General features: G+C 65.9%; 45 protein-coding genes, 1 tRNA gene and 7 pseudogenes (2 of these 53 cut by a window edge). 25 read left to right on the top strand and 28 right to left on the bottom strand.

Annotated features, from left to right (window positions below; all coding sequences use genetic code 11):
• Positions 1–85 carry the 3' end of an NUDIX hydrolase gene (locus ACETMP_RS07150; protein ID WP_375160412.1) on the top strand. It extends 308 nt beyond the left edge of the window, so the window shows 85 of its 393 coding nt (coding positions 309–393); its start codon lies beyond the left edge, outside the window; the stop codon is at positions 83–85.
• Position 86: 1 nt separating this feature from the next.
• Here the strand turns inward: ACETMP_RS07150 and ACETMP_RS07145 are convergent, their stop codons facing one another.
• Complete coding sequence (locus ACETMP_RS07145) at positions 87–332, bottom strand: hypothetical protein (protein WP_375160411.1); 246 nt, start codon at positions 330–332, stop codon at positions 87–89.
• A 1,037-nt stretch (positions 333–1,369) separates the two neighbouring features.
• Complete coding sequence (locus ACETMP_RS07140; protein WP_375162069.1) at positions 1,370–1,633, bottom strand: hypothetical protein; 264 nt, start codon at positions 1,631–1,633, stop codon at positions 1,370–1,372.
• Between ACETMP_RS07140 and ACETMP_RS07135 the strand changes: the two are divergent.
• Positions 1,530–4,635, top strand: a pseudogene (locus ACETMP_RS07135) (DEAD/DEAH box helicase). The gene ACETMP_RS07140 and the pseudogene ACETMP_RS07135 overlap by 104 nt on opposite strands.
• Positions 4,636–4,929: 294 nt before the next feature.
• On the top strand, positions 4,930–5,610 hold the full coding sequence (locus ACETMP_RS07130; protein WP_375160410.1) for a hypothetical protein: 681 nt from the start codon (positions 4,930–4,932) through the stop codon (positions 5,608–5,610).
• 64 nt (positions 5,611–5,674) lie between these two features.
• On the opposite strand, the gene ACETMP_RS07125 is transcribed toward ACETMP_RS07130, so the two are convergent.
• From ACETMP_RS07125 to ACETMP_RS07105, 5 genes are all read right to left on the bottom strand, one after another.
• Positions 5,675–5,917 (bottom strand): hypothetical protein, encoded by a 243-nt coding sequence (locus tag ACETMP_RS07125; protein WP_028136306.1) that lies wholly within the window; start codon positions 5,915–5,917, stop codon positions 5,675–5,677.
• 224 nt (positions 5,918–6,141) lie between these two features.
• Positions 6,142–6,312, bottom strand: coding sequence for a hypothetical protein (locus ACETMP_RS07120; protein WP_194408051.1), 171 nt, complete (start codon positions 6,310–6,312; stop codon positions 6,142–6,144).
• A gap of 157 nt (positions 6,313–6,469) precedes the next feature.
• Positions 6,470–6,832: a hypothetical protein gene (locus ACETMP_RS07115; RefSeq protein ID WP_375160409.1), complete on the bottom strand. Its 363-nt coding sequence runs from the start codon at positions 6,830–6,832 to the stop codon at positions 6,470–6,472.
• A 55-nt stretch (positions 6,833–6,887) separates the two neighbouring features.
• Positions 6,888–7,265 (bottom strand): response regulator, encoded by a 378-nt coding sequence (locus ACETMP_RS07110; protein ID WP_196236022.1) that lies wholly within the window; start codon positions 7,263–7,265, stop codon positions 6,888–6,890.
• A gap of 554 nt (positions 7,266–7,819) precedes the next feature.
• Positions 7,820–8,050, bottom strand: a complete 231-nt coding sequence (locus ACETMP_RS07105) for a type II toxin-antitoxin system HicB family antitoxin (RefSeq protein WP_028136309.1) — start codon at positions 8,048–8,050, stop codon at positions 7,820–7,822.
• 679 nt (positions 8,051–8,729) lie between these two features.
• Between ACETMP_RS07105 and ACETMP_RS07100 the strand changes: the two are divergent.
• Positions 8,730–8,921: pseudogene (locus ACETMP_RS07100) on the top strand (DUF4268 domain-containing protein); the annotation flags it as partial.
• A gap of 24 nt (positions 8,922–8,945) precedes the next feature.
• Here ACETMP_RS07100 and ACETMP_RS07095 read toward each other — a convergent pair.
• The 3 genes from ACETMP_RS07095 to ACETMP_RS07085 form a co-directional block, all read right to left on the bottom strand.
• Positions 8,946–9,021 (bottom strand) — tRNA-Lys (locus ACETMP_RS07095).
• Between the two features lie 434 nt (positions 9,022–9,455).
• A complete protein-coding gene (locus tag ACETMP_RS07090; RefSeq protein ID WP_375160408.1) occupies positions 9,456–12,116 on the bottom strand; it encodes a glycosyltransferase in 2,661 nt (886 codons plus the stop codon).
• 250 nt (positions 12,117–12,366) lie between these two features.
• Positions 12,367–12,954 carry a beta-1-3, beta-1-6-glucan biosynthesis protein gene (locus ACETMP_RS07085; protein ID WP_375160407.1) on the bottom strand — a complete coding sequence of 196 codons (588 nt, stop codon included), beginning with the start codon at positions 12,952–12,954 and terminating at the stop codon, positions 12,367–12,369.
• Between the two features lie 339 nt (positions 12,955–13,293).
• Between ACETMP_RS07085 and ACETMP_RS07080 the strand changes: the two genes are divergently transcribed.
• The gene (locus ACETMP_RS07080) at positions 13,294–14,853 is read left to right on the top strand and encodes a beta-(1-6) glucans synthase (protein ID WP_375160406.1); all 1,560 of its coding nucleotides are present in this window, start codon (positions 13,294–13,296) and stop codon (positions 14,851–14,853) included.
• On the opposite strand, the gene ACETMP_RS07075 is transcribed toward ACETMP_RS07080, so the two are convergent.
• On the bottom strand, positions 14,813–15,193 hold the full coding sequence (locus tag ACETMP_RS07075; RefSeq protein ID WP_375160405.1) for a hypothetical protein: 381 nt from the start codon (positions 15,191–15,193) through the stop codon (positions 14,813–14,815). The two genes, ACETMP_RS07080 and ACETMP_RS07075, sit on opposite strands and share 41 nt — an antisense overlap.
• A gap of 146 nt (positions 15,194–15,339) precedes the next feature.
• On the opposite strand from ACETMP_RS07075, the gene ACETMP_RS07070 reads away from it, so the two are divergent.
• Positions 15,340–15,486, top strand: coding sequence for a hypothetical protein (locus ACETMP_RS07070; protein ID WP_164934922.1), 147 nt, complete (start codon positions 15,340–15,342; stop codon positions 15,484–15,486).
• Between the two features lie 22 nt (positions 15,487–15,508).
• Here the strand turns inward: ACETMP_RS07070 and ACETMP_RS07065 are convergent, their stop codons facing one another.
• The 3 genes from ACETMP_RS07065 to ACETMP_RS07055 form a co-directional block, all read right to left on the bottom strand.
• Positions 15,509–15,664, bottom strand: coding sequence for a hypothetical protein (locus tag ACETMP_RS07065; RefSeq protein WP_375160404.1), 156 nt, complete (start codon positions 15,662–15,664; stop codon positions 15,509–15,511).
• An 89-nt stretch (positions 15,665–15,753) separates the two neighbouring features.
• Positions 15,754–16,194 (bottom strand): MgtC/SapB family protein, encoded by a 441-nt coding sequence (locus ACETMP_RS07060; protein WP_375160403.1) that lies wholly within the window; start codon positions 16,192–16,194, stop codon positions 15,754–15,756.
• Between the two features lie 137 nt (positions 16,195–16,331).
• Positions 16,332–17,738, bottom strand: coding sequence for a hypothetical protein (locus ACETMP_RS07055; RefSeq protein WP_375160402.1), 1,407 nt, complete (start codon positions 17,736–17,738; stop codon positions 16,332–16,334).
• Between the two features lie 168 nt (positions 17,739–17,906).
• Between ACETMP_RS07055 and glmU the strand changes: the two genes are divergently transcribed.
• A complete protein-coding gene (gene glmU / locus ACETMP_RS07050) occupies positions 17,907–19,262 on the top strand; it encodes a bifunctional UDP-N-acetylglucosamine diphosphorylase/glucosamine-1-phosphate N-acetyltransferase GlmU (protein ID WP_375160401.1) in 1,356 nt (451 codons plus the stop codon).
• 22 nt (positions 19,263–19,284) lie between these two features.
• On the opposite strand, the gene ACETMP_RS07045 is transcribed toward glmU, so the two are convergent.
• Positions 19,285–19,503 carry a hypothetical protein gene (locus ACETMP_RS07045; protein WP_375160400.1) on the bottom strand — a complete coding sequence of 73 codons (219 nt, stop codon included), beginning with the start codon at positions 19,501–19,503 and terminating at the stop codon, positions 19,285–19,287.
• Positions 19,504–19,725: 222 nt separating this feature from the next.
• On the opposite strand from ACETMP_RS07045, the gene glmS reads away from it, so the two are divergent.
• The 4 genes from glmS (at position 19,726) to panE (ending at position 24,536) form a co-directional block, all read left to right on the top strand.
• Positions 19,726–21,552: a glutamine--fructose-6-phosphate transaminase (isomerizing) gene (gene glmS / locus ACETMP_RS07040; protein ID WP_375160399.1), complete on the top strand. Its 1,827-nt coding sequence runs from the start codon at positions 19,726–19,728 to the stop codon at positions 21,550–21,552.
• A gap of 84 nt (positions 21,553–21,636) precedes the next feature.
• A complete protein-coding gene (locus tag ACETMP_RS07035) occupies positions 21,637–22,407 on the top strand; it encodes a DUF502 domain-containing protein (protein WP_028136336.1) in 771 nt (256 codons plus the stop codon).
• Positions 22,408–22,512: 105 nt separating this feature from the next.
• Entirely contained in the window at positions 22,513–23,370 is an 858-nt protein-coding gene (locus tag ACETMP_RS07030) for a DUF1932 domain-containing protein (protein ID WP_375160398.1), read from the top strand.
• Positions 23,371–23,606: 236 nt separating this feature from the next.
• Positions 23,607–24,536: a 2-dehydropantoate 2-reductase gene (panE, locus tag ACETMP_RS07025; RefSeq protein WP_375160397.1), complete on the top strand. Its 930-nt coding sequence runs from the start codon at positions 23,607–23,609 to the stop codon at positions 24,534–24,536.
• Here the strand turns inward: panE and recG are convergent.
• Positions 24,533–26,641, bottom strand: coding sequence for an ATP-dependent DNA helicase RecG (recG, locus tag ACETMP_RS07020; protein WP_375160396.1), 2,109 nt, complete (start codon positions 26,639–26,641; stop codon positions 24,533–24,535). The two genes, panE and recG, sit on opposite strands and share 4 nt — an antisense overlap.
• A gap of 184 nt (positions 26,642–26,825) precedes the next feature.
• Here recG and ACETMP_RS07015 point away from each other — a divergent pair, with 184 nt between their 5' ends.
• Positions 26,826–27,116 (top strand): succinate dehydrogenase assembly factor 2, encoded by a 291-nt coding sequence (locus ACETMP_RS07015; RefSeq protein WP_375160395.1) that lies wholly within the window; start codon positions 26,826–26,828, stop codon positions 27,114–27,116.
• A pseudogene (gene mfd, locus ACETMP_RS07010) lies at positions 27,113–30,632 on the top strand (transcription-repair coupling factor). The gene ACETMP_RS07015 and the pseudogene mfd overlap by 4 nt, the downstream one beginning before the upstream one ends.
• Positions 30,633–30,767: 135 nt before the next feature.
• Here the strand turns inward: mfd and ACETMP_RS07005 are convergent.
• From ACETMP_RS07005 to ACETMP_RS06995, 3 genes are all read right to left on the bottom strand, one after another.
• Positions 30,768–31,991, bottom strand: a complete 1,224-nt coding sequence (locus tag ACETMP_RS07005; RefSeq protein WP_375160394.1) for a GGDEF domain-containing protein — start codon at positions 31,989–31,991, stop codon at positions 30,768–30,770.
• An 86-nt stretch (positions 31,992–32,077) separates the two neighbouring features.
• Positions 32,078–33,580 (bottom strand): class I adenylate-forming enzyme family protein, encoded by a 1,503-nt coding sequence (locus ACETMP_RS07000; protein ID WP_028136343.1) that lies wholly within the window; start codon positions 33,578–33,580, stop codon positions 32,078–32,080.
• Between the two features lie 4 nt (positions 33,581–33,584).
• The gene (locus tag ACETMP_RS06995) at positions 33,585–35,447 is read right to left on the bottom strand and encodes an extracellular solute-binding protein (protein WP_375160393.1); all 1,863 of its coding nucleotides are present in this window, start codon (positions 35,445–35,447) and stop codon (positions 33,585–33,587) included.
• Between the two features lie 260 nt (positions 35,448–35,707).
• Here ACETMP_RS06995 and ACETMP_RS06990 point away from each other — a divergent pair, with 260 nt between their 5' ends.
• A complete protein-coding gene (locus tag ACETMP_RS06990) occupies positions 35,708–36,514 on the top strand; it encodes an invasion associated locus B family protein (protein WP_028136345.1) in 807 nt (268 codons plus the stop codon).
• Positions 36,515–36,596: 82 nt separating this feature from the next.
• On the opposite strand, the gene hspQ is transcribed toward ACETMP_RS06990, so the two are convergent.
• On the bottom strand, positions 36,597–36,929 hold the full coding sequence (hspQ, locus tag ACETMP_RS06985) for a heat shock protein HspQ (RefSeq protein WP_028136346.1): 333 nt from the start codon (positions 36,927–36,929) through the stop codon (positions 36,597–36,599).
• Positions 36,930–37,035: 106 nt separating this feature from the next.
• Here hspQ and ACETMP_RS06980 point away from each other — a divergent pair, with 106 nt between their 5' ends.
• Complete coding sequence (locus ACETMP_RS06980) at positions 37,036–37,989, top strand: AEC family transporter (protein ID WP_375160392.1); 954 nt, start codon at positions 37,036–37,038, stop codon at positions 37,987–37,989.
• A 94-nt stretch (positions 37,990–38,083) separates the two neighbouring features.
• Here ACETMP_RS06980 and ACETMP_RS06975 read toward each other — a convergent pair whose 3' ends face one another.
• Positions 38,084–39,268, bottom strand: coding sequence for a UbiH/UbiF family hydroxylase (locus ACETMP_RS06975; protein WP_375160391.1), 1,185 nt, complete (start codon positions 39,266–39,268; stop codon positions 38,084–38,086).
• Between the two features lie 249 nt (positions 39,269–39,517).
• Between ACETMP_RS06975 and pcsA the strand changes: the two genes are divergently transcribed.
• The 3 genes and pseudogenes from pcsA to ACETMP_RS06960 all read left to right on the top strand — a co-directional run bounded on the left by pcsA (position 39,518) and on the right by ACETMP_RS06960 (position 42,066).
• Positions 39,518–40,285, top strand: coding sequence for a phosphatidylcholine synthase (gene pcsA / locus ACETMP_RS06970; RefSeq protein ID WP_375160390.1), 768 nt, complete (start codon positions 39,518–39,520; stop codon positions 40,283–40,285).
• Positions 40,282–41,014 (top strand): annotated as a pseudogene (locus ACETMP_RS06965) (TerC family protein). Before pcsA ends, ACETMP_RS06965 begins: the two are co-directional and overlap by 4 nt.
• 77 nt (positions 41,015–41,091) lie before the next feature.
• A complete protein-coding gene (locus ACETMP_RS06960; protein ID WP_375160389.1) occupies positions 41,092–42,066 on the top strand; it encodes a quinone oxidoreductase in 975 nt (324 codons plus the stop codon).
• A 64-nt stretch (positions 42,067–42,130) separates the two neighbouring features.
• Here ACETMP_RS06960 and ACETMP_RS06955 read toward each other — a convergent pair.
• Both ACETMP_RS06955 and ACETMP_RS06950 read right to left on the bottom strand, forming a co-directional pair.
• Positions 42,131–43,322: pseudogene (locus ACETMP_RS06955) on the bottom strand (acetylornithine transaminase).
• A gap of 266 nt (positions 43,323–43,588) precedes the next feature.
• Positions 43,589–44,227 carry a hypothetical protein gene (locus tag ACETMP_RS06950; protein ID WP_375160388.1) on the bottom strand — a complete coding sequence of 213 codons (639 nt, stop codon included), beginning with the start codon at positions 44,225–44,227 and terminating at the stop codon, positions 43,589–43,591.
• Between the two features lie 321 nt (positions 44,228–44,548).
• Between ACETMP_RS06950 and ACETMP_RS06945 the strand changes: the two genes are divergently transcribed.
• Positions 44,549–45,490: a hypothetical protein gene (locus tag ACETMP_RS06945; protein WP_375160387.1), complete on the top strand. Its 942-nt coding sequence runs from the start codon at positions 44,549–44,551 to the stop codon at positions 45,488–45,490.
• 12 nt (positions 45,491–45,502) lie between these two features.
• Here ACETMP_RS06945 and ACETMP_RS06940 read toward each other — a convergent pair whose 3' ends face one another.
• Both ACETMP_RS06940 and rimO read right to left on the bottom strand, forming a co-directional pair.
• Positions 45,503–45,703: a hypothetical protein gene (locus tag ACETMP_RS06940; protein WP_375160386.1), complete on the bottom strand. Its 201-nt coding sequence runs from the start codon at positions 45,701–45,703 to the stop codon at positions 45,503–45,505.
• Positions 45,704–45,778: 75 nt separating this feature from the next.
• A complete protein-coding gene (gene rimO, locus ACETMP_RS06935) occupies positions 45,779–47,104 on the bottom strand; it encodes a 30S ribosomal protein S12 methylthiotransferase RimO (RefSeq protein ID WP_375160385.1) in 1,326 nt (441 codons plus the stop codon).
• A 111-nt stretch (positions 47,105–47,215) separates the two neighbouring features.
• On the opposite strand from rimO, the pseudogene ACETMP_RS06930 reads away from it, so the two are divergent.
• The 5 genes and pseudogenes from ACETMP_RS06930 (at position 47,216) to ACETMP_RS06910 (ending at position 53,049) form a co-directional block, all read left to right on the top strand.
• Positions 47,216–47,807: pseudogene (locus tag ACETMP_RS06930) on the top strand (ANTAR domain-containing response regulator).
• Positions 47,804–48,967, top strand: coding sequence for a CmpA/NrtA family ABC transporter substrate-binding protein (locus ACETMP_RS06925; protein WP_375160384.1), 1,164 nt, complete (start codon positions 47,804–47,806; stop codon positions 48,965–48,967). The pseudogene ACETMP_RS06930 and the gene ACETMP_RS06925 overlap by 4 nt, the downstream one beginning before the upstream one ends.
• Before the next feature lie 335 nt (positions 48,968–49,302).
• On the top strand, positions 49,303–51,087 hold the full coding sequence (locus tag ACETMP_RS06920; protein WP_375160383.1) for a NirA family protein: 1,785 nt from the start codon (positions 49,303–49,305) through the stop codon (positions 51,085–51,087).
• Positions 51,084–52,694, top strand: coding sequence for a sulfite reductase subunit alpha (locus ACETMP_RS06915; protein WP_375160382.1), 1,611 nt, complete (start codon positions 51,084–51,086; stop codon positions 52,692–52,694). The genes ACETMP_RS06920 and ACETMP_RS06915 overlap by 4 nt, the downstream gene beginning before the upstream one ends.
• Before the next feature lie 202 nt (positions 52,695–52,896).
• Positions 52,897–53,049: a hypothetical protein gene (locus tag ACETMP_RS06910; protein ID WP_375160381.1), complete on the top strand. Its 153-nt coding sequence runs from the start codon at positions 52,897–52,899 to the stop codon at positions 53,047–53,049.
• A gap of 86 nt (positions 53,050–53,135) precedes the next feature.
• Here the strand turns inward: ACETMP_RS06910 and ACETMP_RS06905 are convergent, their stop codons facing one another.
• The 3 genes and pseudogenes from ACETMP_RS06905 to pxpB all read right to left on the bottom strand — a co-directional run bounded on the left by ACETMP_RS06905 (position 53,136) and on the right by pxpB (position 55,706).
• Positions 53,136–53,906 (bottom strand): LamB/YcsF family protein, encoded by a 771-nt coding sequence (locus tag ACETMP_RS06905; protein ID WP_375160380.1) that lies wholly within the window; start codon positions 53,904–53,906, stop codon positions 53,136–53,138.
• Between the two features lie 33 nt (positions 53,907–53,939).
• Complete coding sequence (locus tag ACETMP_RS06900; RefSeq protein WP_375160379.1) at positions 53,940–54,977, bottom strand: biotin-dependent carboxyltransferase family protein; 1,038 nt, start codon at positions 54,975–54,977, stop codon at positions 53,940–53,942.
• Positions 54,974–55,706: pseudogene (gene pxpB, locus ACETMP_RS06895) on the bottom strand (5-oxoprolinase subunit PxpB). Before pxpB ends, ACETMP_RS06900 begins: the two are co-directional and overlap by 4 nt.
• 257 nt (positions 55,707–55,963) lie before the next feature.
• On the opposite strand from pxpB, the gene ACETMP_RS06890 reads away from it, so the two are divergent.
• On the top strand, positions 55,964–56,328 hold the 5' portion of the coding sequence (locus tag ACETMP_RS06890; RefSeq protein ID WP_375160378.1) for a ribonuclease activity regulator RraA. It continues 334 nt past the right edge of the window; 365 of the gene's 699 nt are visible here — the first part of the coding sequence; it begins with the start codon at positions 55,964–55,966; its stop codon lies off the right edge, out of view.

Genomic DNA, 56,328 nt, shown 5'->3' with positions numbered 1-56,328 from the left:
GCAGAAGCCGCGCGGCATCCGTCTGACAGCGACCTCGCGCTACATCCGCGACCGCCTGTTTCCGCGGAAGCAGAAGCGGAGGTGAGCTAGTCCTCGCGTTCGGCCGATCGCGTCCGTCCGGCAAATCTCCTCGATTGCTCCGCGCGCGGTTCGGGTGCGGCAAGCCTCAAGGCCTCTGCCTCCCTGATGTCCTTGCGGACCTTGCGCGCATCGCGCATCGCACGCTTGATGAAGGGATGCTGGGAATCCTCGGCGAAGAACAGCACCACTTCGCAACTCGGGCACTGCCTGGAGTAGCCGTCCTGCAACCGCCCGGCGCGATCGCGAAACACGCTCTTGCACCGCGTGCATTGAACCTGGACCGAGCTCATGCGCCGACAACAATGACTTTGAAAAATGGATCTTGAGCTGATCCCAAATGTCTGAAGAAAGCCTGAAGGGTATTGCGGCTGGATGTCGGAGAGCGCGCGGGCTTCGGCCGGCCGCTATTGGCCGGCTGCCATCGTCTCCAGGCAATGGGTGAGGAAAGCGGTGCGATCCCTGGGCAGCACCTTCTCGAGGATCCGCCTTCAGCGCGCATTCGCGCTGGCGCAGCTGCTCGGCCCGGCGCTTCTCGGTTGCCTCGCGATATTCGGGAGCGACCTTGCTCGGATCGACCAGCGTCTGCGCGTGGGCGGGGGCCGACGCAAGCAGCGCGACGGCGGCGATGAAAAGCAATGGTTTCAAATGAGCCTCCATAAAAAGCGGCATCCTAGCGCGCGGCGCGTGCGTGCTCAAACGGCAATGCGGTATCCCGCTGCGGCGCGATTGAACGGATCGAACGTTCAGGCCGCCGCGGCGAAGCTTTCCGCCGGCGGTGATGGAACGACTTGGCGTGGCAGGCGTCAGAATCCTGGCTTGCGGCCCAGCCCCAGCCCCCAAAAAGCCCGGGCCGCGAGAAAACCTTCTTCACAAAGGTTGGCGACCTCAGAGCCTCGCGCTGAGGTCGTTTGTTTTGCCGCAGGATATGTGAACCAGTTCACAAGCGCGTGCTGAAATCGCTGCTATGAAGCGGTCATTGCTTGACCAATTCATTTGAACGAAACGCCCCAGCGTGGCTCCAAGCGCTGGGGTTTTTCGTTTCTCTCCGTGCGCGGAAAGGTTACAATCGCGCCCGGCGTCGCATCGCCAGATGCAGATGCCGCGCCGCGCCAGTTCCGCTCCACCGGTCGACCAGCCAGCCCTTGTGTCGGGATCGTTGCGGCGTACCGAACGTTGCCACCAGGCGTGCGTTCGCGGGGCAAATCTCATATGCATGGCGCGAAGTCGCCGAATCGCAAATGAGGGCGGCTGGCGTTCAGTTGACGACGGTTTACGACCAGAAACGGATTCAAGTGAGGCTTACCAAGAAGGCGCGGGTGGCCAAGAGGTCGCCGAAGAAGACGTTGCCGAGCAGGACGTCGACAAGCAAGGCGTTGCCGAACAGGACGTCGCCAAGGGCGAGCAAGGCGGTGCAGCGCGCCACGATCTCGTCGGCGTCGCCGCTCGGGGTGCTGGCTCTCCACCTGCTTGCCCAATGGAAGCAGTCCGGGCCCGGCGGCATCGTTTTTCTCGCCGAGAACGAGAACAGGGCGGAGCGGCTGGGCAGCGTCATTCACGCGCTCGACCCGGCTTGCGAGGTCCTGGTGTTTCCGCGCTTGAACACCTTGCCGTTCGATCAGCTCGAGCCGTCGCACGAGCTCGCGGGGCGCAGGGCCTCCGTGCTGAGGCGCCTTGCGAAATCCAAGAACCCGCTCTTTCTCGTCTCGACGGCGGAAGCGGTGATGGAGCGCCTGCCGCCGCCGGCGAGCCTGGCGCGCCTCAGCCTGAGCTTGAAGGTGGGCGGCCCGTTCTCCGAGCGAGAGCCTCGAGACGCGTCTCGAAGCTCTCGGATACGATCTCGACGACGAGCCGGATTATCCGGGCGGGGCGCTGTTCCACGGCCAGACCTTCGAGATCTTTCCCGCCGGCGCGCTGGGCCCGTTCCGGATCGAGCATTCGGATCGGGCGATCAAGCGGATCGTGGCGTTCGATCCGAACGAGCACAGGATCATCTTCGAGACCAGGGAGCTGCTCGTCGATCCCATGTCGGAGCGGCTTGGCCTTGCCGGCAAAGGAAGCAAGCGCGCGAGCCTGTTCGATTATTGCGGGCGCGCCAAATGGATCGCCGACGCAGGCGTCCCGGCGCACGCCGACGGCTGGTTCGATACGATCGAGGAGGCCGCGCCGCGCGCCGAGCGCGAGCGCGAATATCTCGGACGGCGCGACTGGAAGCAGCTCTCCAGGGGCATGAAGGTTCTGCCGCGCGCGGCGTCCTTCCAGACCATCCCGGAGTTTTCGAAGCTGACATCCGCCAGGAAGGCGCTGCGTGCTTTCGTCGAGGAGACGCGGCGGGCGGGCTCACGCCTGATCCTCGCCGCGGCGCAGGAGGACGACCTGCGCGTGATGGAGCGCATGAGCGGCCTCAAGGCGTCGCGCTGCGAGGATTGGGACGAGGCGGCGAGCGCGCGGAGCGGCGAGGCGGCGCTGCTGGCCGATCTCGATGCGGGCTTTGTGGTGCCGGGCCGGAAGCCTCTCGTCGTCGTGACGGCCTCCGACGTGCTCGGCAGCCGGGCGCATCATCCGCAGCCGATGGCGCGGGCCTGGAGCACGGCCTTCGACCATGCCGATGTGCCCGAGCAGGGCACGGTGGTGATCCATCTCCAGCGCGGCCTCGGCGTGCTCGACGGCCTGCAGACCGTCAACACCGGCGGCGGCGGCTTGCGGGAGATGATCCGCCTGAAGTTCGCCGGCGACAATGCGGTGCTGGTGCCGCCGTCCGATCTCGCCTTGATGTGGCCCTACGCGGCCGAGCTCGGCAAGCTCTCGCTCGACAAGGCGGACGGCAGCACATGGTGGGCGCGGCGCACCGAAGCGGAGCGCGAGATCCAGGCGGCCGGCAGGGCGCTCGCCAAGCACATCAGCCAGCGCCGCCGGCGGCGCGGCGAGAAGCTGGTGCCGCCGGGATCGGCCTACGAGAAGTTCGTCGCGCGTTTCCCCTACTTCACGACGATCGACCAGGCCAAGGCGATCCACGACGTGCTGGATGATCTCGCCTCCGGTCATCCCATGGACCGGGTGGTCTGCGGCGACGTCGGCTTCGGCAAGACCGAGGTGGCGCTGCGGGCGGCGGCGGCCGTGGTGCTCTCGGGCAAGCAGGTGGCGGTCGCGGTGCCGACGACGGTGCTGGCGCGCCAGCACGTCGCGACCTTCCAGAAGCGTTTTGCCCCGTTCGGCATCGAGGTCGGCAACCTGTCGCGGGCGACCTCCGGCGCCGAGCTGCGCGAGACCAGGGAGGGCCTGCGCAGCGGCCGGATCAAGGTCGTGATCGGCACGCAGGCGCTCACCGGCAAGGACGTCAGGTTCGACGATCTCGGCCTCGTCATCATCGACGAGGAGCAGCATTTCGGCGCGGCCGAGAAGGCCAAGCTCGCCGGCCTCGCCAAGAACGTCCATGTGCTGATGATGAGCGCGACGCCGATCCCGCGCACGCTCGCCGCCGGCCTTGCCGGCTTCCGCGACCTCAGCGTGATCGCCTCGCCCCCGGTGCACCGGCTGCCGGTCGCGACCCGGATCGCGCCGCTGTCGGATGCCGCGATCGCCTCGGCGCTCTTGCGCGAGCAGCGCCGCCACGGCCAGAGTTTTCTGATCTGCCCGCGCATCCAGGATCTCGATCCGATGCTGGCGCGGGTGCAAGCCGTGGCGCCGGACCTGCGCATCGTCTGTCTGCACGGCCGATTGGCGGCGGACGAGATCGACGACCGCATGATGAGCTTCGTCGAGGGCAGGGCCGACGTGCTGCTCGCGACCAACATCGTCGAAAGCGGGCTCGACATCCCCCGCGCCAACACCATCGTGGTCTGCTGGCCGGAGAAGTTCGGCCTCGCCCAGCTGCATCAGCTGCGCGGACGCGTCGGCCGCAGCGGCATCCGCGCCTTCGCCCATCTGTTGACCGAGACGCAATCCGGACAATCCGAGAAGCGCCTGGCCGTGCTTGAGGAGTTCAGCCGGCCCGGCGCTGGCTTTGCCATCAGCGAGCGCGACCTCGATCTGCGAGGCGCGGGCGATCTGTTCTCCGAGCAGCAATCCGGCCACGTCAAGGTGTTCGGGCCGGTGCTCTACAGTCATCTCCTCAAGATGGCTTCGGAGAAGCTCGACGAGGGGCAGGCGGTGTGGGTGCCGGACCTGAACCTGCCGCTCGGCGAAATGCTGCCCGAGAGCTATGTGCAGTCCGAGCCGGTGCGGCTCGAGCTCTATGCGCGCGCCGCGCGTTGCACGGATGAGGACGATCTCGAGGACCTCGAGGAGGAGACCGCCCGCCGCTTTGGTCCGTTGCCGGAGGTCGCGCGCGACTTCTTCGCCGCGGCGAGGCTCAGGATCGAATGCAAGCGCAGAGGCATCATCCGCCTCGACGTCGGCCCGGAAGCTGCGGCCGCGACGTTCCTGCCGGGGCGCCTGCGGAAGTCGCGGGGCAAGTCGCTGCAGCGCGACGGCGACCGCGTGGTCTATCACGCCAAGATGCAGGGCGCGCCGTTCGAGCGGGTGGAGGAGCTGCTCGAGCTGCTGGACGAGGGCTGAGGCGGCCTGCAAAAAATGCGAAAACAACCCCATGCACAGTAGCTAAGTGCTGCTGGCGCAAGGCATTTTGAATCCGGCGGAAAGGGTGCGTTTGCCGCGTCGGGCAAAACAGGGATGTTCGCCGGTCACCGTACTTGAACGGAGACGTTGGGCCCTTCAGCCGCCTCGCCGCTAACGTGGAATTAATCCGAAATGCTCACAATTTTAGGCAGTTGTGTAAGGGTGCTGCGTAACAAGGACGCGTCGTGAGGGCGTTTCCAGGGGCGGCTTCCTGTTGCTCGCTCATTGGGGTCCATGCACGTGACCACGACATTCGAAACGGCAGGCTTCGCCGAAGAGCTCGACGCCGTCGCCCTGGCCGACGCCGCGTCAGCGCATGAACCCGAAACGCCCGTAGCTTCGGAACCGGTCAAGCGGTCGAGCCGCAAATCGATCCTGGCCTTTTCGCTATGCGCGCTGGCCATCAACGGCGCGGCGGCCATCTACACGGCGCCGGCTGATTTCTCGTCGCTGAACCTCGGCAGCCTGGCTGAGCTGCTGCCGCGCCAGGACGCGTCCGCGCCAAAGCCGGATCCGGTCGTCGCTGCGCTGAAGGAGATTCAGGCAGCCCAGCAGCAACACACCGCGTTGCTGCAGCAGAACAACCAGGCAGCGGATCAGAACTCGGTTCTGCTGCAGCAGGATTCGATGCTGCTGCTGTCGCTGCGGCAGAGCATCACCGACGAGCGGGTCGACGTGAAGAAGATCTCGTCGCAGCTGTCGACGCTGATTGCGAAGATCGACTCGCTGCAGAGCACGGCGATGTCGGACGTCACCTCGTCCGTCCGAAGAGCGCATGCGCGCTATGGATTGTCGGCCGCGATGCGCAAGCGGACGGTTCGGGAGCCCAAGCCTGTAGTGCCGCTGGGACCCGTGGGGCCGGTGTCGGTTGGCGGCGCGCCGCTGAGCGTGCCGGCTGCAACCCCGGAAAGCTGAAGCCGCGTCGAGCCGATCGGCGACAACGACGTTCGCGCTGGTCCGGCGCGGCGGATCGGCGCCGTCACTTCAAGGCGTGATCGATCTTGTGCGCCAAATGACCGGTGTCGTGGTCGCGGCGCAGCTGGCTCAGCGACGTCTCGTTCAGCTGCGCCAGGACCTCGCTGAGCTGCGTCGCATCGGGATACCCGGCCGCAAAGCTCTTGCCGTAGATCTTGCGCAACGTGCCGACCAGCGTGTTGCCGTGCTTCTTGCTGATCCCGCCATCCTTGTCGCGATGGCGGCCGTCCAGGCCCGGTTCCTTCATGGCTCGCTCCCTGTGCGGCGTCTTGAGCGCCTGGCGAGAAGCCTGCGCCCAAACCGGTGGACTGGCAATGGCGGCACGTTCAGCGACGGTCGGACCGTCCCATGGGAAGAGCGCGCGCTTAGCTTGGCCGCTAAACCGTTAAGCCGCGAAGCAACCCAGCGTTGGCTGCACGATGCCGCGTCGAACGTCGGCCGAGGCGGATAGCGGCGGGAGATCGCTTGGGATCAGGCGGCCTGCTCTTCGAACGAGGTGTAGACCCGGCCGGCGGGATCGACGACCTGAACGTCCCAGCAGCCATCCTCGACCAGCTCCCGGGCCTTCTTGAGGGCGGCGGCGAGTGAAGGCCGCTTGAGGCTGACGATACCCGCCGTGTCGAAACCGTTGATTTCAAACATGCCGCTCCTCCGGTTTGGAGCGAATCCTACACGTTTCGGGCGGGTTGTCAGCGGGTTTTTGGGGTGGGTGGCGACCACCCCAGCTTAGAACCGTGCCGGCGAGATATTCGGCATTCCTGCAAGGGTTTGCGGAAGGCTCTTCGTTCGGGGGATCAGGTCAGGCGGCCCCGCGCAGAGGCAGTGCCAGCTGAAGACCGAACGGACGTGACGAATTGGCGCGGACGAAAGCCTCGAGTGCTGGCGACAAGTCGATCCGGTCGCGGGCCGCGCGGTCAGCCAGGGCGTCGGCGATGTCTTCGGTGGCGTCGCGCGACCAGCCGTCGATGGCGTTGAAGGTGACGATCCTGAGCGGGTAGGCGTATTGGCCGGAGAGCAGGTCCCGCAGCACCGTCTCGCGGTCGGTATCCTGCTCGTCCGTCTCTCGCCAGGCGCAGCCGGCACGCGCGCCGAAGTCCTCAAGGACGAGGTAGATCTCGCGGTCCAGGCGATCCAGCGGGACGATCGAGGGTGATTGACGCATACGCAACTCCTACTCCGAGGAAGGAAATTGCTGCGACAGATTATCGTTCCGCGGGTTACTTGCCCGCGAGCGAGGTCATCGCCTCCAAAAGACGTTCAAGCCTGAAGGGCTTCTGCAGCATGATGCTGCCTGACACCGGTCTTGGAGCGTCGTGCGTGTAGCCGGTGGCGTAGATGACCGGCATGCGCGGATTGGATTGTCTGCACTGGATGGCAACGTCCCAGCCCGTCAGCGAACCTGCCAGCTTGATGTCCGTGAATAAAAGATCGGGCGCGGCTTCGGCACAGAGCTGGAGCGCACGTTCGCCGCTATCAGCTTCCATGACCTCGTGCCCTTGCGTCTCCAGGATGTCGACCACCACATCCCGGATCAGGTCTTCGTCTTCGGCTACAAGAACCCGCAAAATCATCCTCCAGTCGCGCTCTTCGTCCACGACGTGAGGACCCATGCGCAGAAAACGCGGCCTCGGCGAGTGGGGCCGCCTCCGCCAGCTCGGCCGACGAGCCAGCGAGATTATCAAGCTGGAGCAGGGGCCTTTGTTCCTGCCCACCTGCTGCGCCGTCCGGCCTTGGTGCTGGTTTCCGAAGGCGGCGCCAGCGGCCCGGCGGCAGGCCCATGATCGCCTACGCCAGCGGAATGCTGTCGACGCGCAGACAGGGGCGGCACTGGAAAGCGTGAATCGCGGGCAGATGGAGGATGGCGGGAAGCGTGGCCAGAAACGTCATCGGCCGTCTGCACTTGGAGCAGATCAGAATAGGCGGGCTGTCCTTCGCTGCGCAAACCATCGCCAAAGTGCCTGGAGGAGTAGGGCACGATAGGCGGATGCTGCGGGGAGTTCATCTCGGGACGACTACTGGGGTCTATCGGAATCTGGCGAACTCTCTTGCGAGGTAGGAGCGGCTGAGGAATGCACTGACGATCAACTGCGGATCACAATGGTGCCGGTCGCAAGCAATGATGGGTTTCGAAGCTCGACGATCGTGCGTGCTAGCTGGCCGCCGCGCGGCGGAGGTGCGAGGGAATGGGGACGGGACGATGGTCCTCCTCGGCAGCCTCGATCCAGCAGGCAATCGCATCCTGCACATTCTGCACGGCTTCGAATTCGGTCGCACCATCGGACATGCAGCCGGGAAGGTCGGGCACGGTCGCAACGAAGCCGCCGCCGTCTTCTTCCGACAGCGGCTCGATGATGATCTTGTAATGCGGACGCTCGCCCATAACGATCTCAATCTCGCAGGAAGGCTACCAGCTTCTTGATATATATTGGCTTAATCGGCCGTTTGAAAGGCACTGTCAGGATTTCGATCTTTCCGGGTCTGGAAATCTTGTAGTGGGAGCCTCCACCGCGCGGTGGGACGCACTTGGCACCGTGAAGACCGCAAATGGTCTCAACATCCTGGATGCGCCATCCAGATGGATTGCGCTCCATGTCCTCCAAGGTCGTACGGCTCATCACGGCACACCTCAAATCCCGAAAGAAGCGAGGCGGGCGTGGTTGCCCCTCCACGGATGCGGATCATTGCCGATGCCTGCAGGGATGACAAGGGCGAGGCGTTGGGGGCGAAAGGGGCGGGATCGAGCGCACTGTCACACCGTAGTCACTGACGTGCGGATGCTCGGCCATGTGGTCAAGTCTCGCAGGAACGCTCGTAGCGCGAGCGAAGAGGGTTCTTCTCAAAGGCTCCGCCCATCCTACATGCTGACGCTATTGCGGCCGTTTGCACAAGTGCGTAGGACGTTCGGAGCCAATTCTCGGAGCAGTGAGGTGCGCGAGGGACATGATGGAGCCATCACTAGGGCGGCTTGAACGTGTTGAGCTTCGGGAGATTTGGGTCAGCGAAGCCACAAACTTTACGCCTTGGCTTGCCCGACCTGAAAACCTGTCGCCCTCGACTGGGAGGAACTCCCCTCCCGCCGCGATTGCAGGATCGCGTCTTACCTTAACGATGTGGACCCCGAGGATCGTGCCGACTGGTCAAGACAGTTTGAATGGTTGGCAAAGCGGCTGAATGACATGCATCGAGTGTTTGCACCACGCGTTGCCGCGCTCGATGTGCCGCCGTCTTCTGACGCCTCTGTGGCTGGTTAGATTGGGCGAAGGCGTTCGAATTTTTGGTGAGCGCGCTGGGGCTCGAACCCAGGACCCCGTGATTAAAAGTCACGTGCTCTACCGGCTGAGCTACGCGCTCCCATGGCCGCTGATGGCTTTGACGTGGTCGCCATCGTGTTCGGACATTCGAGAAGCATGTCTTGCCGCTACGCGCGATTTGCGTCGCGGGGAAAAACCGGCTGTTTCCGGATCATGCTTTCGGCCCGCGCTGTGTAGGGGGAGTGGCTGCGCAGGTCAATAGTGCGGGTGGTTGCCGGAGAACGCGGCAGGGGCGGGGATTCGTCCGCTGATTCCGCTGCTTAGGCCCGGAATCTCAACCTGTTTGGCGGATCATCGTCCACCGAACTGCGGGAGTTCGCGGGATGAGCGCGGGCCTTCCATGGTTCGAGACGCCCGCTTGGGCGGGCTCCTCACTATGAGGGTCTGATATTTCGCTCCGAGACGCGATCTCACTAGAGGGCCCGCCAGAGGCGGGTGTCTCGAAGGATGCGCCGCGGGCGAGCTCTCCGCCCGTCAGTTCGTCTCGCGCCGCACCTCGGTCGGCACGGCCTGCGGCGCGCCCACCGGCGGCAGCGCGACCGGGCGCAGCCCGATCAGCTCGGCGGTGCGGATCGCGCTGTCGCGCCAGAACTGGAACGAGTTGATGCGGCTGAGCTCGAGGATGGCGATAGCCACCGCCGCCAGGAACGGCAGGCTCTGCAACACCAGGACGCCGGCAAAGATGTAGATCTCGGTGATCTGGCGGAAGCTGTTGCTGGCGACCAGCACGCCGGCGCCGATCAGCAGCAGGGCGCCGATCACGGCTTCCCAGAACGCCTGGAACTCGATCGACATGCGGCTGAGACCGCCCTTGGAGGTGCGGGCGAAGGCGATGTGCTCGGTGATCAGGCCCTGCGCCACCGCGCGCGACACCGTCCATTGCACGCTCATCGCCGCGATCATGGCACCCAGCATCTGGCCGGGCTTGATGGCGACGCGGGCGCGGTACATCGACAGGAAGTGCACCAGCGAGACGATGAAGGCGCCGATGATCGGCAGCGTCAGGATCTTGTCGGGGATGGCGATGTCGGCGAAGGCGACGATCGGCACCCAGACGAGGTTGAGCAGCGCCACCACGACGCCGAGGCTTTCGGCGCCCAGCCAGTTCAGCCAGCCGAGGCCGTATTCGCGCTTCTGGTCCGCGGTCAGCCGGCTCGCGCCGGGCAGGAAGCGGCGCCAGTGCTTCTTGACGATCTGCAGGCCGCCATAGGCCCAGCGGTGCCGCTGCTTCTTGAAGGCCTCGTAGGTGTCCGGCAGGAGGCCCGCGCCATAGCGGGTGTTGGTGTAGTGCGTGGTCCAGCCGAGCTCCTGGATCGCAAGGCCGAGATCGCTATCCTCGCAGATCGTGTCGCTCGACCAGCCGCCGGCCATGTCCATCGCGGCGCGGCGGATCAGGCACATCGTGCCGTGCACGATGATGGCGTTGAACTCGTTGCGCTGGACCATGCCGATGTCGAAGAAGCCGGCATATTCGCCGTTCATGATGTAGTGCATGATCGACAGATCGCCGTCGCGGTGCTCCTGCGGCGCCTGCACCAGGCCGACGCGCGGATCGGCGAAGGCGGGCACGAGGTCCTTCAGCCAATCGGGCTCGACGACATAGTCGGCATCGAGGATGCCGATGATCTCGGCATCCGCCGCGGTGCGATCCATCGCGATGCGCAGCGCGCCGGCCTTGAAGCCCTGCACCTTCTCGGCGTTGATGAACTTGAAGCGTTCACCGAGCGCGCGGCAATGGTCCTGGATCGGCTGCCAGAACGCAGGGTCCGGCGTGTTGTTGATGATGACCACGCATTCGTAGTTCGGATAGTTCAGCCGCGACAGCGCATCCAGCGTCTGCTTGAGCATGTCGACCGGCTCGAAATAAGCGGGGATGTGGATCGAGACCTTCGGGCAATAACCTTCGGGCACGTTCTCGATCGGCTTGTCCTTGGCGATCAGCCGCTGCGGCGGCCGGCCGAAGGCGACCGCGGCGATCTCGTCGATACGCGCCATGGCAATGAGGACGAGAGGAACCAGCAGGATCATGCCGAGCGTCAGCGCGAAGGCCGAGCCGAACAGGAAGTAGTGGCCGTTCCAGTAGGCGAACACGGTCGCGGCCCAGGCGCCGACGCCGTTGGCGGTCGCCGACAGCAGGAAGGCCTGCCTGGCGGTCGCCTTTTCGATCCGCAGAATCGGCAGCGACAGCAGCACGCCGACCAAGAGCGCGATGCCCATCAGCTTCCAGTAGTCGGGGTTCTCGACCGGGCCGGTCCAGGCGAATTTCGGCTCGCCGCTGGCGTTGAGGACGCCCCAATACGGACCGACGCCGCCTTCGAAGAATTTCCAGGGCCGATCGATGGCTTCGACGATGTTGTAGTCCATGCCGAGCGCTTCGGCGCGGGTGACGAAGTTGCGCAAGGTCAGCGCCTGCTGGAACGGACCTGGGTCTGCGTTGCGCAAATTGTAGCCTGCGCTCGGCCAGCCGAACTCGGCGATCACGATGCGCTTGCCCGGGAACTGATTGCGCAGGAGGTTGTAGCGGTCCACGGCCTGGTCGACGGCCTGATCCGAACGGAAGTTTTCCCAATAGGGCAGCACGTGCGCGGCGATGAAGTCGACGCTGGAGGCGAGGTCCGGAAAATCGCGCCAGATGTTCCAGATCTCGCCCGTCGTCACGGGAACGCGGACCGCGCTCTTGACCTTCTTGATCTTGCTGATGAGGTCCTCGACCTTCATCTCGCCGCGGTAGATCACCTCGTTGCCGACCACGACGCCGATCACGTTGCTGTTCTTGCGGGCGAGCTCGATGGCGGCCTTGATCTCCCGCTCGTTGCGATCCTCGTCCTTGTCGATCCACGCGCCGACCGTGACCTTGAGGCCGAACTCGGCCGCGATCGGCGGCACCAGCTCGCTGCCTTCCGTCGCGGTGTAGGACCGGATCGCTCGCGTGAGGGTCGAGAGCTTCTTCAAGTCCGCGCGAACCTTGTCGGGGTCGACATTGAGGTCGACGACATGGCCCGGCTCGAACGGCGTATAGGACAGGCTCGGCACCAGGCCTTTGAAATCCGGTGCAGGTTCCCTGTCGCGCAGGACTCCCCATAGCCCAGCGTGGAGCGCGGACACGAGCAACAGAACGGCGGCGACAACGCGCATCGCGGCTAAACCAAAAGGGGCTGAGGTGGCAGGGAAGCGGATCCGACCCCGAGATCCGACCAAGTCCGCGGCAAAGGAAACATATCTCCGCCGCGCAATTTCACAACTGTCATGGCCTCATGTCCTTATGAGGGCATGGCCTTTTCGAACGACGCGCGGCAGTGCCAACCGCGTCTATGGCCGATCGTTCCTGAACGCCAGCTGAAACGACCAAGGCGATTTGAGGTTGAGGTCTTGTTGAGGTCTTGGGCTATTTCTGGGGCGCCGGCGTCGGGCTTGCCGCTGGCGAAGGACTGGCGGCCGGCTGCGCCGCCGGCGAACTGGCCGAGGCCGGTGCGGCCGGCTGCGACGCTGCGGCCTGCTGCGGCTGGGCGGCCGGGTTGATCCAGCAGGCGTGCACACGGCTGTCCAGCGTCTCGGCAACCTTGGGGTCGATCTGGCCGCCGAACCGGGTCAGGCAGCGGAACGCGGCCTGGATGTGGCCGCCGGGGCAGCCGAAACGATCGTAGAGGTCGAGGTGGCGGAAGGCGGTATCGAGGTCGTCCCGCCACATCAGCCGCACCACGCGCCGGCCGAGCCAGACGCATTCGGGATTGCCGGCCGGGCCGTTGATGACCTGGGCGGCTTCGGCGAACTCGTCGGTGCGGCGCTGGTTCTGGGCGGCATCCTTGGCGGCGTCGGCAGGCTGGGCGGCGGCCTTGCCTTGATCCGGGGTCGGCGTGCCGCTCTGAGCGGAGGCGCCAGCGAGGCCGGCGAGAGCGAGAAGGCAGGAGACGGCCAAGGTGGCGGCGAACTGCCGCAGGACCGCATTTCGTGACTCGAACACCCGTTGCCGCATGAATTCCCCAATATATCCGCTGGCCGTCCGCGTCAGGATCCCGCGGACGCGTCGGTGATGGCGTCCAAATGGGTCTCCATTGCGGCGGAAAAGTCTTTCGAGTCCATGACCTGTATTTGAAATTTTGTCCAGCAAAGTCACGATGCTAGGGCCCGGTCGAACGGCCACAGCCCAATTCCACGGGGCAGGAGCCGATCCGCCGCACGTTCGGCACCCAGGCACCCCCTTGGCAGACGGCGTGCAAGCAGGTAATCGACGGACCCTTCGCGGAGGACGGAACCGATTTCTCTTCGTACGCCACTGGCGCTTCTGCTCGTTTCACTGGGTGCGATTGCTGCCGTGTGGTGGTGGTTGGCGACGCCGATCACACTCGCGCGCGCCCCGATCGATCCGGCCGACAAGGTCCAATGCGTCTCCTATGCGCCGTTCCGCGGCGAGCAGACGCCGCTGGAGCAATGGACCCATATCGAGGCCGAGCAGATCGAGCAGGATCTGCGCCAACTCAAAGAGATCACCGACTGCGTCCGCACCTATTCGATGGAGAACGGGCTCGACCAGGTGCCGGCGATCGCCGCCAGGGTCGGCGGGCTGAAAGTTCTGCAGGGCATCTGGCTCTCCAGCAACCGCACCAAGAACTACGAGCAGGCCGGGCTCGCCATCCGCCTCGCCAAGCAATTCCCCGACATCATCACCACGCTCATCGTCGGCAACGAGGTGCTGCTGCGCGGCGAGATGACGACGGCGGATCTGGTCTCCATCATCCGCCTGGTGAAGACGCAGGTCAGCGTGCCCGTCACCTACGCCGACGTCTGGGAGTACTGGCTGAAGAACCGCGAGGTCGCCGACGCCGTCGACTTCGTCACGATCCACATCCTGCCCTATTGGGAGGATTTTCCGGTCAAGGCAAAGTTCGCCTCCGCCCATGTCGAACAGATCCGCGAGCGCATGGTGGTGGCGTTCCCCGGCAAGGAGATCCTGATCGGCGAGACCGGCTGGCCGAGCGAGGGGCGGATGCGCGACGTCGCGCTGCCGTCACGGACCAATCAGGCGCGCGTGGTCTCGGAAATCCTCGGCCTTGCCAAGGCGAACAAGTTCCGCGTCAATCTGATCGAGTCCTACGACCAGCCCTGGAAGCGCAAGCTGGAAGGCACCGTCGGCGGCTATTGGGGCCTGTACGATTCGGCGCACCGGAGCCTGAAATATCCGCCCGGAGCACCGATCAGCAATTTCCCGTACTGGAAATGGTACATGGGCGCAGGGATGGGCCTTTCCGTGCTGGTGTTCGCGGTCGCCATCATCACGCTGCGCCGGCGGCCGTGGACGCCGCGCTTCTCGGCCTGGCTCGGCGTCGGCATCTCGGCGACGACGGCGGGGAGCCTGCTCGGGATCGGCGCCGACAAGATGTATTACGAGAGCTACGGCGTCGGCGGCTGGCTGCTCTGGGGCGCGCTGCTGCTTGCCGGCATCCTGTCGCCGATCTTCTGTTCGCAGGCGATGGTGATCGGCCGCAGCCTTCCGACCTTCCTCGACCTGCTCGGTCCGCGCGAGGGGCGCAAATGGTCGAAGCTCACCGCCGTTCTCGGCCTGACGCTGGCCGTGACCGCGGTGATCGCGGCCGCGACCGCGCTCGGCTTCGTGTTCGATCCGCGCTACAAGGATTTTCCCTACGCCGCGCTGACGATGGCGGTGGTGCCGTTTGCGCTGCTGATGCTGAACCGGCCGCAGATCGGCCAGCGTCCGATCGCGGAATCGGTGTTCGCCGGCGTGCTGGCGCTGTCGGCCATCTTCGTGCTCTTCAACGAAGGCCGCGACAATTGGCAGTCGCTGTGGACCTGCACGATGTATCTGCTGTTCGCGCTCACGCTGTGGCGGGCGCGGGCCGAGCAAATCCAAGGATGAACAGGCCGATCGCAAGGCCCGACAGCACGACATTGTAGAGCACGATGCCGAGGCCGGCCGCGATGATGCCGACCGTGAGCAGCACGATCGACGGCCGCATCAGGTTCAGCGTCGCAACCACCAGCGCGACGATGCCGAACACCGAATTCTTGAACAGCACGGTCGAGACCGAGCGCGCCTTGCACAGCAGCGTCTGAAGTCCGGCATCGCAGGCGAGAGCGACCTGCGACAGCTCGATCGCGAGGTAGCGCAGATAAAGCGCATAGCCGACAGACGCGAAGCCGACGACGATCAGAAACTGCACCTGGTAGGGCGAGAGGCGGAAGGGCTTTTTTGTCATAGCCGGCAATATGGTCGGGATGGCGCGGGCAGGCAACAGGGCAGGCGAGGTTTCTGTCGGTTCGCTCCCCTGCTGTTTCCGGGAACAGGCGAGGATCAGGCTGGTTTTGAATGTGTGACTAATCAGGTGGCCGTCGAGGAGCGAACATGGACAAGCCGACGCAGGAGCAGCTGAACGAGCTCAAGAGGCTGAGCAAGGAGGCGCGGGTGGAGGATTGGTCGGAAATCGTCCAGTCCAGGGACGAAGCGGAGATGCGCATTCGTGATCTCAAGGAAAAGGCGCGGATCGAGTAGGCCCTCGTAAGCGCGCCCGCGATTAGGTTCGATCTTGCGCGTTCCGGCTCTGCTCCGCGAGCCGCCGCTCGTATTTCTCAGCCAGTGCGAGCAGGCGCTTCCTGATGTGAGGATCCGCCCGGTCTGCCAGCTCGCGGACCAACGCGAGTTGCTCCCGCAGAAATTTCGCGTCCGCCATCTCCGCTCCGAATCAAGTTCGGTGCGGAGTGTGCCGAGCCAAGCCGGTGGCGGCCGTATCATCTGATACTTGTCGAGGCCCGGCGGGACCTATTTGAATCCCAGCCGGCGCTCGACCCAGCCCAGAACGAACAGCACCAGCAAGGTCACCGCGATAGCAGCTCCGACCAGCAGCCAGGCTCCCAATGCGCAGGCAATGCCGAGGCCGGCCGCAACCCAGACCGTTGCGGCCGTGGTCAGGCCGTGAACCGTCTTCGACTTGCGATCGTGCAGGATCACGCCTGCACCGATGAAGCCGACGCCGCTCAGCACGCCGGTCACGACGCCCTGAATGACCCTGGAGATCGCATCCGGGTGGTCGCGCATGTTCTGGAACTCGATCACGGAGATCGACACCAACGCGGAGCCGAGAGCCACGAGCGCGAGCGTCCTCATGCCCACCGGCTTGTCGTTCATGTCGCGGTCGATGCCGATCAAGAGGCCTGTTCCCGCCGCAACGAGAAGCCTCAGCACATCATCAAGTTCGTTCATCGAAGTCCGTGAATTTCAGAAGGTGAGGCGCCACTGGAGAGCGCCGTGAGTGAACGCAAACGGGCCGCAAAAGGACAGCTCAGGTCCTAGCGTCCGATCGACGCATGCAAGCTTCTTCCGTCGCGGAAGGGAGCTTCCTACCGCCTGAAGAACGACGACAGCGTCGATGTTGCCGATGCGGCCTCCGGCTTCGCTGGCGCCGGCTGCGCCGCAGGAGCGGGCGCGGGCTCCTCGCGCTTGCTGCGTTTCGAGCTGTTGCTGCGGCGGCGCTGCGGCTTCTCGGGCTTGGCGCTGGGCGCGGTTTCGGCTTGCGGAGCCGCGTCCTGGTTCTTCTCCGCGTTCTTGTCCTGAACTCTGTCTTGAGATTTCTCTTGTGCCTTGTCCTGCGGCTTCTCCTGAGGTTTCTCTTGCGCCTTGTCCGAGCCGCGCATCGACAGGCGCTGGCCGTCGAACACGGTGGTCTCGCAGTGACGATTGCTCTCGGCGAGGCTCGCGCAGAATTTCGCGGCGACGGCGGCGTTGACGAGCGGGCCGGCACCGAGGCGGAGTTGCATGCCGAGCCCCGTCGTGCCTTCCTTGATCATGATGATCGGCCGCAGCGCTGCGATTTCCGGATTGGACTTGGTCACGCCGCGCCAGAGCGCGCGCAGGCCGTCGACCGAATTGGCGCCGCCGAGATCGATCGCAAAACGCGTCTGCTGAACCGCGATCGCGGGGGATTCGCTCTCGGTGGCCTCCGATGGCTTGGCGGCTGCCGCGACGATCTCGGTTGGGGCAGGCGCCGGCTCGGCCTTCTTCTCGGCAGCCTTCTCGCTCGTCTCGGGCTGCATCAATTTCGATGCGGCCGGATCGGGCGGCGCCATGATCGACTTGGACGGGACCAGCGGAATGGTCGGCAACGCCGAATTCATGGAAGGCGATTGCTGCACGAGCGAGGCGGCCGCGGCGGTCTGCGGCGGCGGCTCCTTTGCCGCTTCCTTCGGGATGTCCTTGAGCGTGTCCTTGAGCGTGTCCTTGAGCGCGTCCTTGGGCGTGTCCTTGGCGGCCTCGGTGCGAGGCTTGTCAGGGGCGGACGCAGGCGTCGAGGCAACCGGCGCGACGCTGGGGGCTGCGGGCGCAGCCTCCTGCGTCTTGCCGGCCGGCGGCGGCGCCGTGGTCTGCCTGGCGATGGCGCCGGTGACGGAATCGAGCCCTTGCTCCAGCACGGTGACGCGCGAATACAGCCGGTCGCGATCCGTGTTCAGCGTCTCGATGGCGGCCGTGAGCCGGCGGGCCTCGTTCTGGCTCTCCCGGGTGAGCATCTGGAGCCGGTCCGCCTGGCGCGCGAGATCGGCGGAAGCAACCTGGTCGCGGCGCCAGCCGAGCTGGGCCTGGTTGGCCAGCACCGCGATCGTGACGGCGCCTACGGCCCCCACGCCCCACGAGCCCAGACGCCACATCAGGCGGCGATCGAACGCGCTTTCTTCGGCCAGGAGTCCGGAGAACAGTCCGCCGGTCTCCTTGGCGCCGAAGGCATCCGCCAGTGGGTCGGAATCCTTTGCCATGAACGTTGAGTGCCCAGCCCCGAAGCTTCCCCGAATCAATCAGGGAACATTAACAGGAAAAGCGGGCCGCACTTGAATTCCGGGCGTTTGCGGGGGTAGCAAGGCGGCAGCATTCGCGGGCGGCCCGCCTGCCGCGCCATTTGATTCGGCCGAACCGACAGGATTTCGATGACCGCCCGTTCCAGCCTCACGATCGTGCTCGCCGCCGGCGAAGGCACGCGCATGCGTTCGAGCCTGCCGAAAGTGCTGCATCCGGTCGCTCACGCGACGCTGCTGGCCCACGTGCTCGGCGCGGCGCCGAAGGGAACCGGCAGCGCGCTCGCGGTCGTGATCGGTCCGGACCATCAGGCGGTCGCGGACGAGGCGAGGCGCATCAGGCCCGACGCACTTATCTTCGTGCAGGCCGAGCGGCTCGGCACCGCACATGCGGTGCTGGCGGCGCGCGAGGCCATCGATCGCGGCGCCGATGATCTGCTGATTGCCTTCGGCGATACGCCGCTGATCTCGGCCGAGACCTTTGCGCGGCTGCGTGCGCCGCTCGCCGGGGGCGCCGCGATCGCCGCGCTCGGCTTCCGCGCCGCCGATCCCGCCGGCTACGGCCGCTTCATCGTCGAGGGCGAACGCCTGGTCGCGATCCGCGAGCAGGCCGACGCGAGCGCCGACGAGCGCAAGATCGATCTGTGCAATGCCGGCGTGATGGCGATCGACGGCCGCCGGGCGCCGCAGATCCTTGAGCAAATCGGCAATGCCAATTCCAAGGGCGAATATTATCTGACCGACGCGGTCGAGATCGTCCGCAAGCAGGGATGGGAGTCCGTGGTGATCGAGACCAGCGAGGACGAGGTGCGCGGCATCAATACCAAGGCGCAGCTCGCCGAGGCCGAAGCGGTGATGCAGGCGCGGCTGCGCAAGGCGGCGATGGAGGCCGGCGTCACGCTGATCGCGCCGGAGACGGTCTATCTCGCCGCCGACACCGTGTTCGGCAAGGACGTGACCATCGAGCCGTTCGTGGTGATCGGCCCCGGCGTCTCGATCGCCGACGGCACCGTGATCCATTCCTTTTCGCACATCGTGCAGACGACGCTCGGCAAGAACGTCTCGATCGGCCCCTATGCGCGGCTTCGGCCCGGCACCTCGCTCGGCGACGGCGCGCGGATCGGCAATTTCGTGGAGACCAAGGCGGCGACGCTGGAGGCCGGCGTCAAGGTCAACCATCTCTCCTATATCGGCGATGCCACGGTCGGCGCCAATTCCAACATCGGCGCCGGCACCATCACCTGCAACTACGACGGCTTCAAGAAGCACAGGACGGAGATCGGGCAGGGCGCCTTCGTCGGCACCAATTCATCGCTGGTCGCGCCGGTCAGAATCGGCAACGGCGCCTATATCGGCTCGGGCTCGGTGATCACGCGTGACGTGCCCGATGACGCCATGGCGCTGGAGCGCAACCAGCAGACCATCCGGGAAGGCGGCGCGGCGCGCTATCGCGAGCTGAAGACGGGCGGCAAGAAGTCGGAGAAGTGAAGTCGGAGACGTGAGCCTTCCGCTATTCTTCGTCGGCGAATTCGGAGAAGATCGCGCGGGTCAGGCGCCAGCCGCGCGGTTTGGCGCGCTTGACCGGTTCGCCTTCCGGATGCTTCATGAAGACGGGCTTGCTTTCCTTGCCGCGCTGGGGCGGCGGCCAATGTGCGAGATGCGTGCCCGTGGTCCCGCTGGCGCGCAAGTACATCGATGACAGACCTTTGCGGTCGGATGAGCCTTTCATGGCCTTATTCTCCTGAGATCGAATCGTTGGCCAAATGTGTTGACAACAAGTTAACGCGCGCGGTTTAAGGCCGGCCAATTCGACGCAGGCCAAGGCGAAGGTTGCGGTCCGTGCTGTCTCAATCCGCAATAATTATTGAGTATCTGGTTCCTTGCGAACTTCGCTAAAAACCGGACGCGTCGTTTAGGCGATTTTTCGACGATTTGGGGGATAGTGATCCGCATGTGCGGGATTGTCGGCATTCTCGGGCGCGAGCCGGTTGCAGAGCAGCTGGTGGATTCGCTCAAACGTCTTGAATATCGCGGTTACGATTCGGCGGGCGTCGCCACGCTCGAAGGCAATCACCTCGAGCGCCGCCGCGCCGAAGGCAAGCTGAAGAACCTGGAGAAGCGGCTCGCAGCCGAGCCGCTGAAGGGCACCACCGGCATCGGCCACACCCGCTGGGCCACCCACGGCAAGCCGACCGTCAACAACGCCCACCCGCACGCGACCGAGCGCGTCGCCGTGGTCCACAACGGCATCATCGAGAATTTCCGTGAGCTGCGCGAGGAGCTCGAGAAGAAGGGCGCGGTGTTCAGCACCGAGACCGACACCGAGATCGTGCTGCATCTGGTCGACGACCTGCTCGCGCGCGGCAACAAGCCGGTGGAAGCGGTGAAGCTGGCGCTGGGGCGGCTGCGCGGCGCCTTCGCCCTCGGCTTCATCTTCGCCGGCGACGACGACCTCATGATCGGCGCCCGCAATGGGCCGCCTCTTGCGATCGGCTATGGCGACGGCGAGATGTATCTCGGCTCCGACGCTATCGCGCTCGGCCCGTTCACCGACACGATCAGCTATCTCGAAGACGGCGACTGGGTCGTGCTGACGCGCAACAGCGCTGATATCTTCGACAAGGACGGCAACGCGGTCCAGCGCGACAAGATCAAGCACGCCGCCTCGACCTCGCTGGTCGACAAGGCCAATTACCGCCACTTCATGGCCAAGGAGATCCACGAGCAGCCGGAAGTGGTCGGCCACACGCTGGCGCGCTACGTCGACATGGCGAGCGAGCGTGTCGCGCTGCCGGTCGAGCTGCCGTTCGATTTCAAGAACGTCCAGCGCATCAACATCACGGCGTGCGGCACTGCGAGCTATGCCGGCTATGTCGCAAAATACTGGTTCGAGCGCTTTGCGAGGCTGCCGGTCGAGGTCGATGTCGCCTCCGAATTCCGCTACCGCGAGGCGCCGCTGCGCAAGGGCGATCTCGCCATCTTCATCTCGCAATCGGGCGAGACCGCCGACACGCTGGCGGCGCTGCGCTATGCCAAGGCCGAGGGCGTGCACACGATCGCCGTCGTCAACGTGCCGACCTCGACGATCGCGCGCGAGAGCGAGACCGTGCTGCAAACGCTGGCCGGGCCCGAGATCGGCGTCGCCTCGACCAAGGCCTTCACCTGTCAGCTCATGGTGCTGGCCAATCTTGCGATCGCGGCCGGCAAGGCGCGGGGCGAATTGTCGGGCGAGGACGAGACCAAGCTGGTCCACGGCCTGGTCGAGATCCCGCGGCTAATGGCGGCAGCGCTCACCACCGAGCCCCAGATCGAAAAGCTCGCGCAACGGATCGCCAAGTCGCGCGACGTGCTCTATCTCGGCCGCGGCACCAGCTTCCCGCTCGCGCTCGAAGGCGCGCTGAAGCTGAAGGAGATCTCCTACATCCACGCCGAGGGCTATGCCGCCGGCGAGCTCAAGCACGGGCCGATCGCGCTGATCGACGAGACCATGCCTGTCGTCGTCATCGCGCCTTACGACCGCGTATTCGAAAAGACCGTCTCCAACATGCAGGAGGTCGCCGCCCGCGGCGGCAACATCATTCTGATGACGGACGCCAAGGGCGCGGAGGAGGCGACCGTCGAGTCCCTCGTCACCATCGTCATGCCCGATATGGCGGCGGCGTTCACGCCGATGGTCTATGCCGTCCCGGTGCAGCTGCTCGCCTATCACACGGCTGTCGTCATGGGCACCGACGTCGACCAGCCGCGTAACCTCGCGAAGTCGGTGACCGTGGAATAGGCAGGCGGGATATCGGCCGGTCGTGGTCTTCCAAAATCTGCTAGAAGACCCTAGCTTGTGTGCTGCGACCGACCTGGAACCCGAATGACCCCCCGCGACGACGCGCCTGCGCCTCTTGATCCCCTCCCGGAACCGCATACCGGCCTGATGGGCCGCTTCCGCAATTATTTCCTCACCGGCCTCGTGGTCACAGGGCCGATCGCGATCACGCTGTACCTGGTCTGGTGGTTCGTCACCTGGGTCGACGGCGTGGTGCGGCCGTTCGTGCCGCTCGCCTACCGGCCGGAAACCTATCTGCCCTATGTCATTCCCGGCTGGGGGCTGGTTGTCGCATTCTTCACGCTGACGCTGGTCGGATTCCTCGCAGCCAATCTGATCGGCCGCACCCTGGTCGATGTCGGCGAAACCTTCCTCGGCCGGATTCCGGCCGTGCGCGCCATCTACCGGGGCCTGAAGCAGGTGTTCGAGACGCTGTTCTCGGGCAAGGGCTCGAGCTTCCGCAAAGTCGGCCTGGTCGAGTTTCCCTCGCCGGGCATGTGGTCGATCGTGCTGATCTCGCAATCGCCGAACGAGGACATTGCGCGCAGCCTGCCGGGGCAGGAGGAGCACGTCTCGGTGTTCCTGCCGTGCTCGCCGAACCCGACCACCGGCTTCTTCTTCTATGTTCCGAAGAGCAAGATCATCGAGGTCGACCTCACGGCCGAGGATGCCGCGACGCTGATCATGTCGGCCGGCGTGGTGCAACCCGGCTCGGCCCCCGATTCCAAGAAGGCGGCGGCACTTGCGGGCATGGCGCATGCCGCGCGCATCGCCAATGCGTCGGCGATCCAGCCCGAGCCTGCGAAGGTGGAGTAGAGCCATTCCGCTGCGGGATGGCGTCGGTTACGCGCGCATTGGCATCCTCTGCTAGTCTCCCGTCGAGCCGAGCGTCCTCGCTCGGCGTTCGATCCGGAGTGCATGATGTCCAAGACCATTGCGATCCTCGCGCCCGGCGCCATGGGCAGTGCCGTCGCCCGCCGTCTCAGCGAGCATGGCGCGCGCGTGTTGACGTCCCTGACCGGGCGGAGCGAGGCGACGCGCAGACGCGCAGCAGATGCCGGCATGATCGGTGCCGATGACGATGCGATCGCTGCCGCCGACATCATTCTTTCGATCGTGCCGCCGGGCGAAGCCGTCGCGCTGGCTGAGCGGCTGGCGGCGCTGATCGTCAGGCGCGAGCACAAGCCGATCGTGGTGGATTGCAACGCCGTCAATGTCGACACCGTGCGTGGGATCGAACAGATCATCGGCTCGGCGCAGGCGCCGTTCGTCGATGCCGGCATCATCGGCTTTCCGCCGCAGCCGGGCGGCAAAAGTCCTGCGTTCTACGTGTCCGGCGAGCACGCCGGGGATGTAGCTGTGCTGAAGGAGTTCGGGCTCGACGTGCGCATCGTGGAGGGCCCGGTCGGCGCCGCCTCGGCGCTGAAAATGTCCTATGCCGGCATCGTCAAGGGCCTCGCCGGCATCGGCTCGGCCATGGTGATCGCGGCAACCAAGGCTGGCGCCGCCGATGCGCTACGCGACGAACTGGCACTGAGCCAGCCCGCGATCCTGGCGCGGCTCGAAGTCGCGCTGCCGGACATGATTCCAAAGGCCTATCGCTGGGTCGCGGAAATGCGGGAGATCTCCGGTTTCCTCGGCCCCGATCATCCGGCCAGCCAGATCTACGAGGGCTTTGCGCGCTGGTTCGAGCATCTGGCGGATGATGCGAAGGGCGAGGCGGTGGATGCGGAGCCGATGAAGGCGTTTGCCGCGGCCGCCGCGCGGACGCAGACCTGACGTGCCCACGTTCGCTCCTGCAGGGTTGCGCTTGCGGTGTGCGGATCTCTATCCACACGTCATTGCGAGCCAACGGGTCCGCGCTAAGCGCGGCCCGATGACAGGCTTCGCGAAGCAATCCAGAGTCCCTCCGCGGAAAGATTCTGGATTGCTTCGCTGGCTCGCAATGACGGGGAGGAGACGCTGCGGAGCCCATCTGCTACTATGTTTGCGGTTGTTCTGAGACGGGAGTTCGAATGAGAGTGCTGGTGATCGGCGCTGGCGCGCTCGGCGGCTATTATGGAGCTTGCCTGGTTCGAGCAGGCCGCGACGTGACCTTCCTGGTGCGCGGGACGCGCGCGGAGCAATTGCGCCGGGACGGACTAAGAGTCGTGAGCCCGCACGGCGATTTCACTGTGCAGCCGAAGATCATCCTGGCGAATGACCTCGAGGAAGCATTCGACGTCGTGCTCGTCGGGGTCAAGGCCTACTCGCTCGATGACGCGATGAGCCAGTTTGCACCCGCCGTCGGTGCTGACACGATGATCCTGCCGATCCTGAACGGATTGAAACATCTCGACGCTCTCGTCGCAAGGTTCGGCGCCGCTCGCGTCCTCGGCGGTCTCGCCAATGTCAGTGCCGGGCTGGATGCGGATGGCCGGGTCGTCCACTTCATGGCCAACCAGACCATCGTCTTCGGCGAGATCGAGGGCGCCCTGAGTCAGCGCGCGCTCGCGCTGGAGACATTGTTCGATGTTCCCGGCATCGACGTGCGTGCCAGCGAGGCGATCACGCAGGACATGTGGGAGAAATTCGTTCAGCTCTCGACGATCGCGGGGATCACCTGCCTGATGCGCGCAAGCATCGGCGACATCCTGGCCGTGCCCAACGGCGAGCAGTCCATCTTCCGCCTGTTCGCCGAATGCTGCGCCGTTGCGACGGCATCAGGATATGAGCCGCGTGCGCCGTTCATCGAGTTCGACCACAAACTGTTCACGACCCTCGACTCGCCACTGAAAGCTTCGATGCTGCGCGATATCGAACGCGGCTCGATGACCGAGTGCGAGCACATCCTGGGCGACATGGCGAACCGAGCCCGTACCCTGGGCATCGAGACGCCGCTACTGGATCTCGCCCGCGCGCATGTTGCGGCCTACGAAGTTGGGCGACGACGGGCCGCGAGCTAGCCCGCCCCGATCAGCGGGATCGCCTCGTCCCGCTCGTACAGATACAGCAGGCACCGCAGCGCCTCGCCGCGTTCGCCCTTGAGCTTGGGATCGTCCTTCAGGATGCGCAGCGCCTCGTCTCTCGCTTGGGAGATCAGCTGCCCGTGCACCTCCGGGCGCGCGATGCGGTAGCCGGGCAGGCCGCTCTGGCGCACACCCAGGACGTCGCCTTCGCCGCGCAGCTTCAAGTCTTCCTCGGCGATGCGGAAACCGTCAGTGGTCTCGCGGATCACTTTCAGCCGCGCCTTCGACATCTCGCCGAGCGGCTCGGAATAGAGCAGGATGCAGGTCGAGGCCTCCGAGCCGCGCCCGATGCGGCCGCGCAGCTGGTGCAGCTGGGCAAGGCCAAAGCGTTCGGCGTTCTCGATCACCATGATGGTGGCGGCGGGCACATCGACGCCGACCTCGACCACGGTGGTCGCGACCAGGAGCCCGACCTCGTGGGCGGCGAACTGGCCCATCACGCGGTCTTTTTCCGTGCCCTTCATCTGGCCGTGGACGAGGCCGACGCGATCGCCGAAACGCTTTTGCAGGCTCTCGAAACGCTTGGTCGCGTTGGTGAGGTGTTCGGTGCCCTCGGCCTCGGACTCCTCCACCAGCGGACAGATCCAGTAGACCAGTTTTCCCGCCTGCAAGGCACGGCCGACGCCGTCCATGACCTCGCCGAGCCGGCTCATGGCGACGGCGCGGGTGTCGATCGGCTGCCGGCCGGCGGGCTTCTCGCGCAGCTCGGAGATGTCCATGTCGCCGAAATAGGTCAGCACCAGCGTGCGCGGTATCGGCGTGGCGCTGAGCACCAGCACGTCGACGGCTTCCCCCTTGGAGGTGAGCGCGAGGCGCTCGCGCACGCCGAAGCGGTGCTGCTCGTCGACGATGGCGAGCGCAAGGTCGTGGAAGGTCACATCGTCCTGGATCAGCGCATGGGTGCCGACCAGCAGGTCGATCTCGCCTGCGGCGAGCCGCATGACGATCTCACGCCGCTCCTTGCCTTTCTCGCGGCCGGTGAGGATCGCAACGCGCATGCCGGCACGCTCGGCGAGCGGGGCGATGGTCCTGACGTGCTGGCGCGCCAGGATTTCGGTCGGCGCCATCAGCGCGGCCTGCTTGCCGACCTCCGCGACCGCGGCGGCCGCGAGCAGCGCCACGACTGTCTTGCCCGATCCGACGTCGCCCTGCAGCAGGCGCAGCATGCGCACCGGCTGCGTCAGGTCCTCGGCGATGGCCGCCGCGGCGCTGCGTTGCGAGGGCGTGAGCGCGTAGGGAAGGGCGTCGATGATCTTGTTGCGCAGATGCCCGTCGCCGGCATTGCGCACGCCGGCGGGGCGACGCAATTGCGCGCGGATCAGGGCGAGCGCGAGCTGACCGGCCAGCAGCTCGTCAAAGGCAAGGCGCGACCAGAACGGCTGGTCGGGCAGGATGTCCGTCAGCTCGACCGGCTGGTGCACGCGATTGAGCGCTTCGGTGACCGGCGGGAAATGGCAGCGCCGGATCACTTCCGGGCTGATCCATTCGGGCAGCGCCGGCAGCTTCTGCAGCGCCTGCGCGATCGCGCGGCGGAGCGAGCCGAGTGCGAGGCCTTCGGTGAGCGGATAGACCGGGTCTATCCCGGAGAGTTTCGAGATCGCTTCCTCGTCCAGCACGCGGTCGGGATGCACGATCTGCGGGATGCCGTCGTACATCTGCAGCGTGCCGGAGACGTAGCGCTTCTCGCCGACCGGCAGCAGCTTCTCGACATAGCCCGGCTTGGCGCGGAAGAAGGTCAGCACGACGTCGCCGGTGTCGTCACTGGCATAGACCAGATACGGCGCGCGCGAATTGCGCGGCGGAGGCGGGCGGTGACGGTCGACAATGACCTCGAGCGTCACCATGGTTCCCTGCACCGCGTCGCGGATCTTTGGCCGCGCCCGGCGGTCGATCACCTGGCTCGGCAAGTGTAGCAGCAGATCGACCAGCCGCGGCGTCTCGCTGCGGCTGAGCAGGTATTGCAGCAGCTTGTCCTGCTTCGGACCGACGCCGGGCAGGCTGGTCACGGCAGCAAACAGCGGATTGAGCAGGCTGGGGCGCATGAGGTGAATCTAGGATCGTTTCGGCCCGTGATGCCCGGCTTTGTGCCGGGCATCCACGTCTTTTTTCGTACCCCGTGCCGGCTGCGGGGCCATGCCAAATCGAGGGCTGACACGGCCACCTCGAATGGCTATATCACCCCGGCCCGGCACGTCCGGGCTTTCTGCGTTTGACTGGATTTGAGACATGACGGGAACGACACGATCGAGCAGCGGGCTGGACGATCGCCGCAAGCGGCTTTTGTTCCGATGCTGGCACCGCGGCACGCGCGAGATGGACCTGATCCTCGGCCGCTTCGCCGATGCCGAGATCGGCAATCTGTCGGAGGACGAGCTGACACAGCTCGAGACGCTGCTCGAAGTCAACGATCCCGATCTCTATGCCGCCATCAGCGGCGACAAGATGCTGCCGGCGGATGTCACCGGCGCGCTGTTTGCCCGCATCAAGGCCTTCCCGATCCCGGGACGCGACGCATGAAGCAGGGGATGAAATCGCCGGCCGAGCTGCTTGCGCCCGGCCGGGCGCTGACGCTTGCCAACGTCGCGGAAGGCGCCGAAGGCCTCGTCGTCTCCGATCTGGCCCGCGCCATCGCGGCGCGGCCGAAGAAGCCGGCCGTCAGCCTTGCCGTGGTCTGCCGCGACGGTCCGCGCATGCAGCAGCTCGAACGCGCGCTGCAATTCTTCGCGCCCGATCTGCCTGTTCTGACCTTCCCGGCCTGGGATTGCCAGCCCTATGACCGCGTCTCGCCGCATGGCGGCATTCTGGCGCAACGCCTGACGACGCTGGCCCGGCTTGCCTCGCTCACGGGGAGCGACAAGCCGCTGATCGTGCTGACCACGGTGAACGCCGCCGTGCAGCGCGTGCCCGCGCGCGAGCTGGTCGCGGCGCAGGCGCTGTCGGTGGCCCCCGGCAATGTCGTGCCGATGGACACCATCGTCGCCTGGCTCGAGCACAACGGCTACAACCGCTCCTCGACCGTGCGCGAGCCCGGCGAATATGCCGTGCGCGGCGGCATCCTCGATCTGTTTCCGGCCGGCCTCGAGCAGCCGGTCCGCTTCGATTTCTTTGGCGACAGCCTGGAATCGATCCGCTCCTTCGACGCCGAGACCCAGCGCACGCTGCTCGATATGCGCTCGCTCGACCTCGTGCCGGTCTCGGAATTCCAGTTGGTCACCGACACCATCCGCCGCTTCCGCATGGGCTACGTTGCCGAGTTCGGCGCGCCCGAGCGCGACGATGCGCTGTATGAGGCGGTCAGCGAGGGCCGCCGCCATCCGGGCATGGAGCACTGGCTGCCGCTGTTCCAGGACCGCATGGACACGCTGTTCGACTATCTCCAAGGTGCGCCGATCGCGATCGAGCCGCAGGCCGAGGATGCCGTCCGCGAGCGCTTCAAGCAGATCCAGGACTATTACGAGGCCCGGCGCGATGCGATGGAGCATCCCGCAGGCGGCGCGATCTACAAGCCGCTACCGCCGGACCGGCTTTATCTCACCGGCGAGGAATGGACCAAGCGCGAGAGCGAGATGCCGCTGGTGCGGTTGACGCAGTTCTCGGTTCCGGCTGACGGGACTGGTGTCGTCGACGCCGGTGCGCGCAAGGGCCGCGACTTCGCGCCGGAGCGCAACGATGCCAAGGTCAACGTGTTCAGAATCCGTGGTCGGCCACGTCATGGCGCTACAGGCCCAGCGCAAGAAGGTGGTGATCGCGCTGTGGAGCGAAGGCTCGCGCGACCGCATGGCCTCGATGCTGCGCGACCACAAGCTGGCCCATACTACCAGCGTCAATTCCTGGCGCACCGTGCAGGCGACCCCGCGCAACGAGACCATGCTCGCGGTGCTCGGCCTCGAGAGCGGTTTCGAGACCGACGAGATCGCTGTCATCAGCGAGCAGGACATCCTGGGCGACCGCCTGGTGCGGCCGCGCAAGGCGAGCCGCAAGCTCGACAATTTCATCTCGGAAGTGACGAGCCTGGCCGCCGGCGACATCGTCGTCCATGTCGACCACGGCATCGGCCGCTTCATCGGCCTGCAAACGCTCGACGTCGCCGGTGCGCCTCACGACTGCCTCGAGCTGCACTATGCCGCCGAGACGAAGCTGTTCCTGCCGGTCGAGAACATCGAGCTGCTGTCGCGCTACGGCTCCGACCAGACCAGTGTCGAGCTGGATCGCCTGGGCGGCGGCGGCTGGCAGACCCGCAAGGCGAAGCTCAAGAACCGCATCCGCGAGATCGCCGGCGAATTGATCAAGATCGCGGCCGCGCGCCATCTGCACGAGGCGCCCAAGCTCCCGGTGCAGCCCGGCCTCTACGACGAGTTCTGCGCACGCTTCCCCTATGACGAGACCGAGGACCAGCTGGGAGCCATCGAAGCCACGCTGAAGGACCTCGAGCTCGGCCGTCCAATGGACCGGCTGATCTGCGGCGACGTCGGCTTCGGCAAGACCGAGGTGGCCTTGCGCGCGGCGTTTGCCGTGGCGCTCGAGGGCAAGCAGGTCGCGGTGGTAGTGCCGACCACGCTGCTGGCGCGTCAGCACGCCAAGACATTCGCCGAACGCTTCAAGGGCTTTCCGGTCAACGTCGCGCAGGCTTCGCGCCTGATCGCGACCAAGGAGCTGAACCAGGTCAAGAAGGGCATCGCCGACGGCTCGGTCGATATCGTCGTCGGCACCCACGCGTTGCTCGGCAAGGCGATCAAGTTCCGTGACCTCGGCCTCGTGATCGTCGACGAGGAGCAGCACTTCGGCGTCACCCACAAGGAGCGGCTCAAGGCACTTCGCTCCGAGGTGCACGTGCTGACGCTGTCGGCGACGCCGATCCCGCGCACGCTGCAACTCGCGCTCACCGGCGTGCGCGAGCTGTCGATCATCGCCTCGCCCCCGGTGGACCGGCTCGCGGTGCGCACCTTCGTCGCTCCGCACGATCCGCTGATGATCCGCGAGGCCTTGCTGCGCGAGCGCTATCGCGGCGGGCAGGCGTTCTACGTGGTGCCGCGCATCGACGACCTCGCCGAGGTCAAGGACTTCCTCGACAAGAACGTGCCGGAGATGAAGGTCGCGGTCGCGCACGGCCAGATGCCGCCCGCGGTGATCGAGGACATCATGACCGCGTTCTACGACGGCAAGTTCGACATCCTCTTGTCGACCACGATTGTCGAGTCCGGCCTCGACATTCCCAACGCCAACACGCTGATCGTGCACCGCGCCGACATGTTCGGCTTGGCGCAGCTCTATCAGCTGCGCGGCCGCGTCGGCCGCTCCAAGCTGCGGGCCTATGCGCTGTTCACGCTGCCGGCGCAGCAGAAGATCACGGCGCAGGCCGAGCGCCGGCTCACCGTGCTGCAATCGCTGGAGACGCTCGGCGCCGGCTTCCAGCTCGCTTCCCACGATCTCGACATCCGCGGCGCCGGCAACCTGCTCGGCGAGGAGCAGTCCGGCCACATCAAGGAGGTCGGCTTCGAGCTCTATCAGTCGATGCTGGAGGAAGCGATCGTCAACCTCAAGGCCGGCGTCTCCGAGCCCGCCGCCGACCGCTGGTCGCCGCAGATCACCATCGGCATGCCCGTGCTGATTCCGGAGGACTATGTCGGCGATCTCTCGGTGCGGCTGTCGCTGTATCGGCGCCTCGCCGATCTGGACACCGAGGAGGAGATCGAGAACTTTGGCGCGGAGATGCGCGACCGCTTCGGCGTGCTGCCCGACGAGGTGCGCTATCTGTTCAAGGTCGCCGCGATCAAGGCGTTCTGCCGCAGGGCCAATGTCGAGAAGATCGACGCCGGTCCGAAGGGCGCCGTCATCGTCTTCCGCGACAATTCCTTCGCCCATCCCGACCGCCTCGTCAGCTTCATCCGCAGCTACGGCCAGGCCGCCAAGGTGCGGCCCGACATGAAGGTGGTGTTCTTGCAGGATTGGGAGACCCCGGAGGAGCGCCTCGCCGGCACCACCGAGATCATGCGTCAGCTGGCGCAGCTCGCCGAGAGCAAGAAGGCGGCGTGAGGCGGGGTGCCGTAGGGTGGTTAGCCGAAGGCGTAATCCACCATCTTTGTCGCCACGGGGAGAAAAGTGGTGGGTTACGCCCAGCGCCTGCGCTTCGCGCAGCCGCAAGGCCAACCCACCCTACAACGCGACGACTTACGACGCCGCCCGGGACGCATCCGCCGACAGCCGCGCCAGCAGCGACCTTGCCGTATCCGACGGCGACAGCGAGTCCACGCTGACGACGGGATCGCTGCGCATCTCGTGCTTGCCGTTCGAGGTATGCCGCATCACCGCCGACAGACGCCGCGCGATCATATGGGCCGTGCGGAAGTCGGTCTCCGCGAACACGACGATGACCGAACCGTCCCTCTGCGCCACGCCGAAATCCATCTGCCGCATCAGGCGGCTGAGGATGCGCGCGGCGTCGAGCTGGGCGCGGGAATTGCCGGGGTCGAAGGCGAAACGCGCGACGGACAGACCGCCGCCGCGGGCCAGCGCCTGCTCGACTGCCTTGGCAAAATCACGGGCGAAGGCTTCCGCCGTGAGCAGGCCGCTGCGCGGATCGAGCCAGCCGCCGGCATCGATCGAGCGCAGCGTGCGGCTCAATTGGGCTTCCATCGCGTGCTGGCGGATCAGGGGCAAGGCATTGGCCGCGACCTTGGCCGGCTCGCCCGGGATCAGCTCGAGATTGGGCAAATCGTAGGTCTGCGTCAGCTGGTGTGCGGTGACGACCACCGGCAGGCTGCGGAAGCGGGTGTCCTCGGCGAGCACCGTGAGAAAGGCGTCGGTGACGCGCGCGGTAAAACCCTCGGCAAGGACCACGCCGTCGAGGTCGCGGGTGTTGAGGTGCTTCGCGGCGGCCTCGATCGAGAGCGCGCCGACGACGCCGACACGTTCGCCGAGCGCGACGGACAACGCGGGGTAGGCCGCGCCGCGGCCGATCAGGAGCACGGTGGCATCGCGGGCGGGGTCACCTTGCGGCAGTGCGACTTTTACTTCGGGCAGCCGGCGCAGCACGGTGGCATGGAGCGTGCGCACGCGGAGCGCGGCGCGAAGCCGTGCGATCAGGCGGTCGGGATTGCTGCCGCGCGAGGAAAAGGGCAGGGCGTTGTGAGGGAGCGAGCCCGCCGCATCCACGACGACGAACGGAAGGTAAGGCGATTGGTCGGCGATCTTCCTTGCGAGCGCGGCCATATGCGGCTCATGTCCGCCATGCATCGCAGCGAGAATGGCCGCTGGCTGCACCTCTTCGACCGCGCGTGCCGCGCCGGCCCAGTCGGTATCGACCACGGGAAACAGCCGGGCCTCGTCCAGCGCCCCAACGAAGGGCGGCCGATCGGCATTGGACACAAAGAGGATCGGGCCCGCCTGGGACATTCGACAAACTCTGATGACGCAACAGATGCCGCGCAATCTAGTGCGGCCGCCTTAATGCGGCGTCAACGTATCCGGCGAAACTGCGTCTAGACCGGCCCGGAGCGATCGCGAAAAGCCTCGACCATCAGAGGGTTAAGCCCGAGTTCGCTGAGCGCCTCGCGGGCGCGGGCGTTGTCCTGGGCGCGTCCGGCGAGCCTGTGACCGGAGAGGCGGTCGGGCAACGCTGTGAGGAGGGCGCCCTGGCCGAGCCGGCGCGCCCATTCCTGCAAATCGTTGGAGAGGAAGCGGTAGCCGCCGACGGCCATGATGCCGGAGGGCGGCGCGGTGATGCAGATTGCACCGCTGGGGCGGTCGATCCGCGCGGCATAGCCGGTGTCGACATAGTCGCGCGGCGGCTGCGCCGTCAGGGTCTCCCCGACCGGCTGCGGCGGGGCATAGGCCGCGATCGGCACCATCGCGCCGCGCAGGCCGAGCGTGCCCTTCGGCGTCAGCAGGATTTCGCCGGCGATGGAGGAGCCGGATTGCTCGCGCGGGGCGCCGTGCGGCCCGGGCATCACCGCGACCGGCATGCCGTCCTCGCCGCGGCGGGCGCCGAACAGGCCGGCCTCGCCGAACAGATAGACGTCGGTCAGCGGCGCATGCGGAGCGATCCAGGCATCGCTCGCGGCCACCTGCTCGGGCGCGCGCCACAGGCCGATGACGTTGCGCAAGGACGGCATCCGCGCCGCCAGGTCGGAATCACCGAGCCGCAAGGCCAGCTGCGCCGGCGCGATCAGCACCTCGCAATCATGCTCGTTGATCTGCTGCTCCAGCACCTCGACCTCGAAGGGATGATGCAGCGCCAGGGCGCCACCGGAGAGCAGCCAAGCCGCGAGCGAGGAGGCGAGGCCGGCGAACGACATCGGCGCGAACGCCGCCATCAATGTCGCGCCTTGCCGGATGTCGGCTTCCAGCGACATCGCGAGCCCGCCGGCGATCAGGCTGAAATGCGGCCGCGGCACCGGACGAAAGCCTTCCGCGGTGACGTCGAAGGAGATCATCGCCGCCTTGCGGCCGTCCTGAATCACGGCGCGCGTCGTGCCGGGCGGGCGGGCGAGCACCTCGTCGAGCGAGGCCATGCCTTCGGGCAGGTCGCCTCCGAAGCCGCAGACGTGGCGGATCGAGAAGGCTTCGGCGGCCGCATGCATCGCGAGGTCGGCATAGCTGGTGCCGTCGACCTTGCTCATGGTGACGATGGCGCGGGCCGCGGTGCGGTTGAGCGCCGCGGTCAGTTCCGCATGGCGCCACAACAGCGGCAGCACGGCGACGACGAGACCGGCGCGATGGGCGGCGAGCACCGTCAGCACGAACTCGACCGTGTTGGGCAGCTGGATGGCGATGACGGAATTGGCCGGCAGGCCCGATTCGACGAAATGTGCCGACAGCGCCTCGATGGCGGTGTCGGCCTCGGCATAGGTCATCCGCCGCGGCTGGTGCCCGGTGATGCGCGCCTTGTTGAGGGGGTCGAGCAGCGCGGTCGCATGCGGCTGCCGGATCAGCGTGCGCTGAAACAGCGTGTCGAGCGTCGGCGATACGGCTGGCTGGTTCACGGCGTCACTTTGCTTGAGTGGCTTGCTTCTGCCCCTGCGCCCACCAGGTCTCCGGCAAATAGCCCGAGAGCGAGGTGGCCTTGGGCCGTTCTATCCGATTCCAGCGCGCGATCCATTGCTCGGATACATTAAACAGGGGGATTGTGTAGAAGCCCGAGATCAGAGCGCGGTCGAGCGCCCGCACCGAGGAGACGAAATCCGTATGTTCACGGGCCTCGAGCAGGGCGGCGATCATGGCATCGACCGCCGGATCCCTGGCGCCCATGTAATTGCGGGTGCCCGGATTGTCCGCGGCCGCGCTGCCCCAGTAGAAATATTGCTCGTTGCCGGGCGATAGCGACTGGTCCCAGCGGTTCTGGATCATGTCGAACTCGTAAGCGAGCCGGCGCTGGTCGAACTGCACGGGATCGACCGAGCGCACGCTCGGCTCGATTCCGGCGCGCTTGAGGTCGCGCTGGAACGCCAGTGCGATACGCTCCTGGTCGCGGGTCGTGACCAGAATCTCGAAGCTGAAGGGCGCTCGCGTCGCGCGGTTGCGCAGCACCGTGCCGTCGAGATCGTAGCCGGCCTCGGACAACAGTTTCAGGGCCGCGCGCAGCGTGGTGCGGTCGCGTCCCGATCCGTCGGTCGCGGGAAGGCGGTAGCTGCCGTCCATGATGTCGGGCGGAATCTGAGCGGCGAACGGCTTGAGCAGCTCACGTTCGCGCCCGTCCGCCGGCCGGCCATAGGCCGAGAGCTCGGAGCCGGCGAAATAGCCGGCGACGCGCGAATAGAGCCCGAAAAAGTAGTTGCGGTTGACCAGCTCGAAATCGAACAGCAGCGTCAGCGCCTGGCGCACGCGGATGTCGGCGAAGATCGGGCGGCGCGTGTTGAACACCAGGAATTCGGACGGCTGCGGCAAGCCCGGCTTCGCGGTGTCACGGACCACCTCGCCGCTTCTAGCGGCCGGAAAGTCGTAGCCGTCGTGCCAGCGCAGCGGTTCGTGTTCGACGCGGAAATCGTAGAGGCCGCGCTTGAAAGCTTCGAACTGGCCGTTGGCCTCGCGAAAATAGTCGAGCCGGATCTCGTCGAAATTGTAGAGCCCCCGGTTGATGGGCAGATCGCGGCCCCAATAATCGGGATTGCGGGTCAGCGTCACGCTGGCGCCTGCCTTCACCGCCGTGACGCGGTAGGGGCCGGAGCCGATCGGGCTCGTCAGCGTCGTCTCCTCGAAGCTTGCGACGTCGACCGCATGCTTCGGCAGGATCGGCATCAGGCCGAGGATCAGCGGCAGCTCGCGATCATTGGCGCCCGCGAGGTCGAAGCGGACGGTGAGGGGATCGAGCGCCTCGGCCTTGACCACCTTGGTGTAATATTGCCGGTGGTTCGGCCGGCCGTGGTCGCGCAGCAGCTGCCAGGAGGACAGCACGTCCTCGGCCGCGACCGGCCTGCCGTCGGAGAAAAGAGCGCGCGGATCGAGACGGAACGTGACGAAGCTCCGCTCGTCATTGGTTTCGACGCTCCTGGCGAGCAGGCCATAGAGCGTGAACGGCTCGTCATGGCCGCGCGCGAGCAGGCTCTCGACCACGTAGCTACGCATCTGCTGCACGGCCAGCCCCTTGACGATGAAGGGATTGAGGCTGTCGAAGGTCCCGAGCATGCCCCAGGTCAAGCGCCCGCCCTTGGGCGCATCCGGGTTGACGTAGGGCATATGGGTGAAATCGGCCGGCATCGCCGGCTTGCCGTGCATGGCGATGGCATGGGCGTCCTCGGCCCGTGCCGCGCCCATCGACGCTCCGTCATCCAAGCCCAGGCCAAGGGCAGCGGCCAGGACCAGGACGCCAAGGCGGACACCGGGGCCCTCGAAAAGGCGTTGGAACATGAACATCGGCACAGGTTGATTCGAGGACGGCGTAGCCAAAATCCTATCACAGGGAGTTTCCCCGGACGCAGCCGCGGATGTGGCCAAAGGCGCTTGTCGGCATTGATCTTTTCGTCGGCCACGTTAAGAAGGCACCCGATCGCGCAAGAGCGTCGGGCCCGTCACTTATCCGCCTCAATTGACGGGGAGAGAGCCGCGCCCAAGGCGGCCAGGTTCGGCGCTTCGGAGCGGTTCGGGCACTTCCCGTTCAGAAAGGGTTTTCCGCAATGAATTTCCGTTACTTGGCCGCGTCCGTCCGGCCGCGCGGGCGAATTCTCGCCTTGTTGACGGCGACGGCGTTGGTCGTCCCGTTTACCGCTGAGGCCCAAACTCCCGCTCCGGCTCCCGGCGCGCCCGCGCCCAAGGCGACTCCGGCCCCGAAAGCTGCCCCTCCGAAGGCCGCCCCGAAGGCTCCGGCCCCGGCATCCCCGCAGGCTCAGCAGCCGCCGGCCCAAGGCGGCCAGCAGGGTGCGGCGCAGCCGGCCGATCAGCAGATCCAGCTGATCTATGCCCCCTGGACCAAGTTCTGCCTCAAGGGCCAGGACGCCAACGCCAAGCAGGTCTGCTTCACCGGCAAGGACGGCCGCATCGAATCGGGCCAGCCGGTCATCGCCGCCGTGATCATCGAGCCGGAAGGCGAGCCCAAGAAGATTCTGCGCGTGACGCTGCCGCTCGGCATGCAGCTCGTCCACGGCACCCGGATCATCGTGGACAACAACGCGCCGCTGCAGCAGCCCTATGTGATCTGCTTCCAGAACGGCTGCATGTCCGACTACGAGGCCACGCCCGAGCTCATCAACAACATGAAGAAGGGCCAGAATCTCGTCGTCCAGGCGATCAACGCCAACGGCGCGCCGCTGACCCTGCCGCTGCCGCTCGCCGGCGAATTCCAGAAGGCCTATGACGGTCCGCCGACCGATCCGAAGGTGTTCGAGGAAACCCAGAAGAAGCTTCAGGAAGAGCTTCAGAAGAAGGCCGAAGAGCAGCGCAAGAAGCTCGAGCAGCAGGGTACGCCGCCGGCTGGTCAAAAGTAGTCGGGATCAATCCCGGACATGGAGACATGAAAAAGGCGCTCGTCTCGAGGCGCCTTTTTTGTCGGTCGCCGGTCGGAGCGACTCAATTCAGGGACGGATTGCGCGGGCGGTAGCCGCCATCCTTGTTCTTGATGAAGATCTCGGCGACCTGGGAATGCCGGACCGGCTCGCCGGACTCGTCCGGCAGCAGGTTCTGCTCGGAGACATAGGCGACGTATTCCGACTCAGCGTTCTCCGCTAGCAGGTGATAGAACGGCTGGTCCTTGTGGGGCCGCACCTCCTCGGGGATCGACAGCCACCACTCCTCGGTGTTGTTGAATTCCGGATCGATGTCGAAGATGACGCCCCGGAACGAGAAGATCCGGTGGCGCACGACCTGTCCGATCTGGAATTTGGCGGTCCGCGCTTTAATCATTCCCCGTCGATAGACCAGGATTGTGGCCGATGCTAGTGGCCTGATCTGGAATTGGCGTTCACTTGAGGGGGAGATAACCCCCAAATCTTCAGAAAACACTTCATCAATGGTCGATATCCTCAATCTGGCGCTACCTTATTTCGGGCTGATCTTCGTCGGCTTCGCATGCGGCAAGGTCAAATCCCTGCCGGAATCGGGCCTCGCCTGGATGAACTTCTTCCTGCTCTACGTGTCGCTGCCGGCGCTGCTGTTCGCGATCATGTCCAAGACGCCGTTCTCGGAATTGAATAATCCGCCGTTCCTGATCGCGACCACGCTGTCCACTGTCGCCGCGTTCACCCTGGCGCTGGTCGTAGCCAAGGTTTTCGGGCGGCTGACGCTGCGCGAGGCGACGCTCGCCGGTTTGTCCGGCGGCTACGGCAATATCGGCTATATGGGGCCGGGCCTGGCGCTCGCCGTGCTCGGCAGCAAGGCTGCGGCGCCGACGGCACTGATCTTCTGCTGCGACAGTATCTTCCTGTTCACCATCGTGCCGCTGCTGATCGAGCTGTCCGACCGCGACCATCCCTCGATCGTGCACGCCTTCGGCGTGGTGCTGAAGCAGATCGTGCTCAATCCTCTGATCATGTCGGCCTGCTTCGGCGCGGCCTTCGCATCGCTGCATATCGAGATGCCCGTCGCGCTCGATCGCACCATCACCTTCCTGCAGAACGCGGCGGCCCCGACCGCGCTGTTCGTGCTCGGCGTGACCGTGGCGCTGCGTCCGTTCGACCGCGTGCCATGGGAGGTGCCGGGCGTGATCGCGGTGAAGCTGCTGTTCCATCCGCTCGCAGCGTTTGGGCTGATGCTGGCGTTCGGGCCGTTCGCACAGCCCTGGGCCGCCACCGCCGTGCTGATGGCCTCGCTGCCGCCGGCGCTGAACGTGTTCGTGATCGCCCGGCAGAACGATGCCTGGATCGAATCCGCCTCCGTCGCCGTGCTGCTCGGGACCTTCGCGTCCGTGGTCACGCTGACCAGCGTGATGTGGGCGATCCAGACGGGAAGACTGGCGTTTCCGTGAGGGCTGAAGCCTCTTGCAACGCAAACGGTGCGCTCCTCTCCCGCTTGCGGGGGAGGTAGCACCGAGTGAGCGGCCAATTCGTTCAACCTAACAGCTACCTTCGCCAGGTCGGCGTCAGGCCCTCGCGCATCGCAAAGCGCCGGAGCGGACCGATGGCGCCGAGCAGGTGCATGCCGACGGCGCGGACCGGCTGCAGCGGCAGGAAATCGTTCAGCAGGGAGCGGTTGGCGATGTCGATCGCAAAGGTGCGGCTCAGGATATCCGGACGCCGCGCCCGGTCGTAGCGCGTGAGCACCTCATCCGTGCCGGGATCCTGACCCGCGGCGACCGCTTCCCCGGCAAGCCGCGCGATGTCGGCGGCATCGCGCAGGCCGAGATTGAGGCCCTGGGCGCCGATCGGGGGAACCACATGGGCGGCTTCGCCGACCAGCGCGATACGGTTGCGGCCGAAGGATTTTGGACGTTCGATCGCCAGCGGGAACACGTTGCGGCCGGGCTCCACACTCATCCGTCCCAGGATCGAATGCGACTGCCTCTCGACCGCCGTGGACAGCTCGGCATCATCGAGGCTCCGCAGCCGCTCGGCCTCGGCCGGAGCCGAGACCCAGACGACGCTGGAGCGGTCGCCGGGCAGGGGCACGAACACGCACGGACCGTGCGGCGTGTGGAACTCGGTCGAGACGTTGCGATGCGGCCTGGTGTGGCCGACGTTGAAGGTCAGCGCGGTCTGGTTGAGCTCGCGCCGCGTCACCTCGATGCCGGCAGCCTCCCGGCACAGCGAATGCCGGCCGTCGGCGCCGACCACGAGGCGGGCCGTGAGAAACTGTGCGGAGACCGTCCGGATGGCGACGTCATCGGCCTCGATGACGATGCTTTCGGCTTCGTCGTCGAAACGGACGAGATTGGGCAGCTCGGCCGCACGCTCTTCCAGCGCCAGCATCAGCGAGCGGTTGTCGATGTTGTAGCCGAAGGCATCCAGTGCGATTTCGTGACAGGAGAACCGGACCTCCGGCGCGCGGAACAGCCGGCCGGTGTCGTCGACGAGACGCATGACTTCGAGCGCGGCCGCCTTGTCCCTGCAGCGCGACCAGACGTTGAGCGTCTCCAGGAGGTCGACGGAGGCACCGAGCAATGCGGTGGTGCGATTGTCGGCATAGGGAACGCGGCGCGCCACCAATGCGGTCCGGGCCCCCGCCTGTGCCAGCGCGATCGCCGCGGCAAGTCCCGCCGGCCCGCCGCCGATCACGGCGGTGTCATAAAGTGTCGAGGCGTCTGTCATGGAACGACACATGACACGCCCGGCGGCAAATTCAAGCTCAAGTCTCTTGGTTGTCGCCCGGGGCATGCCTATGGCGCGAGCCATGGTAGCGCAATTGCGCAGCTGAGAATCCATCGGCCGGCAGAGACGGTTGAACAATGGATTCCGGGCTCGACGCTTCGCGTCGCCCGGAATGACGATGGGATACAGCGGTCGCGCCCGTACTGATCCTGCTTCTTTTTGTGACCAATAGTGCGACGGCGCGCCGCAATGGCGGATGTGCAAATCGACCTCATTCTGATAGCAGAAGCCATGGATAGCCAAGAGGATTCCCTGAAGCCCACGCCCGCGATCCGCGCCGCGGCCTTCTCGGTGCACATCTTCACCGCGTTCGGCGCGGCGATCGCGCTGCTGGCGATGCTGGAGGCCGTGCGCGAGCACTGGGCGGCGATGTTTCAATGGCTGGGCGTCGCCCTGATCATCGACGCGATCGACGGTCCGATCGCGCGCCGGCTCGACGTCAAGAACGTGCAGCCGAACTGGTCGGGCGACGTGCTCGATCTCGTGGTCGACTTCGTCACCTATGTGTTCGTGCCGGCCTATGCGATCGTGGCCAGCGGCCTGTTGCTGCCCGTCGCGGCTCCCTTGCTCGGCATCGCCATCATCGTCACCAGCGCACTATATTTCGCCGATTTGCGCATGAAGGCGGACGACAATCATTTCCGCGGCTTCCCGGCGCTGTGGAATGCGGCGGCGTTCTACCTGTTCCTGCTGCACTGGCCGCCGCTGTGGTCGACGCTGCTGGTGACCGCGCTGGTCGTGCTGACCTTCGTGCCGTTCCACGTGCTGCATCCGGTCCGCGTCGTGCGGCTGCGCTGGCTGACGCTGTCGCTGATCGCGATCTGGGCGGTGCTCGCCCTCTACGTGCTGGAGATGGACTTTCGCGTCGGCACCGGCGTCACCCTCGCGCTCTGCGCCATCGCGCTCTGGATCAGCTTCAGCGACGCCTTGATCCGCCTCGTCAGATCCTTCGCATGATGCATCTCATCACCAGCCCCGAAGCCTGGGCGGCGCTGCTGACGTTGACCGCGCTCGAGATCGTGCTCGGCATCGACAACGTCATTTTCATCTCGGTGCTGGTCTCGCGCCTGCCCGAACAACAGGCGCACCGCGCCCGCCAGATCGGGCTGGCGCTGGCGCTGATCTTCCGCCTCATCCTGCTCAGCCTGCTGGTCTGGCTGATCGGCCTGACCGCGCCGGTGCTGTCGATTGCGGGTCAGGACTTGTCCTGGCGCGACCTCATCCTGATCGGCGGCGGCTTGTTCCTGATCGCGAAGGCGACGCACGAGATCCACGCCGAGGTCGAAGCCGATGACGGCGAGAGATCAGAAGTCCGGCCGCAGCGCCTTCTTCTGGGTGATTGCCCAGATCATCGTCATCGACATCGTGTTCTCGCTGGACTCGATCATCACCGCGATCGGCATGGCGGAGGACATCCGGATCATGATCGCGGCGGTCGTGATTGCCTGCGCGGTCATGTACGTTTCGGCGGGGCCGGTGGCGCGGTTCGTCGCGGAGCATCCGACCACGAAGATGCTCGCGCTCGCCTTCCTGGTGCTGATCGGCGTCGCGCTGGTCGCGGACGGATTCCAGTTCCACATTCCCCGCGGCTATATCTACTTCGCCATCGCGTTCTCGGCGGCAGTCGAATTCTTCAACGTGCTGGCCAGGCGCAATCGCAAGAAGTCCGGCAGACCATCCGTTTAGGCGTTCCAGCTGCCATCGAGTTGACAAGGCGGGCGCGATGTCTTTCGCTTGCGCCTTGGAGAAGAGGAGGTCAGGCGATGACCAAAGCGGTCCGTGTGCACAAGGTCGGAGGCCCCGAGGCCCTGGTCTACGAGAGCGTCGACGTGCCGGCGCCCGGGCCCGGCGAGGTGCGGATCCGCCAGCACGCGGTCGGCCTGAACTTCATCGACGTCTACTATCGCACCGGTCTCTACAAGGCGCCAGGGCTGCCCTTCATCGTCGGCAACGAAGCCTCGGGCGAGGTGGTCGCGGTCGGGCCTGGCGTTACGAACTTTCATCCCGGCGACCGCGTCGCCTATTATCACAATCTCGGCGCCTATACCGGCGAGCGCAACATTCCCTGGGAGAAGCTGGTCAAGCTGCCCGACCACATCACGCACGAGCAGGGCGCGGTGCTGATGCTGAAGGGGCTGACCGTCTGGTATCTCCTGCACAAGACGTTCAAGGTCGAGCCGCATCACCGCGTGCTGGTCCATGCCGCCGCCGGCGGCATCGGCCTGCTGGCCTGCCAATGGGCGAGGGCGCTCGGCGCCCACGTCATCGGCACGGTCGGCTCGCGCGAGAAGGCCGAGCTCGCCCAGGCCAACGGCTGCGACCACGTCATCCTCTACAACGAGGAGGATTTCGTCGCGCGCGTCAAGCAGATCAGCCGCAACGAGGGCTGCGACGTCGTCTATGACGGCGTCGGCAAGGCGACCTTCCCGGGCTCGCTGTCCTGCCTGAAGCCGCGCGGCATGTTCGTCTCGTTCGGCAACGCCTCGGGTCCGGTGCCGCCATTCGCGATCGCCGAGCTCAACAATCACGGCTCGCTGTTCGCGACGCGGCCGAAGCTCAACGATTACGTCGGCACGCGCAAGGAATTGCTGGAAGGCGCCGACACGCTGTTTGCCGCCGTCATCAACGGCAAGCTGCACGTGCCGATCAATCACGCCTACGCGCTCAAGGACGCCGCCAAGGCGCATATCGATCTCGAAAGCCGCAAGACCACGGGCGCCTCGATCTTGAAGCCGTAGCTGACTGTCATTCCGAGGCGGCTCGAAGAGCCGAACCCGGAATGACGAGCGTATGGATGAAATCTTACGCCACCCGCCGTGCCGCGCCGGCCTTGGTCAGGATCCCGTCGAGACAATCGATCATCTCGGCGATCTCGCTCCGCGTGACGTTCAACGCCGGCATGAAGCGCAGGGTGTCGAGCTGCGGCGCGTTGAGCAGCACGCCGGCCTCGAACGCCTGCGCGACGATGCCCGGCGCGATCGGCAGCTTGAGGTCGAGCGCGAGCAACAGGCCGCGGCCCCGCACGCCGCCGAGGCCGTGCCGGGCCGAGACCTTCTGCAGCTCGCTTTCCAGCAAAAAGGCCGGTCTCGGCGACCTGTTTGAGGAACTCGGGCTTGGAGACCTCCTCGAGCACCGCGAGGCCCGCCGCGCAAATGATCGGGTTGCCGTTGAACGTGCCGCCCTGGTCGCCGTGCTCGAAGCAGGAGGCGCGTTCGGTCGCGAGCAGGGCTGCGAGCGGCACGCCGCCGCCGATGCCCTTGCCGAGCGTCATGATGTCGGGCGCGATGCCGGCGTGCTCGTAGTGGAAGAGTTTTCCGGTCCGGCCCATGCCAGTCTGGATCTCGTCGAAGATGAGCAGCAGGCCGTGCGCCTCGGTCAGCGCGCGCAGCTGCTGCAGGAACGCATCGGTTGCCGGCCAGACGCCGGATTCACCCTGGATCGGCTCCAGCATCACGGCGACAGTGTTGTCGTTGATCAGCCTCTCGACCGAGGCGATGTCGTTGGGCTTGGCCTTCTTGAAACCGGCGACCTTCGGCTCGAACAGCGGCTCGAACGCTTTCTTGCCGGAGGCCGACATCGTCGCCAGCGTCCTGCCGTGGAAGCCGCCTTCGAAGCTGATGATCTCGAACGCGCCGCCCTTGTGCAGACTGCCATATTTGCGCGCGAGCTTGATCGCGCCTTCGTTGGCTTCTGCGCCGGAATTGGCGAAGAACACCTGGTCGAAAGCGCTGTTCGCGACGAGGGCCTGCGCGAGCTTGAGGCTCGGTTCGTTGTAGAAGGCCGGGCTCGGCGTCAAGAGCCGTTTCGCCTGCGAAGCCAGCGCGTCGGCGACCGCCGGCGGGGAATGACCGAGGCAGTTGACGGCCCAGCCCTGCACGAAGTCGAGATAGCGCTTGCGGCCGTCGTCCCAGAGGTAGGAGCCGGCGCCGCGGACGAACACGGCTTTCGGCCGTGCGGTGATGTCCATCAGCGCGTCGTACGGATGCGTCGTCATGTCGAACTCCTCTGGAGGCGGGTGGAAAACGGGCGCAAAAAGCAGAAAGGCCGCACCTTGCGGGTGCGGCCTTCTCGAAAACTTCGGCTGAATTCTAGTGGTTCAGCGGCGTCGTCGGACATGGCGCACCCTCGTCGTCGCGGGAGCGACGGCGGAGCATGTCGGTGCGCTGGTTGGTCCGGTTGATCATGGGGCGCGGCAATACATGCCAATGCCGGGGCTTGTCAAGCGGGCGTTTTGCCGAACACCCGCCCGGCGTGCATCGGTCAGGTCAGGTGAGCGGCTTCCTCGGCGTCCTCGTCGCCCCAATCCGCGTCCGCAATCGCGGTGTCGATGATCTCGCCGCGCATCAGCTTGAGCGGCGATTTCCAGTACAGCGCGATGTTGTGGAATGGGTCGGTCAGCACCTTGAATGCCCAGACCAGACCGGTCGTGACGTCGCGGGTGGCGAAGAGCTGGAGCATGCGGGCAAGGCCGCCGCCGATGCCGATCGCGAGCCAGAGCGTGCCGACGTGGCGGATGAAGTCGAGACGCCCGGCCGGCGGATCGAAAAGTCCGAACAGCGTCGGATGGACATACAGCGCGATTGGCGCGCTGCCCCATACCAGCAGCAGGATGATCTTGCGGGTCTGGTTGTAGCCGACCTTGATCGCTTCCTTGTAGTCATTGCTGACGTCGTTGACGGCGTCGTAGCCGTTCGGCTCGAAGAAGAAATGCCCGGTCTGCCGCGTCAGCATCGCAAGCCAGCCGACGATGCCTGCGAGCGCGGGGTCTATGAACAGCAGCGCGTAGCAGAACAGGAAGATCACGGCGCTGAAGAGATGCAGCGTCTGGTTGACGGTGCTCTGGTGGTAGAAGCGGTAATCGTCGAAGCGCTGCGTGCGCAGCATACCCGAGAGGCTCATCCTCGTTCCTCGCTCGCGTTGAGAAGCGCGGGCAGAGTTAGGCCGAGTCCGTGACCTCTGCGTGAATGCACTATAGTGTCACAATACGTCCCGCCGACAGTCGCGCGCGTCACGCTGCGGCAATCGAGAGGACGAAGCGTGCGCGCAACGCCGATGCGGTTATCGGGCGGGCCCGGATTCCGCTGGTTTCCCGCCATTTCATTTGCCCCAAGAAACCATCGCCTCGCTGGCGCGTTTGTGATCGAGATACGCGAATTAGTTCGAACCGGACGCAACTCGGCTCAGACCAAGAGGGGCGGGACCAACCAGACAGTTTCAGCCTTGTCCGACACGTCTTATCCGATCGACCTCGACAGCATTCGCGGCGCATTTCCGCCGGGCATCGAAGCGCCTCCGCTGCTGGTCGACTTTGCCGGCTGGCTCGACGGGCGCCCGTGGGGCAGCGTCGGCTGCTTTGCGCTGCAGGGCCAGTTCGCAGATCATGCGCCGATCATCGACGGCAGTCCCTTGCGGGACAGGTTTTCGCTGTTCATGCGGCTGCCGGATGGTTCGGCCGTCGGCGGCTGGTATGGGGCCGGTCTCGACCGCGACAATCCGCCGATCGTCGGGCTGGGATCGGAGGGCGCCTACGAATTGCTGGCGCCGAGCCTCGACGGGCTGCTCGCCAAACTGACGTCGCAGCAATTCGACAACGCCTGGAGCGATCTGAAGCCGCATGACGAGGTCGAGGCTCAGACGGTCGAGCTCGCGCAATGGCTCGCCGGACGGCAGCATGGTGAGCCGACGGCGGTCGAGGAGACTTCGGCGGAGCTGCCCGACTTCCGCGGTTTCATGGAGAAGTGGAGCCGGGAGCGCGAGGATTATTGGGCCAATCACCGGCTGATGGCCGAGCTTGGCTGGCGGCTGGCGGCGCATCTGCCCAAGGGCAAGAAGCCCTGGGACCAGACCCGCTTCGCGGTCGCGATCGTGGGCAAGCAGTACGAGGCGCGCGTGCTCGCGCGCGGACCGCAGCCGTTCGAGGAAGCGGCTTCGATCGAATCCCTGTTGCGCGACCTGCGCGAGGAGATGCGCCGCGCGCAGCCCGAGCTCGGGCTGTGGTACGCGATGAATTTCGGCCTCCATGCGGACGGCCGCGTCATGCCGAACTTCGCATACGATGTCCGCCCGACCATCGACGGCGAGCCGGCGCTGCTGTCCGAAGCCAAGGCTGATCTCGCCCGTGCACCAAGGCCGGAGCGCTGGGTGCCGAAATGGCTGGCCTAACGACTTGTATTTCTAATTGTCGCATTTGCCAGGGTTGGCGCTGCACCAGCGACTAACCGCAGCACTATCCCAGCCACGGGCCTTGTTGGCAGAGACGCACTGATCGTAGGTGCACGTCTTGCCGTTTGCTTTCGGCTGCGACGTTTTTTGTTGGGCGAACGTCGGGCTGCTGACGGCCACACCGAGGACAACGGCCAAAGCAAATGTCTGCATGAAGATTATCCCTGCCGGAAAGCTGAAGGCTTACCCCGGCGGAGATGTCTTCGCAATCGGCAGCATGGCCCGGGTCTAGAACCCCGCGACGCTGCCGTGCAGATCATATTGGTCCGCGCGCTCGATCTTGGCGGTGACGATCTCGCCGACGCGCAAGGGGCGGCGGCTCGTCAGATAGACCGCGCCGTCGATCTCCGGCGCGTCGGCCTTGGAGCGGCCCTTGGCGACGGTCGGTCCGACCTCGTCGATGATGATCTGCTGGCGCGTGCCGACCTTGCGCTTGAGCCGGCGTGCAGAAATCTTCTGCTGGCGGGCCATCAGCGCGTTGTAGCGCTCCTGCTTGACCTCTTCCGGGACCGGGTTCTCGATCGCGTTCGAGGTCGCGCCGGCCACCGGCTCGTATTTGAAGCAGCCGAGGCGGTCGATCTCGGCCTCATCGAGCCAGTCGAGCAGATAGGCGAAATCGGAATCGGTCTCGCCGGGGAAGCCGACGATGAAGGTCGAGCGCAGCGCCAGATCCGGGCATTGCTCGCGCCAGCGCTTGATGCGCTCGAGCGTCTTGTCCTGCGCTGCCGGGCGCTTCATCGCCTTCAGCACGTCGGGGCTCGCATGCTGGAACGGGATGTCGAGATAGGGCAGCACCTTGCCCTCGTTCATCAGCGCGATGACCTCGTCGACATGCGGGTAGGGGTAGACATATTGCAGCCGGACCCAGGCCCCGAGCTCGCCGAGTTCGCGGGCGAGGTCGAGGAACTTGGCGCGGACCTGGCGGTCCTTCCACGGGCTCTCGGCATATTTGAGATCGACGCCATAGGCCGAGGTGTCCTGCGAGATCACCAAGAGCTCCTTGACGCCGGCGCCGACCAGGCGCTCGGCCTCGCGCAGCACGTCATTAGCCGGTCGCGAGACGAGGTCGCCGCGTAGCTTCGGGATGATGCAGAAGGTGCAGCGGTTGTTGCAGCCCTCGGAGATCTTCAGATACGCGTAGTGGCGCGGGGTCAGCTTGATGCCCTGCGGCGGCACCAGGTCGAGATGCGGATTGTGCGCCGGCGGCAGCGCGCGGTGCACGGCGTCGAGCACGCTCTCATATTGCTGCGGGCCGGTGATGGAGAGCACACCGGGATAGGCTTGCTCGATCGCCTCCGGTTCCGCGCCCATGCACCCGGTCACGATCACCTTGCCGTTCTCGGCCATGGCCTCGCCGATCGCCGAGAGCGATTCCTGCTTGGCGCTGTCGAGGAAGCCGCAGGTGTTGACGATGACGATGTCGGCCCCGTCATGCTTGCGGGCGAGCTCATAGCCCTCCGCGCGCAAGCGCGTGATGATGCGCTCGGAATCCACCAATGCCTTGGGACACCCGAGCGACACGAAGCTGACCTTGGGCGCAGCCGCCTGATCCATATCCAAATCTGCCTGATTGACCGGCCTGAGCTAGTCCCAATTGCCCACAATTACAACCCTTTGCAGGGCGTTCCGGCGTGCTATGGATGAATCGCCTGCCGCGAGTGAGCCATGAGCGCCGAACAGTCGCCCAAAATCGTGATCGTCGACGAAAGCCCTGTCAGGGCCGCGATCCTGCAGGAGGGATTGCGGGAGGCCGGATTCACCCAGGTCGTCCATATCAGCGAGATGCAGAGCCTGCTCGCTCGTATTTATGCGGTCGATCCCGACATCATCCTGATCGATCTGGAGAACCCCAGCCGCGACGTGCTGGAGGCGATGTTCCAGGTCAGCCGCGCCGTGAAGCGGCCGATCGCGATGTTCGTCGACCAGAGCGATTCCGCCTCGATCCAGGCCTCGGTGGAGGCGGGGGTGTCCGCCTACATCGTCGACGGGCTGAAGAAGGAGCGCATCAAGCCGATCCTCGACCTCTGCGTGTCCCGCTTCAACGCCTTCGCCAAGCTCCAGGAGGAGCTCGAGGCGCACCAAGTCGCAGCTCGAGGACCGCAAGATCATCGAACGTGCCAAGGGCATCCTGATGAAGGTGAAGGGCCTGACCGAGGACGAGGCCTATGTGCTGCTGCGCTCCACCGCGATGCGCGAGAAGAAGAAAATCGGTGAGATCGCGCAGTCGATCATCACCGCCTCGGAGATGCTGAAATGACCGCCCCCCTTCGCATCGGGTTCATTCCGCTGGTCGATGCCGCCGCACTGATCGTCGCCGTCGACAAGGGATTTGCCGCCGCCGAAGGCCTTGACGTCGAGCTGGTGCGCGAGGTCTCCTGGTCCAACGTCCGCGATAAGCTCAATATCGGCCTGTTCGACGCCGCGCATCTGCTGGCGCCCGTGGCGATCGCGTCCTCGCTCGGGCTCGGTCATGTCAAAGTGCCGATCGCCGCGCCCTTCAATCTCGGCATCAACGGCAATGCGATCACGGTGTCGCCGGCGCTCCATGCCGCGCTGATGGAGCAGATCGACGGCGACCGTTTCGATCCGATGGTGACGGCGAAAGCGCTGGCGAAGGTCGTTGCGATCAGGCGCAAGGAGGGGGCCGAGCCGCTGACCTTCGGCATGACCTTCCCGTTCTCGACTCACAATTATCAACTGCGGTTCTGGATGGCCGCGGCCGGCGTCGATCCCGACGAGGACGTGCGCCTCGTGGTGCTGCCGCCGCCCTATATGGTCGACAGCCTCGCCAATGGCCATGTCGACGCGTTCTGCGTCGGTGCGCCCTGGAACTCGATCGCGGTCGATCTCGGCATCGGTCACATCCTGCATTTCGTCTCCGACATCCTCGACCGGGCCGCCGAGAAGGTGCTGGCGGTTCGCCAGGTCTGGGCCGACAAGCAGCCGGACGTGGTTGCCAGCCTGGTGCGCGCGGCGGTGAAGGCGGCCGAGTTCATCGAGAACCCTGCGAACCTGACCGAGGCGGCGCAGATCCTGGCGCAGCCCGAACGGATCGGCGTCGATGCCGAAGTCATCCAGCGCACCCTGACCGGGCGCCTGAAGATTTCTCCTGACGGCACGTTCCGCGAAAGCGGCCGCTATCTCCTGGTGGGGCGGGAGGGGGCAGGGCGCCCGGATCCGGTCCAGGCCGCCTGGCTCTATGCGCAGATGGTGCGTTGGGGGCAGACGGCGCTCGCGCCGGAGGGCGTCAAGACGGCGATGGCCGTGTTCAGGCCCGATCTGTACGATGCGGCCCTCGGCAGGCGGTCGCCCGAGCAGCCTGCCGCGGCGTTCGGCGCCTTCGCCGGTCCGGTCTTCGATCCCGCCAACATCCGAGGGCACCTCGAGGCCTTCGCGGTTGGCCGCTGGCGGGCCTGATTCGGTCTGCATAAGTATTGGGCACTTGGATTCGCTGCCCAAATGTTGATCGAAGTGCACGAATTTCGTGAAAGCGCACGGCCCGGGATCTTCCGGGGACGAGCGGAATCGACTGAAAGCACGAGGCTTTCCATTTGCTCCAAGCTGGCACGCAACTTGAATGTTGCAGTGCGGCCAGCTTGTCACAGGTGCCTGCTGAGCCGAGTCCCGCAGCAACGAAGCTGATCGGACCGCTGGGGTAGCGAAGCCGGCTCTTGGAGCCAGCCTCGGTCCTCGCGGGTCGCGCAATGTCCGTCGATGCCACCCAGGTGGCCGCAGGAGCTTCGTTACCGACCATGAAAATCGATACGCTCGCAGTCGACTTTACCGACGAGCAGAAACGCTATCTCGAAGGCTTCACCACCGGTCTGCAGATCAGCCGGGTCGGGCGCGGTCTTGGCGGCGGCAGTGCCGGCAAGGCCAACGCCGAGCCTGTCGGCCCCGACGCCGTGCACCTCAGGGCGCAGGACAAGGTGATCGCGGCGGGCAAGAAGCTCGCCGAGCAGGAGAAGTTCAAGCGCGACGAGCATCCCTTCGATGCCTATCCGCGGCTGCGCCAGCAGGCGCTCGACAATGCGCCGCCGAGCCCGGCCGACAATTTCCGCTGGCGATATTACGGCATCTTCTACGTCGCGCCGACGCAGGACTCCTACATGAGCCGCCTGCGGATCCCGAACGGCATCATGAAGCACTGGCAGCTGTCGGGTCTCGCCGATCTCGCCGATGAGCTCTGCGGGCCCTACAGCCACGTCACGACGCGCGCCAATCTCCAGCTCCGCGAGATCCCGCCGAAGCACGCGATCAAGCTGCTCGAGGGCATCCAGGAGCTCGGCCTGTGCTCGCGCGGCTCCGGCGCCGACAACATCCGCAACGTGACGGGGACGCCGACAGCGGGCATCGATCCGCAGGAAATCATCGACACGCGCTCCTATGCGCGCGAATGGCACTACCACATCCTCAACGATCGCTCGCTCTACGGCCTGCCGCGCAAGTTCAACGTCGCCTTCGACGGCGCCGGCAGGATCGCCGTGCTGGAGGAGACCAACGACATCGCGTTCACGGCGTATGAGGTGAAGGACGGTTTCGGCGTCGAGCCGGGAGTCTGGTTCCGCCTTGGCCTCGGCGGCATCACCGGCCACAAGGACTTTGCGAAATATTCCGGCATCATCGTCAAGCCGGAGCAGGCGACCGCCGTTGCCGACGCCATCGTCCGCGTCTTCATCGACCATGGCGACCGCACCAACCGCAACAAGGCGCGGCTGAAATACGTGCTCGACGCCATGGGCCATGATGGCTTCCTCAAGCTGGTCGAGGAGCGGCTGAAGACGCCGTTCACGCGCGTGCCGGAGGAGGCGTTCGCGCCGCGGCCGGCCGCCGACCGCATGGCGCATGTCGGCGTGCACAAGCAGAAGCAGGACGGTCTCAACTGGATCGGCGTGTCGCTGACGCTCGGCAAGCTGACAAGCGACCAGATGCGGGGGCTCGCCAAGGTTTCGCACGACCTCGGCGACGGCGAGATCCGGCTCACGGTCTGGCAGAACCTGCTGATATCGGGCGTGCGCGATGAGAACGTCGAGCTTGCCATCGCGGCAATCAAGCAGATCGGGCTCGCGGTCGAGGCCTCGCACATCCGCGCCGGCCTGATCGCCTGCACCGGCAATGCCGGATGCCGCTTCGCCGCGGCGAACACCAAGCGCCACGCCGCCGAGATCGGCGACTGGTGCGATCCGCGGGTGGCGATGGACAAGCCGGTCAACATCCACGTCACCGGCTGCCACCATTCCTGCGCGCAGCATTACATCAGCGACATCGGTCTGATCGGCGCACGCGTGCCCGTCAACGAAGACGATACGGTCGAGGGCTATCACCTCTTCACCGGCGGCGGGTTCGGCCCGGACGCGGACGTCGGGCAGGAGGTCTATCACGACCTCAAGGCCGAGGACGCGCCGAAGACGGTCGAGGCGCTGCTCAAGGCCTATATCGCCCATCGTTCGTCGCCTGACGAAACCTTTCTCTCCTTCGCGCGCCGCCATGATGGCGAGACGCTGCGCAAGCTTGCCGATGCACAGGTGTCCGCATGAACCAGATCACCCCTCCGCCCAGGCTCGACATCATTCCCGCCAGCGCACCGTTCTCCGATGCGCAGCGCTCCTGGCTGAACGGCTTCTTCGCCGGGCTGCTGTCGCCTGATGTCGCCGCGCCGTTGTCGGCGGAGCAGGGCGCCGCCGTCATGCGGGGCGCGGCCGGCGACGGTGACGACGGCGAAGCGCCCTGGCACGACCAGACCATGCCGATTGCCGATCGCATGAAGCTCGCCGAGGGACGCCCGGTGCGCCGCAAGATGATGGCGGCGATGGCCCAGCAGGATTGCGGCCAGTGCGGCTACAATTGCCACGATTATTCGGAGGCGATCGCCAGCCGCAGCGAAGCGCGGCTCAACCTCTGCGTCCCCGGCGGCAAGGAAACCGCGCGGATGCTGAAGTCGCTCTACGAGGAGTTGGACAAGGCTCCGGCGGCCAAAGCGTCGGACAAGCCGGACGCTCCGGCGCCGGCCGTGACGGTGACGATCGCGGAGCCGGGCCGCTCACGCGACAACCCTGTGCCTGCGACCTTCCTGTCGCGCCGCCTGCTCAACAAGGGCAAGTCGGAGAAGGAAACCTATCACGTCGAGTTCGATCTCTCCGAGAGCAAGCTCGACTACGTCGTCGGCGACAGCTTCGGCGTGTTCGCGCGCAACGATGTCGGCCTCGTCGACCAGATCATCGCGCTGCTCGGCGCCTCCCACACCACGAAGGTCAACGGCAAGACTCTGCGCGAGGTGCTGATCGACGACGTCTCGCTGTCGCCGGCGCCCGACACCCTGTTCGAGCTGATCTCCTTCATCACCGGCGGCGCGGCGCGCGAAAAGGCGCGGGCACTGGCACAGGGCGAGGACCCCGATGGCGATGCCGCAACCCTCGACGTCATGGCGGGGCTGCAGAAGTTTTCCGGCACGCGGCCGCACCCCGAGGCCTTCGTCGAGGCACTGGAGCCGCTGCAGCCGCGGCTCTACTCGATCTCGTCGTCGCACAATGCGACGCCCGGAAAGCTGTCGCTGACCGTCGATTCCGTGCGCTACGTCATCGGCAAGCGCAAGCGCCTCGGCGTCGCCTCGACCTTCCTCGGCGAGCGCATCAACGAGGGCGACAAGCTTAAGGTCTATGTGCAGAAGGCGCACGGCTTCGGCCTGCCGAAGGATCCGAAGACGCCGATCATCATGGTCGGCCCCGGCACCGGCATCGCGCCGTTCCGTGCCTTCCTGCTCGACCGCAAGGCGACCGGCGCGCCTGGCAAGAACTGGCTGTTCTTCGGCCATCAGCGCAGCGATTGCGACTTCTTCTACCAGGAGGAGCTCAATGCGATGAAGACCTCGGGTCTGCTCACGCGGATGTCGCTGGCCTGGTCGCGCGACGGCGAGAAGAAGTTCTACGTGCAGGACCGCATGCGCGAGGTCGGCCGCGAGCTGTGGACGTGGCTCGCCGAAGGCGCGCATTTCTACATCTGCGGCGATGCCAAGCGCATGGCCAAGGACGTCGAGCGCGCGCTGGTCGACATCGTCGCCCAGTTCGGCGCACGTTCGACCGACGAAGCCGTCAGCTTCGTCGCCGAGCTGAAGAAGACCGGGCGCTTCCAGGCGGATGTGTACTGACCGCAGCCGTTCACCGATATCCGAGCCGGTTCCAACTGGCTCGGATTCGAACGAATAAGATTCTCGGAACCCGGACTCCAAGAGAATTTACGTCTGCGAGACGGCCGTCTCGGAGGAGGCGCATCGCTATTTGCGCCACCATCTTGCCTCCCGCCCTGGTTGATCCTTCATACTCGCGCAAATGGGGCGTTGGAGATCGACCATGCGCGAACTATCGGCGGAAGCCAGACTGCACATCTACGCGCGCTCGCTCTCGCGGCAGACCCGGGCGAGCGCCCATCATCTCGCGCTCTACAGCGCGTTTGCGGTCATCGCCGCGATCGTGTTCGGCACGCTCTCGGTGCATCCGTTTTAGGTTGTCGTTCCGGGGCGGCGAAGCCGAACCCGGAACCTCGAGATCCGGGTCTGATGCTTCGCATCATCCCGGAATGACGGCCGAACTCACGCCCCGCGCCTGAACGGCGCGACCTCGATCCCCGCGTCCTTCAACGCCGCTCGCAAGGTCCGCGCGATCTCGACGGCACCGTGGGTGTCGCCATGGATGCACACCGTGTCCGTGCGCATCTTGATCACCTTGCCGGTCACCGAGACCACCGCGCCGTCCTGCACCATGCGCACCACGCGCTCGGCAATCGCCTTGGCATCGTGCAGCACCGCACCGGGCTTCTTGCGCGAGACGAGGTTGCCGTCGTCCTCATAGGCGCGGTCGGCGAACACTTCGTGCACCATCGACAGGTTGGCGTCTTCGCCGGCCTTCACCAGCTTTGAATTGGCGAGCACCACGAAGATCAGGCTGGGGTCGACCGCCTTGATGCCGGCGGCGATCGCCTTGGCCGTCATGTCGTCCTCGCAGGCGACGTTGGAGAGCGCGCCATGCGCCTTCACATGCGTGACCTTGTGGCCGGCCGCGGTCGCGATCGCCTGCAATGCGCCGATCTGATAGGCGACGAGGTTCTCGATCTCGGAAGCCTTGAGGCCCGCGATCGGATGGCGGCCGAACCCGTGCAGGTCGCGATACCCAGGGTGGGCGCCGACCGAGACGCCGCGCGCCTTGGCCAGCTCCACCGTCCGGCGCATGATGTCGGGGTCGCCGGCATGGAAGCCGCAGGCGACGTTGACCGAGCTCGCCAGCTCGATCATGGCGGCGTCGTTGCCCATCTCCCAGGCGCCAAATCCTTCGCCGAGGTCGCAATTGAGATCGATCGTCTTCATGGATGCTCTCCGCCTTCGGGTCTTGTTGTGCGTCTAGGGCTCCGCGGTGACCTGCCAGGTGCCGGCATCGACCGCGTTCACCGCATGGCCCGCCACGTTGGCATCGCTGAGGGCCTGGATGTTGAGTGCAACGCTGTCGGCCGCGCGCAGGCGATCGGGCAGGGTCCGGATCGCTTGCGCGAACTTTCGCGCCTCGTCCTGCGCCTCGGCCATGCTGACGGCCTTGAAGCGGAACGCCGTTCCCGCCGAGGTCTGCGCGAGGCGGCCGATGTCGGCGGTGATCACGGTTGCGATCTTCGGATAGCCGCCGGAGGTGCCGCGATCCATCATCAGCGCGATCGGCGCGCCGTTGCCGGGCACCTGGATGCTGCCGTTGACGGTGCCGTCGGAGACGATGTTGTGGCCGTGCAGATGCCTGATCGCGGGGCCTTCGAGCCGGTAGCCCATCCGGTCGGAGGTCGCCGAGATCTTCCACTCGCTGTTGAGGAACAGCGCCTTGTTGGCGTCGTCGAACTCGTCGTCCTGGGGTCCCAGCAGGACCCGGATCGGCCCGCTCGCGGGCTTCGGCAATTCGATGCGCAGCTCGCTTGCGCCGCTCGCGGCATCGACGCCGAATTCATCGCCGGCCTGGAGCGGGCGCGGGTAGGGGCTGCCGAGGCCGGCGCGGGCATTCACGGCGAGGCTGCCGAATACCGGCTCGCCCGTGATGCCGCCCTCGATCGCGAGATAGGTGAAGGCGCCGCCGCGGGCGAAGCCCAGCGTCAGCGTCTCGCCGTCCTTCAGCGTCACTGAGGTGTCCATGGCGACCGGGTTTCCGGCGACGTCCGCGTTGCGCGGCGCCCCCGAGATCGCCACGCGCACGGCGCCGTCACGGGCGGTGAAGGCGGCACCGAACGGGCCGATCTCGACGGCGGCGGCGAACGGCGCGTTGCCGACCAGCGTGTTCGCCGCAGCCAGTGACAGCCGATCCATCGCACCGCTCACCGTCAGGCCGTAGCGCTGCGCGCCGAAGCGGCCGCCATCCTGGACGGAGCTTGCAGGGCTGATGCTGGCGACAACGAGCCGGCTCATGCGTCCACCTGCTCGGCAATGATCTCGCCGGCTTCCGCCGCGCGGTCCAGCTCGTCGAAGGTCTTATGGTCGATGGCGAAAAACGTCACGCGATCGCCAGGCTCGGTGAGGAAGGTCGGATTGCGGTGGAGCTGATAGGTCCGCACCGGCGTACGGCCGAGCAGGTGCCAGCCGCTCGGCGCCGCCAGGCACTGGATCCCGGCCTGGACGCCGCCGATCGAGATCGTGCCGGCCGGCGTCAGTAGCCGCGGATTCTCGCCGCCGCGACATGTGCAGCGATTTGTCGAGGCCGCTGAGATACGACCAGCCCGGCGTGAAGCCGATCATGGCGACCTTGTAGTCGCCGCCCGCATGGCGGGCGACGATGTCGTCCGGCGTGGTGTTGAGGGCCTTGGCGACATCCTCGAGGTCGATGCCGTGCTCGCCGCCATAGGCGACGGGAACGCGCCAGCGGCGCGCCTTGGTCACGGGCGGCGGCGGCTGGATCGCGAGCGGAAGCAGCTTGTCGCCGAGCGCGTCGAACCCGATCTTGCAGGGGTCGTAGTGCACCAGCAGCGAGCGATAGGTCGGCACGGTCTCGGTGATGCCCTCGATGGGGCTTGCCGCGAGCGCCTTGTCGAGCGCCAGCACGCGCTGGTTGGCGTCCTCGTCGATGGTGCGGCTGAACTCGACCGTGACGGCGCTGTCGCCACTGGGCAGAAGGCGGGGCGGGGGAAGCGTCGCGGCCATTGAGCTGTCGAAGAGCTGTCGGAATCGGGCTTTGCAAAGCGCGGGCTCGAGCTGGAGTTCCGCGTCACCCCTGCTTCGCGTATATGCGCCCGCAAGTCCAATAAATTAATGCAGGGGGAGGCGATAAAGCCTTGTTATCGCGTCGCATAAAGGCCCACCGGCCCTGCGTTATTGCGAGCCTCTTGGCCCTTGACGCAAGGGCTGCGGCTCGCAAGATGCGCACGTTGTTTCCCGCACCCCGGAGCTTGTCTGTTTCCATGTCGCTGTCCCCCGAAGCCCGCAAGATTCTCGCCGGCATCACCACCGCCACCATCACCACGGTCCTGCTGAAAAAGGGCCTGCGCAATGTGTGGATGCGCGGCGCGCGGCCGCTGCGACCGGGCCTGCCGCGCCTGGTGGGGCAGGCCTTCACGCTGCGCTTCGTGCCGGCGCGCGAGGATCTGGCGACGCCGGAATCCTGGTCCTCGCCGATCTCCACCCGCACCGCGATCGAGGCGATGCCGGAAGGATGCATCGCCGTGGTCGACGCCATGGGGATCACCGATGCCGGCATCTTCGGCGACATCCTCTGCGCCCGCATGGTCAAGCGCGGCGTCACCGCGCTCGTCACCGACGGCGTGGT

Origin of the sequence: Bradyrhizobium dasycarpum, from assembly GCF_042019905.1 — a bacterium.
Lineage (GTDB): Bacteria > Pseudomonadota > Alphaproteobacteria > Rhizobiales > Xanthobacteraceae > Bradyrhizobium > Bradyrhizobium japonicum_B.
This window is presented reverse-complemented; position numbering and strand designations above follow the sequence as displayed.

What these genes read in the sequence shown, in the direction of transcription:
- ACETMP_RS07140 (WP_375162069.1), bottom strand. Translation starts at nt 1,633, where the DNA reads ATGACGCTGCCCAGCCGCTCCGCCCTGTTCTCGTTCTCGGCGAGAAAA.
- ACETMP_RS07130 (WP_375160410.1), top strand. Translation starts at nt 4,930, where the DNA reads ATGCACGTGACCACGACATTCGAAACGGCAGGCTTCGCCGAAGAGCTC.
- ACETMP_RS07125 (WP_028136306.1), bottom strand. Translation starts at nt 5,917, where the DNA reads ATGAAGGAACCGGGCCTGGACGGCCGCCATCGCGACAAGGATGGCGGG.
- ACETMP_RS07120 (WP_194408051.1), bottom strand. Translation starts at nt 6,312, where the DNA reads ATGTTTGAAATCAACGGTTTCGACACGGCGGGTATCGTCAGCCTCAAG.
- ACETMP_RS07115 (WP_375160409.1), bottom strand. Translation starts at nt 6,832, where the DNA reads ATGCGTCAATCACCCTCGATCGTCCCGCTGGATCGCCTGGACCGCGAG.
- ACETMP_RS07105 (WP_028136309.1), bottom strand. Translation starts at nt 8,050, where the DNA reads ATGGGCGAGCGTCCGCATTACAAGATCATCATCGAGCCGCTGTCGGAA.
- ACETMP_RS07090 (WP_375160408.1), bottom strand. Translation starts at nt 12,116, where the DNA reads ATGCGCGTTGTCGCCGCCGTTCTGTTGCTCGTGTCCGCGCTCCACGCT.
- ACETMP_RS07085 (WP_375160407.1), bottom strand. Translation starts at nt 12,954, where the DNA reads ATGCGGCAACGGGTGTTCGAGTCACGAAATGCGGTCCTGCGGCAGTTC.
- ACETMP_RS07075 (WP_375160405.1), bottom strand. Translation starts at nt 15,193, where the DNA reads ATGACAAAAAAGCCCTTCCGCCTCTCGCCCTACCAGGTGCAGTTTCTG.
- ACETMP_RS07070 (WP_164934922.1), top strand. Translation starts at nt 15,340, where the DNA reads ATGGACAAGCCGACGCAGGAGCAGCTGAACGAGCTCAAGAGGCTGAGC.
- ACETMP_RS07065 (WP_375160404.1), bottom strand. Translation starts at nt 15,664, where the DNA reads ATGGCGGACGCGAAATTTCTGCGGGAGCAACTCGCGTTGGTCCGCGAG.
- ACETMP_RS07060 (WP_375160403.1), bottom strand. Translation starts at nt 16,194, where the DNA reads ATGAACGAACTTGATGATGTGCTGAGGCTTCTCGTTGCGGCGGGAACA.
- ACETMP_RS07055 (WP_375160402.1), bottom strand. Translation starts at nt 17,738, where the DNA reads ATGGCAAAGGATTCCGACCCACTGGCGGATGCCTTCGGCGCCAAGGAG.
- glmU (WP_375160401.1), top strand. Translation starts at nt 17,907, where the DNA reads ATGACCGCCCGTTCCAGCCTCACGATCGTGCTCGCCGCCGGCGAAGGC.
- ACETMP_RS07045 (WP_375160400.1), bottom strand. Translation starts at nt 19,503, where the DNA reads ATGAAAGGCTCATCCGACCGCAAAGGTCTGTCATCGATGTACTTGCGC.
- glmS (WP_375160399.1), top strand. Translation starts at nt 19,726, where the DNA reads ATGTGCGGGATTGTCGGCATTCTCGGGCGCGAGCCGGTTGCAGAGCAG.
- ACETMP_RS07035 (WP_028136336.1), top strand. Translation starts at nt 21,637, where the DNA reads ATGACCCCCCGCGACGACGCGCCTGCGCCTCTTGATCCCCTCCCGGAA.
- ACETMP_RS07030 (WP_375160398.1), top strand. Translation starts at nt 22,513, where the DNA reads ATGTCCAAGACCATTGCGATCCTCGCGCCCGGCGCCATGGGCAGTGCC.
- panE (WP_375160397.1), top strand. Translation starts at nt 23,607, where the DNA reads ATGAGAGTGCTGGTGATCGGCGCTGGCGCGCTCGGCGGCTATTATGGA.
- recG (WP_375160396.1), bottom strand. Translation starts at nt 26,641, where the DNA reads ATGCGCCCCAGCCTGCTCAATCCGCTGTTTGCTGCCGTGACCAGCCTG.
- ACETMP_RS07015 (WP_375160395.1), top strand. Translation starts at nt 26,826, where the DNA reads ATGACGGGAACGACACGATCGAGCAGCGGGCTGGACGATCGCCGCAAG.
- ACETMP_RS07005 (WP_375160394.1), bottom strand. Translation starts at nt 31,991, where the DNA reads ATGTCCCAGGCGGGCCCGATCCTCTTTGTGTCCAATGCCGATCGGCCG.
- ACETMP_RS06995 (WP_375160393.1), bottom strand. Translation starts at nt 35,447, where the DNA reads ATGTTCATGTTCCAACGCCTTTTCGAGGGCCCCGGTGTCCGCCTTGGC.
- ACETMP_RS06990 (WP_028136345.1), top strand. Translation starts at nt 35,708, where the DNA reads ATGAATTTCCGTTACTTGGCCGCGTCCGTCCGGCCGCGCGGGCGAATT.
- hspQ (WP_028136346.1), bottom strand. Translation starts at nt 36,929, where the DNA reads ATGATTAAAGCGCGGACCGCCAAATTCCAGATCGGACAGGTCGTGCGC.
- ACETMP_RS06980 (WP_375160392.1), top strand. Translation starts at nt 37,036, where the DNA reads ATGGTCGATATCCTCAATCTGGCGCTACCTTATTTCGGGCTGATCTTC.
- ACETMP_RS06975 (WP_375160391.1), bottom strand. Translation starts at nt 39,268, where the DNA reads ATGACAGACGCCTCGACACTTTATGACACCGCCGTGATCGGCGGCGGG.
- pcsA (WP_375160390.1), top strand. Translation starts at nt 39,518, where the DNA reads ATGGCGGATGTGCAAATCGACCTCATTCTGATAGCAGAAGCCATGGAT.
- ACETMP_RS06960 (WP_375160389.1), top strand. Translation starts at nt 41,092, where the DNA reads ATGACCAAAGCGGTCCGTGTGCACAAGGTCGGAGGCCCCGAGGCCCTG.
- ACETMP_RS06950 (WP_375160388.1), bottom strand. Translation starts at nt 44,227, where the DNA reads ATGAGCCTCTCGGGTATGCTGCGCACGCAGCGCTTCGACGATTACCGC.
- ACETMP_RS06940 (WP_375160386.1), bottom strand. Translation starts at nt 45,703, where the DNA reads ATGCAGACATTTGCTTTGGCCGTTGTCCTCGGTGTGGCCGTCAGCAGC.
- rimO (WP_375160385.1), bottom strand. Translation starts at nt 47,104, where the DNA reads ATGGATCAGGCGGCTGCGCCCAAGGTCAGCTTCGTGTCGCTCGGGTGT.
- ACETMP_RS06925 (WP_375160384.1), top strand. Translation starts at nt 47,804, where the DNA reads ATGACCGCCCCCCTTCGCATCGGGTTCATTCCGCTGGTCGATGCCGCC.
- ACETMP_RS06920 (WP_375160383.1), top strand. Translation starts at nt 49,303, where the DNA reads ATGAAAATCGATACGCTCGCAGTCGACTTTACCGACGAGCAGAAACGC.
- ACETMP_RS06915 (WP_375160382.1), top strand. Translation starts at nt 51,084, where the DNA reads ATGAACCAGATCACCCCTCCGCCCAGGCTCGACATCATTCCCGCCAGC.
- ACETMP_RS06910 (WP_375160381.1), top strand. Translation starts at nt 52,897, where the DNA reads ATGCGCGAACTATCGGCGGAAGCCAGACTGCACATCTACGCGCGCTCG.
- ACETMP_RS06905 (WP_375160380.1), bottom strand. Translation starts at nt 53,906, where the DNA reads ATGAAGACGATCGATCTCAATTGCGACCTCGGCGAAGGATTTGGCGCC.
- ACETMP_RS06900 (WP_375160379.1), bottom strand. Translation starts at nt 54,977, where the DNA reads ATGAGCCGGCTCGTTGTCGCCAGCATCAGCCCTGCAAGCTCCGTCCAG.